The 56,709-nt window shown below is 70.7% G+C and carries 52 protein-coding genes, 3 tRNA genes and 2 pseudogenes (2 of these 57 only partly in view); 20 read left to right on the top strand and 37 right to left on the bottom strand.

The genetic code is table 11. The features are described from left to right. Together KBY32_RS15885 and KBY32_RS15880 are read left to right on the top strand one after the other, a co-directional pair. A protein-coding gene (locus KBY32_RS15885; protein ID WP_055621105.1) for an ATP-binding cassette domain-containing protein crosses the window boundary here: on the top strand, nt 1-621 show its 3' portion. 387 nt of this gene lie to the left of the window's left edge; only the last 621 of its 1,008 coding nucleotides appear in the window; its start codon lies beyond the left edge, outside the window; its stop codon occupies nt 619-621. Beyond that, nucleotides 618-1,466 carry an ABC transporter permease gene (locus tag KBY32_RS15880; protein WP_055621104.1) on the top strand — a complete coding sequence of 283 codons (849 nt, stop codon included), beginning with the start codon at nt 618-620 and terminating at the stop codon, nt 1,464-1,466. Before KBY32_RS15885 ends, KBY32_RS15880 begins: the two co-directional genes overlap by 4 nt. 14 nt (nt 1,467-1,480) lie before the next feature. On the opposite strand, the gene KBY32_RS15875 is transcribed toward KBY32_RS15880, so the two are convergent. The 6 genes from KBY32_RS15875 to pdhA all read right to left on the bottom strand — a co-directional run bounded on the left by KBY32_RS15875 (nt 1,481) and on the right by pdhA (nt 8,524). Further along, on the bottom strand, nt 1,481-2,587 hold the full coding sequence (locus tag KBY32_RS15875; protein WP_079033569.1) for a TrkA family potassium uptake protein: 1,107 nt from the start codon (nt 2,585-2,587) through the stop codon (nt 1,481-1,483). Then, complete coding sequence (locus KBY32_RS15870) at nt 2,575-3,957, bottom strand: molybdopterin molybdotransferase MoeA (protein ID WP_210980489.1); 1,383 nt, start codon at nt 3,955-3,957, stop codon at nt 2,575-2,577. The genes KBY32_RS15875 and KBY32_RS15870 overlap by 13 nt, the downstream gene beginning before the upstream one ends. Continuing rightward, nucleotides 3,954-4,919 (bottom strand): NTP transferase domain-containing protein, encoded by a 966-nt coding sequence (locus tag KBY32_RS15865; RefSeq protein WP_308293740.1) that lies wholly within the window; start codon nt 4,917-4,919, stop codon nt 3,954-3,956. The genes KBY32_RS15870 and KBY32_RS15865 overlap by 4 nt, the downstream gene beginning before the upstream one ends. Before the next feature lie 67 nt (nt 4,920-4,986). Further along, nucleotides 4,987-6,378 carry a dihydrolipoamide acetyltransferase family protein gene (locus KBY32_RS15860; protein WP_210980487.1) on the bottom strand — a complete coding sequence of 464 codons (1,392 nt, stop codon included), beginning with the start codon at nt 6,376-6,378 and terminating at the stop codon, nt 4,987-4,989. Further along, the gene (locus KBY32_RS15855; RefSeq protein WP_210980486.1) at nt 6,378-7,382 is read right to left on the bottom strand and encodes an alpha-ketoacid dehydrogenase subunit beta; all 1,005 of its coding nucleotides are present in this window, start codon (nt 7,380-7,382) and stop codon (nt 6,378-6,380) included. Before KBY32_RS15855 ends, KBY32_RS15860 begins: the two co-directional genes overlap by 1 nt. Beyond that, nucleotides 7,379-8,524, bottom strand: a complete 1,146-nt coding sequence (gene pdhA / locus KBY32_RS15850; RefSeq protein ID WP_055621098.1) for a pyruvate dehydrogenase (acetyl-transferring) E1 component subunit alpha — start codon at nt 8,522-8,524, stop codon at nt 7,379-7,381. Before pdhA ends, KBY32_RS15855 begins: the two co-directional genes overlap by 4 nt. 175 nt (nt 8,525-8,699) lie before the next feature. Between pdhA and KBY32_RS15845 the strand changes: the two genes are divergently transcribed. Beyond that, the gene (locus KBY32_RS15845) at nt 8,700-9,200 is read left to right on the top strand and encodes an Lrp/AsnC family transcriptional regulator (protein ID WP_370592082.1); all 501 of its coding nucleotides are present in this window, start codon (nt 8,700-8,702) and stop codon (nt 9,198-9,200) included. Nucleotides 9,201-9,227: 27 nt separating this feature from the next. Here KBY32_RS15845 and KBY32_RS15840 read toward each other — a convergent pair whose 3' ends face one another. Further along, complete coding sequence (locus tag KBY32_RS15840; protein WP_055621096.1) at nt 9,228-9,818, bottom strand: TetR/AcrR family transcriptional regulator; 591 nt, start codon at nt 9,816-9,818, stop codon at nt 9,228-9,230. A gap of 19 nt (nt 9,819-9,837) precedes the next feature. Continuing rightward, nucleotides 9,838-11,358 (bottom strand): 3-hydroxyacyl-CoA dehydrogenase, encoded by a 1,521-nt coding sequence (locus KBY32_RS15835; RefSeq protein WP_055621095.1) that lies wholly within the window; start codon nt 11,356-11,358, stop codon nt 9,838-9,840. A gap of 160 nt (nt 11,359-11,518) precedes the next feature. On the opposite strand from KBY32_RS15835, the gene paaN reads away from it, so the two are divergent. Then, nucleotides 11,519-13,225, top strand: a complete 1,707-nt coding sequence (gene paaN / locus KBY32_RS15830) for a phenylacetic acid degradation protein PaaN (RefSeq protein ID WP_210980485.1) — start codon at nt 11,519-11,521, stop codon at nt 13,223-13,225. Here the strand turns inward: paaN and KBY32_RS15825 are convergent. Genes KBY32_RS15825 through KBY32_RS15815 form a run of 3 tightly spaced genes read right to left on the bottom strand, consistent with a single transcriptional unit; the run spans nt 13,210 to nt 16,018 of the window. Then, a complete protein-coding gene (locus tag KBY32_RS15825; protein WP_210980484.1) occupies nt 13,210-13,992 on the bottom strand; it encodes an RNA methyltransferase in 783 nt (260 codons plus the stop codon). The genes paaN and KBY32_RS15825 overlap by 16 nt on opposite strands. After that, nucleotides 13,989-15,218 carry an HTTM domain-containing protein gene (locus KBY32_RS15820; RefSeq protein WP_210980483.1) on the bottom strand — a complete coding sequence of 410 codons (1,230 nt, stop codon included), beginning with the start codon at nt 15,216-15,218 and terminating at the stop codon, nt 13,989-13,991. Before KBY32_RS15820 ends, KBY32_RS15825 begins: the two co-directional genes overlap by 4 nt. Next, nucleotides 15,215-16,018 (bottom strand): DUF5819 family protein, encoded by an 804-nt coding sequence (locus KBY32_RS15815; RefSeq protein ID WP_210980482.1) that lies wholly within the window; start codon nt 16,016-16,018, stop codon nt 15,215-15,217. Before KBY32_RS15815 ends, KBY32_RS15820 begins: the two co-directional genes overlap by 4 nt. A gap of 210 nt (nt 16,019-16,228) precedes the next feature. Between KBY32_RS15815 and KBY32_RS15810 the strand changes: the two genes are divergently transcribed. Continuing rightward, a complete protein-coding gene (locus tag KBY32_RS15810; RefSeq protein WP_210980481.1) occupies nt 16,229-17,362 on the top strand; it encodes an acyl-CoA dehydrogenase family protein in 1,134 nt (377 codons plus the stop codon). A gap of 37 nt (nt 17,363-17,399) precedes the next feature. On the opposite strand, the gene KBY32_RS15805 is transcribed toward KBY32_RS15810, so the two are convergent. The 4 genes from KBY32_RS15805 to KBY32_RS15790 all read right to left on the bottom strand — a co-directional run bounded on the left by KBY32_RS15805 (nt 17,400) and on the right by KBY32_RS15790 (nt 20,749). Next, entirely contained in the window at nt 17,400-17,747 is a 348-nt protein-coding gene (locus KBY32_RS15805; RefSeq protein WP_108707810.1) for a rhodanese-like domain-containing protein, read from the bottom strand. 55 nt (nt 17,748-17,802) lie between these two features. Then, complete coding sequence (locus KBY32_RS15800) at nt 17,803-18,714, bottom strand: J domain-containing protein (protein ID WP_210980480.1); 912 nt, start codon at nt 18,712-18,714, stop codon at nt 17,803-17,805. A gap of 67 nt (nt 18,715-18,781) precedes the next feature. Continuing rightward, on the bottom strand, nt 18,782-20,233 hold the full coding sequence (locus KBY32_RS15795) for a DUF2252 domain-containing protein (protein ID WP_210980479.1): 1,452 nt from the start codon (nt 20,231-20,233) through the stop codon (nt 18,782-18,784). A 153-nt stretch (nt 20,234-20,386) separates the two neighbouring features. Beyond that, nucleotides 20,387-20,749 carry a helix-turn-helix domain-containing protein gene (locus KBY32_RS15790; RefSeq protein ID WP_055621087.1) on the bottom strand — a complete coding sequence of 121 codons (363 nt, stop codon included), beginning with the start codon at nt 20,747-20,749 and terminating at the stop codon, nt 20,387-20,389. A 157-nt stretch (nt 20,750-20,906) separates the two neighbouring features. Here KBY32_RS15790 and KBY32_RS15785 point away from each other — a divergent pair, with 157 nt between their 5' ends. Then, nucleotides 20,907-21,557, top strand: a complete 651-nt coding sequence (locus KBY32_RS15785) for an FMN-dependent NADH-azoreductase (protein ID WP_055621086.1) — start codon at nt 20,907-20,909, stop codon at nt 21,555-21,557. 139 nt (nt 21,558-21,696) lie between these two features. On the opposite strand, the gene KBY32_RS15780 is transcribed toward KBY32_RS15785, so the two are convergent. Then, nucleotides 21,697-21,780 (bottom strand) — tRNA-Leu (locus KBY32_RS15780). Nucleotides 21,781-22,339: 559 nt separating this feature from the next. Here KBY32_RS15780 and KBY32_RS15775 point away from each other — a divergent pair. The 6 genes from KBY32_RS15775 (at nt 22,340) to pknB (ending at nt 30,497) form a co-directional block, all read left to right on the top strand. Beyond that, the gene (locus KBY32_RS15775; protein WP_210980478.1) at nt 22,340-23,209 is read left to right on the top strand and encodes a DUF3662 and FHA domain-containing protein; all 870 of its coding nucleotides are present in this window, start codon (nt 22,340-22,342) and stop codon (nt 23,207-23,209) included. A gap of 10 nt (nt 23,210-23,219) precedes the next feature. Then, nucleotides 23,220-23,732 (top strand): FHA domain-containing protein, encoded by a 513-nt coding sequence (locus tag KBY32_RS15770; RefSeq protein ID WP_055621084.1) that lies wholly within the window; start codon nt 23,220-23,222, stop codon nt 23,730-23,732. Between the two features lie 90 nt (nt 23,733-23,822). Then, a complete protein-coding gene (locus KBY32_RS15765; RefSeq protein ID WP_210980579.1) occupies nt 23,823-25,397 on the top strand; it encodes a Stp1/IreP family PP2C-type Ser/Thr phosphatase in 1,575 nt (524 codons plus the stop codon). 27 nt (nt 25,398-25,424) lie between these two features. After that, complete coding sequence (locus KBY32_RS15760) at nt 25,425-26,867, top strand: FtsW/RodA/SpoVE family cell cycle protein (RefSeq protein WP_055621083.1); 1,443 nt, start codon at nt 25,425-25,427, stop codon at nt 26,865-26,867. Beyond that, a complete protein-coding gene (locus tag KBY32_RS15755; RefSeq protein WP_210980477.1) occupies nt 26,864-28,339 on the top strand; it encodes a penicillin-binding protein 2 in 1,476 nt (491 codons plus the stop codon). Before KBY32_RS15760 ends, KBY32_RS15755 begins: the two co-directional genes overlap by 4 nt. 169 nt (nt 28,340-28,508) lie before the next feature. Continuing rightward, nucleotides 28,509-30,497, top strand: coding sequence for a Stk1 family PASTA domain-containing Ser/Thr kinase (pknB, locus tag KBY32_RS15750; RefSeq protein ID WP_210980476.1), 1,989 nt, complete (start codon nt 28,509-28,511; stop codon nt 30,495-30,497). A gap of 62 nt (nt 30,498-30,559) precedes the next feature. Here pknB and KBY32_RS15745 read toward each other — a convergent pair whose 3' ends face one another. The 6 genes from KBY32_RS15745 to KBY32_RS15720 are packed head-to-tail and all read right to left on the bottom strand — an operon-like array spanning nt 30,560 to nt 34,966. Beyond that, nucleotides 30,560-31,330: a class E sortase gene (locus KBY32_RS15745; protein WP_210980475.1), complete on the bottom strand. Its 771-nt coding sequence runs from the start codon at nt 31,328-31,330 to the stop codon at nt 30,560-30,562. A 6-nt stretch (nt 31,331-31,336) separates the two neighbouring features. Further along, nucleotides 31,337-32,623, bottom strand: coding sequence for a class E sortase (locus tag KBY32_RS15740; RefSeq protein WP_210980474.1), 1,287 nt, complete (start codon nt 32,621-32,623; stop codon nt 31,337-31,339). Beyond that, complete coding sequence (locus KBY32_RS15735; protein WP_055621079.1) at nt 32,620-33,258, bottom strand: aminodeoxychorismate/anthranilate synthase component II; 639 nt, start codon at nt 33,256-33,258, stop codon at nt 32,620-32,622. The genes KBY32_RS15740 and KBY32_RS15735 overlap by 4 nt, the downstream gene beginning before the upstream one ends. Beyond that, nucleotides 33,255-33,416 (bottom strand): hypothetical protein, encoded by a 162-nt coding sequence (locus tag KBY32_RS15730; RefSeq protein WP_107096718.1) that lies wholly within the window; start codon nt 33,414-33,416, stop codon nt 33,255-33,257. Before KBY32_RS15730 ends, KBY32_RS15735 begins: the two co-directional genes overlap by 4 nt. A 53-nt stretch (nt 33,417-33,469) precedes the next feature. Then, entirely contained in the window at nt 33,470-34,171 is a 702-nt protein-coding gene (locus KBY32_RS15725) for a class E sortase (protein WP_210980473.1), read from the bottom strand. A gap of 18 nt (nt 34,172-34,189) precedes the next feature. Further along, complete coding sequence (locus tag KBY32_RS15720; protein WP_210980472.1) at nt 34,190-34,966, bottom strand: DUF881 domain-containing protein; 777 nt, start codon at nt 34,964-34,966, stop codon at nt 34,190-34,192. Nucleotides 34,967-35,108: 142 nt separating this feature from the next. Here KBY32_RS15720 and crgA point away from each other — a divergent pair, with 142 nt between their 5' ends. After that, nucleotides 35,109-35,363, top strand: a complete 255-nt coding sequence (gene crgA, locus KBY32_RS15715; protein ID WP_055621076.1) for a cell division protein CrgA — start codon at nt 35,109-35,111, stop codon at nt 35,361-35,363. A gap of 313 nt (nt 35,364-35,676) precedes the next feature. Here the strand turns inward: crgA and KBY32_RS15710 are convergent, their stop codons facing one another. Next, nucleotides 35,677-36,561: a rhomboid family intramembrane serine protease gene (locus KBY32_RS15710; RefSeq protein WP_210980471.1), complete on the bottom strand. Its 885-nt coding sequence runs from the start codon at nt 36,559-36,561 to the stop codon at nt 35,677-35,679. Between the two features lie 124 nt (nt 36,562-36,685). After that, entirely contained in the window at nt 36,686-37,219 is a 534-nt protein-coding gene (locus tag KBY32_RS15705) for a peptidylprolyl isomerase (protein WP_055621074.1), read from the bottom strand. Between the two features lie 327 nt (nt 37,220-37,546). Here KBY32_RS15705 and KBY32_RS15700 point away from each other — a divergent pair, with 327 nt between their 5' ends. Next, a complete protein-coding gene (locus KBY32_RS15700; protein ID WP_055621073.1) occupies nt 37,547-38,245 on the top strand; it encodes a DUF5324 family protein in 699 nt (232 codons plus the stop codon). A gap of 518 nt (nt 38,246-38,763) precedes the next feature. On the opposite strand, the gene KBY32_RS15695 is transcribed toward KBY32_RS15700, so the two are convergent. Further along, nucleotides 38,764-38,836, bottom strand: a tRNA-Ala gene (locus KBY32_RS15695). A gap of 182 nt (nt 38,837-39,018) precedes the next feature. Here KBY32_RS15695 and KBY32_RS15690 point away from each other — a divergent pair. Together KBY32_RS15690 and KBY32_RS15685 are read left to right on the top strand one after the other, a co-directional pair. Next, entirely contained in the window at nt 39,019-39,567 is a 549-nt protein-coding gene (locus KBY32_RS15690; RefSeq protein ID WP_210980470.1) for a DNA-binding protein, read from the top strand. 183 nt (nt 39,568-39,750) lie between these two features. Then, nucleotides 39,751-41,373 (top strand): serine/threonine-protein kinase, encoded by a 1,623-nt coding sequence (locus KBY32_RS15685; protein WP_210980469.1) that lies wholly within the window; start codon nt 39,751-39,753, stop codon nt 41,371-41,373. 45 nt (nt 41,374-41,418) lie between these two features. Here the strand turns inward: KBY32_RS15685 and KBY32_RS15680 are convergent, their stop codons facing one another. Then, nucleotides 41,419-42,738, bottom strand: coding sequence for a hypothetical protein (locus tag KBY32_RS15680; RefSeq protein WP_210980468.1), 1,320 nt, complete (start codon nt 42,736-42,738; stop codon nt 41,419-41,421). A gap of 256 nt (nt 42,739-42,994) precedes the next feature. Beyond that, complete coding sequence (locus KBY32_RS15675; protein ID WP_003999697.1) at nt 42,995-43,123, bottom strand: DLW-39 family protein; 129 nt, start codon at nt 43,121-43,123, stop codon at nt 42,995-42,997. Between the two features lie 337 nt (nt 43,124-43,460). Here KBY32_RS15675 and KBY32_RS15670 point away from each other — a divergent pair, with 337 nt between their 5' ends. Continuing rightward, a complete protein-coding gene (locus KBY32_RS15670; protein WP_055621069.1) occupies nt 43,461-43,838 on the top strand; it encodes a DUF6344 domain-containing protein in 378 nt (125 codons plus the stop codon). Between the two features lie 168 nt (nt 43,839-44,006). Here the strand turns inward: KBY32_RS15670 and KBY32_RS15665 are convergent, their stop codons facing one another. Beyond that, nucleotides 44,007-44,747 carry an AAA family ATPase gene (locus KBY32_RS15665; RefSeq protein ID WP_115504893.1) on the bottom strand — a complete coding sequence of 247 codons (741 nt, stop codon included), beginning with the start codon at nt 44,745-44,747 and terminating at the stop codon, nt 44,007-44,009. Nucleotides 44,748-44,886: 139 nt separating this feature from the next. Between KBY32_RS15665 and KBY32_RS15660 the strand changes: the two genes are divergently transcribed. Next, on the top strand, nt 44,887-45,318 hold the full coding sequence (locus KBY32_RS15660; protein ID WP_247689501.1) for a hypothetical protein: 432 nt from the start codon (nt 44,887-44,889) through the stop codon (nt 45,316-45,318). Nucleotides 45,319-45,887: 569 nt separating this feature from the next. Next, nucleotides 45,888-47,024, top strand: a complete 1,137-nt coding sequence (locus KBY32_RS15655; RefSeq protein WP_210980467.1) for an FUSC family protein — start codon at nt 45,888-45,890, stop codon at nt 47,022-47,024. A 39-nt stretch (nt 47,025-47,063) separates the two neighbouring features. On the opposite strand, the pseudogene KBY32_RS35430 reads toward KBY32_RS15655, so the two are convergent. Then, a pseudogene (locus KBY32_RS35430) lies at nt 47,064-47,349 on the bottom strand (GntR family transcriptional regulator); the annotation flags it as partial. On the opposite strand from KBY32_RS35430, the pseudogene KBY32_RS15650 reads away from it, so the two are divergent. Then, nucleotides 47,339-47,485: pseudogene (locus tag KBY32_RS15650) on the top strand (site-specific integrase); the annotation flags it as partial. The pseudogenes KBY32_RS35430 and KBY32_RS15650 sit on opposite strands and share 11 nt — an antisense overlap. A 55-nt stretch (nt 47,486-47,540) precedes the next feature. Here the strand turns inward: KBY32_RS15650 and KBY32_RS15645 are convergent. The 8 genes from KBY32_RS15645 to dnaN form a co-directional block, all read right to left on the bottom strand. After that, nucleotides 47,541-47,617 (bottom strand) — tRNA-Ile (locus KBY32_RS15645). Nucleotides 47,618-47,729: 112 nt separating this feature from the next. Next, nucleotides 47,730-48,503, bottom strand: coding sequence for a DUF3566 domain-containing protein (locus KBY32_RS15640; RefSeq protein ID WP_055621067.1), 774 nt, complete (start codon nt 48,501-48,503; stop codon nt 47,730-47,732). An 18-nt stretch (nt 48,504-48,521) separates the two neighbouring features. Further along, entirely contained in the window at nt 48,522-51,116 is a 2,595-nt protein-coding gene (gyrA, locus tag KBY32_RS15635) for a DNA gyrase subunit A (protein WP_210980466.1), read from the bottom strand. Between the two features lie 42 nt (nt 51,117-51,158). Then, nucleotides 51,159-53,243, bottom strand: coding sequence for a DNA topoisomerase (ATP-hydrolyzing) subunit B (gene gyrB / locus KBY32_RS15630; protein ID WP_055621065.1), 2,085 nt, complete (start codon nt 53,241-53,243; stop codon nt 51,159-51,161). Nucleotides 53,244-53,708: 465 nt separating this feature from the next. Then, nucleotides 53,709-54,278 (bottom strand): DUF721 domain-containing protein, encoded by a 570-nt coding sequence (locus tag KBY32_RS15625; protein ID WP_210980465.1) that lies wholly within the window; start codon nt 54,276-54,278, stop codon nt 53,709-53,711. Further along, on the bottom strand, nt 54,275-55,396 hold the full coding sequence (gene recF / locus KBY32_RS15620; protein WP_210980464.1) for a DNA replication/repair protein RecF: 1,122 nt from the start codon (nt 55,394-55,396) through the stop codon (nt 54,275-54,277). Before recF ends, KBY32_RS15625 begins: the two co-directional genes overlap by 4 nt. A gap of 138 nt (nt 55,397-55,534) precedes the next feature. Continuing rightward, nucleotides 55,535-56,410, bottom strand: a complete 876-nt coding sequence (gene gnd, locus KBY32_RS15615) for a phosphogluconate dehydrogenase (NAD(+)-dependent, decarboxylating) (RefSeq protein WP_055621062.1) — start codon at nt 56,408-56,410, stop codon at nt 55,535-55,537. A gap of 198 nt (nt 56,411-56,608) precedes the next feature. Beyond that, a protein-coding gene (dnaN, locus tag KBY32_RS15610; RefSeq protein ID WP_055621061.1) for a DNA polymerase III subunit beta crosses the window boundary here: on the bottom strand, nt 56,609-56,709 show its end. 1,030 nt of this gene lie beyond the right edge of the window; only the last 101 of its 1,131 coding nucleotides appear in the window; its start codon lies off the right edge, out of view; the stop codon is at nt 56,609-56,611.

Raw genomic sequence — 56,709 nt, 5'->3', positions numbered from 1 at the left:
CTGACGGACGCGGCGGGCAAGCAGGTCAAGAACTACTCGGGCGGGATGCGCCGCCGGATCGACATCGCCGCGTCCATCCTCAACACCCCCGACCTGCTCTTCCTCGACGAGCCGACGACCGGCCTCGACCCGCGCAGCCGCAACCAGGTCTGGGACATCGTCCGCGCGGTCGTCGACCAGGGCACCACCGTGCTGCTGACCACGCAGTATCTGGACGAGGCCGACCAGCTGGCCTCCCGGATCGCCGTCATCGACCGCGGCCGGGTGATCGCGGAGGGCACCAAGGGCGAGCTGAAGGCGTCCGTCGGCGCCGGCACCGTCCATCTGCGGCTGCGGGACCCGGCCCAGCGTCCGCAGGCCGCGGACATCCTGCGGCTGGCCCTCGACGCCGAGGTGCAGGCGGAGCCCGACCCCGTGGCCCTCACCGCCCGCGTCGGCGGCGCCGGCAACGGGCAGGGCGCGGCGGAACAGGCCGGCCGCGCGCTCGCCGAGCTGGCCCGCGGCGGCATCACCGTCGACAACTTCTCGCTGGGCCAGCCCAGCCTGGACGAGGTGTTCCTCGCCCTGACCGGCCACGACACCCACGAGACCGACGGCGACCAGGACGAGGTGGCGGCATGAGCACCGTGACACAGACCGAGAGCGGCGAACTCGCCCCCGTCAGCACCGAGTCGCTCGCCGCGCTGCTGATCGCCAAGGAGCGTCCGCCGCGGCCCAGCGCCTGGTCGGCGTCGATGACGTTCGGTTGGCGGGCCATCCTGAAGATCAAGCATGTGCCGGAGCAGCTCTTCGACGTGACCGCGTTCCCGATCATGCTGGTGCTGATGTACACGTATCTGTTCGGAGGCGCCCTGGCCGGGTCCCCGACGGCGTACATCCAGTTCCTGCTGCCGGGCATCCTGGTGATGTCGGTCGTGATGATCACCATGTACACCGGTGTCTCGGTGAACACCGACATCGAGAAGGGCGTCTTCGACCGGTTCCGGACGCTGCCCATCTGGCGTCCGTCGACGATGGTCGGCTATCTGCTGGGCGACGCCCTGCGCTACACGATCGCGTCCGTCGTGATGCTCACCGTCGGCATGATCCTCGGTTTCCGTCCGGACGGCGGGGTGGGCGGCGTGGTCGCGGGCATCGCGCTGCTGGTCGCCTTCTCCTTCGCCTTCTCGTGGATCTGGACGATGTTCGGGCTGATGCTGCGCTCCGAGAAGTCGGTGATGGGCGTCAGCATGATGGTGATCTTCCCGCTGACCTTCCTGTCCAACGTCTTCGTCGACCCGAAGACCATGCCGGGTTGGCTCCAGGCGTTCGTCAACAACAGCCCGATCACGCATCTCGCCTCGGCGGTGCGCGGGCTGATGGCGGGCGACTGGCCGGCGGCCGACATCGCCTGGTCGCTCGGGTGGACGTGCCTGTTCGTGCTGGTCTTCGGGCCGATCACGATGCGGCTGTACAACCGCAAGTAGAACCGGGCGGGGCGTCAGTCCTGGGGCAGCGGCCGGGCGTCGGGTGCCACATGTGCGCCCGGCGTCATCCGCACGATGGTGATGAGCCGGTCCGTCAGCTCCAGGGTGCCGACGGCCGGGTCGTCGTAGCCGAGCACCCTGTGCCCGCGCAGGACGCTGATCACCAGGTCGTCCAGCTCCCGGGGCTTCTTGCCCACCTCGGCCTTTATGACCGGCCGTTCGACGATGTCGAGTCCGGTGCCCTGGTGGATCAGGTCCTCCAGCACCATGCCGGCCGCCGGGCTGAGCACGGACAGACCGAGCAGCCGTCCGGCCGCGCTGGCGCTGGTGATGACGGCGTCCGCCCCGGACTGCTTCAGCAGCGGCGCGTTCTCCTCCTCTCGGACCGCGGCCACGATCTTGGCTCCCCGGTTGAGCTGGCGGGCCGTGAGGGTCACCAGCACGGCCGTGTCGTCACGCTGGGTCGCGATGATGATCTTCCGCGCCTTGTGCACCTCGGCCCGCTTCAGGACCTCGCTGCGTGTCGCGTCCCCGGTGACCCCGGCGTAGCCCTCGGCGACGGCCGCCTCGATCACCTTGGAGCTGGGATCGACCACGACGACCTGGTTCTTGCTCAGTCCGGTCGCACAGACGGTCTGGATCGCCGAACGGCCCTTGGTGCCGAAGCCGACGACGACGGTGTGGTCACGCAAGGTGGACCTCCAGCGGTTCAGGCGCCATTCCTCGCGGGTCCGTTCGGTCAGGACCTCGAGCGTGGTGCCGACCAGGATGATCAGGAAGAGCACCCGCATGGGCGTGATGACGAAGATATTCGTGAACCGGGCAGCGTCGCTGACCGGGGTGATGTCCCCGTACCCGGTGGTCGACAGCGTGACGGTCGAGTAGTAGAAGGCGTCGAGAAGGTCGACCGAGCCGTCGGAGCTGTCGTTGTATCCCCCGTGGTCGGCGTAGACGATCAGCGCCGTGAGCACCAGCAGGGCGAGGGCCAGCGACACCCGCTTGGCGACCTGCCGGAAGGGGTGCTCCACGATCTTCTTCGGGAGCGTGACCCGATAGGTCTCGATCCGCTCGTCCGCCTGACGGGCGATCGCGTCCTGACCCGGAAGTTTCACGTGAAACACACCTCGATACCGGCAGCCGCCCAGGGCAGATCCAGCAGTGCGGTCTCCTGACCGGCGCGGGCACCGCCGGGCGGTACGACGGCCAGGGCGTCGGCCGCCGCCATGCCCCGCAGCATGGCCGGCCCGTGGTAGTGCAGCGGCACCGCGTGGTCACCGCGCAGGACCACCGGCACCAGCCGGGTGTCGTACGGGTGCCCGTGCACCGCTTCCTTCAGCGGGAGCGTGTAGGACTCCGGCGCGGGGCGTGCCGCGAGCGTGCGCAGCAGCGGCTCGGCGAGCGTGAGCAGCCCCGAGACGGCGGCCAGGGGGTTGCCGGGCAGGCCGACCAGGTGCTGGTCCTCCTTGAGGCGGGCCAGCAGCATGGGGTGGCCGGGGCGCACCGCGACACCGTCCACCAGCAGCTCGGCGCCCATGCGGTCCAGTGTGGGGTGCACATGGTCGACAGGTCCGGCGGCGGTGCCGCCCGTGGTGACGACGAGGTCGGCGGACGAGGTGCCGAGCGCCTTCTGCAGGGCCTTGGCGGAGTCGCCGAGCCGGCGCACGGCGACGATCTCGGCGCCGAGGGCGCGCAGCCAGGGCGGCAGCATCGGCCCGAGGGCGTCCCGGATCAGTCCGTCGTGGGGGAGCCCCTCGGTGAGCAACTCGTCGCCGAGGACGAGGACTTCCACCCGGGGGCGGGGCACGGCGGTGAGGGTGTCGTACCCGGCAGCGGCGGCCAGGCCGAGCACGGCCGGGGTCACGATGGTGCCGGTCGCGAGCAGATGGTCGCCGGTTCGGCACTCCTGGCCGCGCGGGCGGATGTCCTGGCCGGGCTCGATGTCCCGGTCGGCGTGCAGCCGGCCCTTGGCGTCGGTGTGCCCGTGCTCGGAGCGCAGCACGGCGGTGGTGTCCGGCGGGATCCGGGCGCCGGTCGCGATCCGGACGGCCTCACCGTCGGTCAGCGCGGCGGCGTCGGCGTGCCCGGCGAGGACGCCCTCCTCCCGGACCGCCCAGGGGCCGGGACCGGCGATCGCCCAGCCGTCCATCGCGGAGGTGTCGAAGGAGGGGAGGTCCGTCAGGGCGGTGAGCGGGGCGGCGAGGGTCAGGCCCAGGGCGGCGTCCAGCGGCACCGAGACGGGGGCGCGGCGTGCGGCCTTCACGGCGGCGCGGGCCGCCTGGGCGGCGATCTCGCGGGCGTCGGGCCAGCGGGTGGCCCGGTGGCCGCCGTCCTTGCCGTGCCCCCCGGAGCTCTGGGGGCGCGGGGCGGGCGCGGGCGCGGAGTCGCCGTGTGTGGGCGGGGTGTGGCCGTGGCCGTCGTTCACCAGGGCGAGCACCTCCTCGATGTCGAGGTCCTCGGCGTCCTCACCGGCACGCGTGCCGCCGGGGGTCATCCGGCGTCCGGACGGGTGCCGGGGGTGGCGTCGCGGGTGGCGTCGGGAGCCGCGTCGGCCTGGGCGGCCGCGGCCTCGTCGGCCCAGCGCTGGGCGAGGGCGGCGGCCTTGCGGGACGCCTCGGCGACGGCTTCGGGGCCTCCCTGGGCCCGGCCCGCCGCGTAGCCGCGGGCCCGGCCCGCCGCGTAGCCGACGAGGAAGGTGGTCAGGGGAGCCGCGGGCCGCGCGACGCCGTGGGCCGCGTCCCGGGCCAGGTCCAGCAGAACCTTGATGTCGACGTCGAGGTCGATGCCCAGTTCGTCCTTGGCTGCGGAAATCCATTCATCCAACACGTGCCCATGCTCCCTGATGCGTGCCCTGGCGGTGGCGAGGTCGTCCCAGGTGTCGCAGTCGAAGGACGCGACGGGATCCGGGACGCGGGTGAGGTCGAGGGCGCCGGTCAGCCGGCGCAGGGGGAGACCGGTGAGAGCGCCGTGCTCCTCGGTGAGCGCGGCCAGTTCGCTGCGCAGGGCGGCGGCGCGGTAGGCGGCGACGAGCGGCTGGTCGCGGCCGTCGGCGTCGGTGAGCAGCGCGCCCGCCGCGTCCGGGGCGGCCCCCAGGGTCGCCAGCAGAGTGTGCACCGTGGCCTCGTGGAGGAACGGCAGATCGGCGGAGAGGACGACGACCGTCTCCGCGGTGGTGTGCCGGAGCCCGGCGTCGAGGGCGGCGAGCGGGCCGCCGCCGGGCGGGTCCTCCCGCGCCCAGCGCACCGGCCGGGCGGTGGGGCGCGGGCCGGCGACGACGACGGTCGCGCGCGCGTCGGCGCAGGCGCCGAGGACCCGGTCGAGCAGGGCCCGGCCGCCCACGCGCAGCCCGGGCTTGTCCACGCCGCCCAGCCGCCGGGCCGCCCCGCCGGCGAGCACGACGGCGTCGTACGCGGCGGGGGGAGCGCCCGGCGGGGGCGTGGGCTCGTACGCGGTCACCCCCCGAGTATGCGTGCCTCCGCGATCACAGGGAACGCGCGGGGGGCCGCCCGTCGCGACGGCTACGTCACAGGGTGCGCAGGAGCACCGCCGGGTTCTCGACGCAGTCCGCCACATGGCGCAGGAAGCCGCCCGCCGTACCGCCGTCGCAGACCCGGTGGTCGAAGGTGAGCGCGAGCTCGACGACCTGGCGGACCGCCAGCTCCCCTTCGTGCACCCACGGCTTGGGGATGATGCGGCCGACGCCGAGCATCGCGGCTTCCGGGTGGTTGATGATCGGGGTGGAGCCGTCGACGCCGAACACGCCGTAGTTGTTCAGCGTGAAGGTGCCGCCGGTCAGTTCGGCCGGGGTGAGGGTGCCGGCGCGGGCCGACTCGGTGAGCCGGGCGAACTCGGCGGTCAGCGACTCCGCGTCCCGTGCGTGGGCGTCCCGGACGACCGGGACGACGAGGCCCCGCTCGGTCTGCGCGGCGAAGCCGAGGTGCACCTGCTCCAGCTGGACGACCTCCCTGGCCTCCATGTCGACCGTGGAGTTCAGCTCGGGGAACCGGGCGAGGGCGGCCGTGCAGATCCGGGCCAGCAGGGCGAGCAGGGAGATCTTCGGCCCGCCCGCGGCGTTCATCGCGGTGCGCGCGCGCATCAGCTCCGTGGCGTCGGCGTCCACCCAGCAGGTCGCGTCCGGGATCTCGCGCCGGCTGCGGGAGAGCTTGTCGGCGACGGCGCCGCGCACGCCCTTGAGGGGCACACGGATACCGGCGGCGGGCGCGGAGGAGCGGATGGGGCTCTGCGCGGGAGCGGGCGCCGGAGCGGGGGCCGTCGGCTGTGCGGTGCGGCGGGTCTCGGCGGCCCGCAGGGCGTACTCGACGTCGGCGCGCAGGATCAGCCCGTCCGGTCCGGAGCCGTGCAGCTCCCGCAGGTCCAGGCCGTTCTCCCGGGCGAGACGGCGCACGAGCGGAGAGATCACGGGCACCGGGCCGTCCTGGTGGACCGGCTCGGCGGCGGGCGGTGCTTCGGTGCCGTGGCCGGCGGCGGTGCCGACGGGCCGCGCCACCCGCTCGGCGTGCGGGGCGCCCGCGCGCGGGGCGCCGTTCGTGCCGGCGTTCGGCGCGGCCGGGCGTACGCGGCGGCGGCGTGCGGGCGCCTCGGAGGTGCCGTAGCCCACCAGGACGTTGCCCGAGCCCTCGGAGTCCTCGCCGGAGGCGTCGGGGGACGGCGCGCCGACGGCGACCGTCAGCAGCGGTGCCCCGACGGGCAGTTCGGTGCCCTCCTCACCGAAGCGGGCGGTGACGACACCGCCGTAGGGGCAGGGCACCTCGACCATCGCCTTGGCCGTCTCGACCTCGACGACCGGCTGGTCGATCGCGACGACGTCACCGACCTCGACCAGCCAGCGCACGATCTCCGCCTCGGTGAGCCCCTCACCGAGGTCGGGGAGCTTGAACTCCAGCACCTGTGCCATCAGCTCTCGGCCTCCCACTGCAGACGCCCGACGGCGTCCAGGATGCGGTCCACGCCGGGCAGATGGTGCCGCTCCAGCATCGGCGGCGGGTAGGGGATGTCGAACCCGGCCACTCGCAGCACCGGCGCCTCCAGATGGTGGAAGCAGCGCTCCGTGACCCGGGCCGCGATCTCCCCGCCCGGGCCGCCGAACCCGCCCGACTCGTGCACGACGACCGCGCGTCCCGTCCGCCGCACCGAGGCGGCGACCGTCTCGTCGTCGAACGGCACCAGTGAGCGCAGGTCGACGACCTCCAGGTCCCAGCCCTCCTCGCGCGCCGCCTCGGCGGCCTCGAGACAGACGGGCACGGACGGTCCGTACGTGATGAGCGTGGCGCTCCGGCCGGAGCGCCGCACCACCGCGCGGCCGATCGGTTCGACGGACTGCGGCTCCTCCGGGTTCCAGTCGGCCTTCGACCAGTAGAGCCGCTTGGGCTCCAGGAAGACGACCGGGTCGTCGGAGGCGATGGAGGCGCGCAGCAGGCCGTAGGCGTCGGCGACGGTCGCGGGCGTGACGACATGGAGCCCCGGAGTCGCCATGTAGTACGCCTCGGAGGAGTCGCTGTGGTGCTCGACGCCGCCGATGCCGCCACCGTAGGGCACGCGGATGGTGATCGGGAGCGGCATCCTGCCGCGGGTGCGGTTGCGCATCTTCGCCACGTGCGAGACGAGCTGCTCGAACGCCGGGTAGGCGAACGCGTCGAACTGCATCTCCACGACCGGGCGCAGGCCGTACATGGCCATGCCGACCGCGGTGCCGAGGATGCCCGCCTCGGCCAGCGGGGTGTCGGTGCAGCGGTCCTCGCCGAACTCCTTGGCGAGTCCGTCGGTGACGCGGAAGACACCGCCGAGAGTGCCGACGTCCTCGCCCATGACGTGCACGGACGGGTCGGCGGCCATGGCGTCGCGCATCGCGCGCGTGAGGGCCTGTGCCATGGTGGCCGGCTTGACGGCGACGGTGGTCATCGGTGCGCACCCCCGTGGGTGTCGTGCTCGGCGTCGAGCTCGGCCCGCAACTGGGCCTCCTGCTCGCGCAGTTGCGGCGTGGGCTCGGCGTAGACGTGGGCGAACAGGTCCGCCGGGTCGAGTGCCGCGTCCTGGTTCATGCGCTCGCGCAGGTCGGCGGCCATGGCCTCGGCTGCGTCCCGGGCGGCCTCCCGGCCGGCCTCGTCGAGCAGGCCGCGCGCGGTCAGCTCGCGGTCCAGGAGGGCGATCGGGTCGTGGTCGCGCCAGGCCTCCACCTCGGCGTCGCCGCGGTAACGGGTGGCGTCGTCGGCGTTGGTGTGCGCGTCGATGCGGTAGGTGACCGCCTCGATCAGCGTGGGTCCGCCGCCCTCGCGGGCGCGCCGCACGGCCTCGCCGAGCACCTCGTGCACGGCGGCCGCGTCGTTGCCGTCGACCAGGCGGCCGGGCATCCCGTAGCCGACGGCCTTGTGGGCCAGCGACGGGGCCGCGGTCTGCTTGGCGAGCGGGACGGAGATCGCGAAGCCGTTGTTCTGCACGAGGAAGACGACCGGGGCCTGCCAGACGGCCGCGAAGTTCAGCGCCTCGTGGAAGTCGCCCTCGCTGGTGCCGCCGTCGCCGACCATGGCGAGCGCGACCACGTCGTCGCCCTTGATGCGGGCGGCGTGCGCGAGCCCGACGGCATGCGGGAGCTGGGTGGCGAGCGGCGTGGACAGGGGCGCCACGCGGTGCTCGTAGGGGTCGTAGCCGGTGTGCCAGTCGCCGCGGAGCAGCGTCAGCGCCTCGACGGGGTCCACACCGCGGGCGACGGCCGCGAGGGTGTCGCGGTAGCTCGGGAAGAGCCAGTCGCGCTCCTCGAGGGCCAGCGCGGCGGCGACCTCGCAGGCCTCCTGGCCGGTGCTGGACGGGTAGACCGCGAGACGGCCCTGCTTGGTGAGCGCGGTCGCCTGCGCGTTGTACCGGCGGCCGCGCACCAGCTCGGCGTACAGCCGGCGCAGCAGATCCGGGTCGGCCTTCGCGGCGGCCTCGGTGCCGAGAACGCGGTACGGCTCCGCGTCGGGCAGCAGGGGCGCGGGGTCCGTGCGGGGCTGCCAGGCGGGCGGCGGCGATGGCCGGTACGCGCCTCGCTGCTCCATGACCGTCATGACGGCACCTCCTCGTGGGAGTGGCTACAGGAGGCGCGGCGTCCGTGACGCGCCTCACCTACCGATTGTTCGGTCGCCGGCACATTTTGGCTACAGGCACCCCCAGGCTGTGGACAAACGGTTCTCCACAGCCTCCAATGAACGCAGGACGTCCACGTGAGGAGGGTGGGGGGCCATGGAGTCTGAACAAATGGCCGAAGGCGAGGGGGACGGCCCGGTCCGGCCGCCGGCCCGTCCGCTGGACGCCATAGATCAGGACATCCTCCAGATGCTCCAGGCGGACGGCCGCGCCTCGATCCGGTCGGTCGCCGAGCGGGTGCACGTCTCCCGGGCCAACGCCTACGCCCGGATCAACCGGCTCGTCGAGGACGGCGTCATCCGCGGCTTCGGCGCCCGCGTCGACCACGAACGGGCGGGCCACGGCACCTCGGCCTACATCACCCTGAAGATCGTCCAGAACTCCTGGCGCACGGTCCGCGAACAGCTCCGCCGGCTGCCCGGCGCCTCCCACATCGCCCTGGTCGGCGGCGACTTCGACGTACTGCTCCTGGTGCACACCCCCGACAACAGGGCGCTGCGCGAGCTCGTCCTCACCCGGCTCCAGGCGATCCCGGAGGTGCTCAGCACCCGCACCCTGCTCGTCTTCGAGGAGGAGGACCTGGAGCCCCAGGGCTGACCCGCGCCCGTACGCCCCCGCCGCCGGTCAGCCGGCCTTGCGCAGCCCGTCGAAGACCAGGCGGACCACCGTCTCGGCGACCTCGCGCTGGTTCATCCCGCGGCCGTCCGGCCGGTACCACTCGACGATCGAGTTGATCATGCCGAAGACGAGCCGGGTGGCCAGGCGCACCTCGACGTCGGCGCGCACCTCGCCGTCCGCCGCGGCCGCCTTCAGCAGCTCGGCGACCCGGTGGTCGAAGTCGCGGCGCCGCTCCAGCGCCCACCGCTCGGTGTCGGTGTTGCCCCGCACCCGCAGCAGCAGCGTGACGTACGGCAGCTCGGTTATCAGCACCTCGACCATGCGCCGTACGACGTACTCCAGCCGGTCGGCGGCGTGGCCCGTGCGCGCGTGCTCCTCGTCGAGGATCCCGAACAGGCCGTCCAGGGCGCGGCTGACGGCACGCTGCAGCAGCTCCTCCTTGCCGGTCACATGGTGGTAGATCGACGACTTGGAGATGCCGGCCGCCTTGGAAAGGTGCTCCATGGAGGTGCCGTCGTAGCCCCGCTCGTTGAAGACCTGGACGGCGACCGAGAGCAGCGTCTCCGGCGTGTACGTGTCGCGCTTGGCAGTGGTCATGGGGTGCTGCCCTCCCGGGTCATGAGGAGCCGCCCTGGCGCTTGTCGGAGGCGTAGGCGTGGCGGTACAGCGCGAGGGACGGGGCGTAGCGGCCCGACGGATCGCGCAGGTGCAGGTCGTCGAGGAGGGCGTAGGCCCAGTTGCGTCCCAGCCGGCGGCTCCACTCGAAGGGGCCGAGAGGGTAGTTCACACCCAGGCGCATCGCGGTGTCGATGTCCTCCTCGGTGGCGACGCCCTTGGCGACGGCGTCGTGCGCCAGGTCGACGATCCGTGCCACGGTCCGGGCGACGATCATGCCGGGGACGTCGCCGATGACGCTGACGTCCTTGCCGAGCGCCTGGAAGAGCCCGACGGCCTCCGCGAGGGTCGCCGGCGAGGTGTCCTGGGAGGCGGACAGGGCGATCCGGGTGGCCCGTCGGTAGTCGAGGGCGAGGTCGAAGTACACGACGTCGCGGAACTCCACCGAGGTCTGCCCGTCGGCGAGCGCCAGCTGGCCGCCGCTCGGCAGCACCAGGCGGGTGCCGTGGTCCTCTTCCTCCTCGCGCACCGGGATGCCGGCCTCGCGGATCAGCGCCAGCAGCTCGGAGGCCGGACCGAGGTCGCCCTCGGCCACGACGTGGGCGGGGGTGCGGCCGGGCTCGGCGGTGTGCGGCTCGGGCCGCTCGGCGGTCCCGTCGGCGTAGTCGTACCAGCCGTGCCCGGTCTTGCGGCCCAGCCGGCCGGACTCGACCAGGCGCCGCTGGGCGAGCGAGGGCGTGAAGCGCACGTCCTGGAAGAAGGACTCCCACACGGAGGTCGTCACGGACTCGTTGACGTCCTGCCCGATCAGGTCGGTGAGCTCGAACGCGCCCATCCGGAAGCCGCCGCACTCGCGCAGCACGGCGTCGATGGTGGCCGGGTCGGCGCCCTGCGCCTCGTACACGGCGAACGCCTCGGCGTAGAAGGGCCGTGCGATGCGGTTGACGATGAAGCCGGGGGTGTCGGCGCAGGCGACCGGCGTCTTGCCCCACGCGCGGGCCGTCTCGTACGCGCGCGTGGCCGATGTGACGTCGGTGGCGAACCCGGAGACGACCTCGACCAGCGGCAGCAGCGGGGCGGGGTTGAAGAAGTGCAGGCCGACGAACCGGCCCGGGTTGGCGAGCGCGCCGCCGATGGCCGTCACCGACAGGGAGGAGGTGTTGGTGGCGAGCAGGCAGTCCTCGCCCACGATGCCCTCCAGCTCGCGGAACAGCTCCTGCTTGACGTCCAGGCGCTCCAGCACGGCCTCGACGACCAGGGCGCAGTCGGCGAGGTCACCGAGCGACTCGGCGGGCAGCAGCCGGTCCCGCGCCGCGTCGCGGTCGGCGCCGCTCAGGCGCTCCTTCTCGACGAGCCGGTCCAGGCGCGCGACGATGGCGTCGGCGGCGGCCCGGGCCCTCCCCGGAGCGGCGTCGTACAGCCGTACGGGATGCCCCGCCACCAGTGCGACCTGGGCGATGCCCTGGCCCATGGTGCCGGTGCCGACGACGGCCACGGGGCTGCTGAGGTCGAGTGCTGTCATGGGCGCGATCCTCCCGCACGGGGTTTTCCACAGATGCGGCGGACCCCCTTGAACCGACCGATCGTTCGGTTACTCTAACTCTGACCGCCTGTTCCTGCCCATGTTTCTGCCCAGGTCATGAGCTCGACGAAGAGCTCAGGAAACGAGGAGTTGGTCCTGCATGGCCACCGCCGAACTCACCGCCCACGAGCTGATCGCCAAGCACCGGCCCACTCTCGACCAGGCCCTGGAGGCGATCCGTACCCGCGCCTACTGGTCCCCGCACCCGGAGCACCCCAAGGCCTACGGGGAGAACGGCAGCCTGGACGCGGCGGCGGGCAAGGCCGCCTTCGACGCCCTCCTCGGCAGCCGCCTCGACCTCGGCCAGCCCGGCACGGACGGCTGGGTCGGCGGCGAGACCTCCCCGTACGGCGTCGAGCTGGGCGTGGAGTACCCGCACGCGGACCTCGACGAGCTGCTGCCGGCCATGCGGTCCGGCATGCGGCAGTGGCGGGACGCGGGCGCCGAGACCCGCGCGGTGGTCTGTCTGGAGATCCTCAAGCGGATCAGCGACCGGACGCACGAGTTCGCGCACGCCGTCATGCACACCTCCGGCCAGGCGTTCATGATGGCGCTCCAGGCGGGCGGCCCCCACGCACAGGACCGCGGCCTGGAGGCGGTGGCCTACGCGTACGTCGAGCAGGTCCGCACCCCCGACAACGCCGAGTGGACCAAGCCCCAGGGCAAGCGCGACCCGCTGGCGCTGAACAAGCGGTTCACGCCCGTCCCGCGCGGCATCGCCCTGCTCATCGGCTGCAACACCTTCCCGACGTGGAACGGCTACCCGGGCCTGTTCGCCTCCCTCGCCACCGGCAACGCCGTCCTGGTCAAGCCGCATCCGCGCGCGGTGCTGCCGCTCGCGCTCACCGTCCAGGTCGCGCGCCAGGTCCTCACCGAGGCCGGCTTCGACCCGAACCTGGTCGCGCTGGCCGCCGAGCGCCCCGGCGAGGGCATCGCCAAGACCCTGGCGACCCGCCCCGAGATCCGGATCATCGACTACACCGGCTCCACCGAGTTCGGCGACTGGCTGGAGGCCAACGCCCGCCAGGCGCAGGTCTACACGGAGAAGGCCGGCGTCAACACGGTCGTCGTGGACTCCACCGACGACTACAAGGGGATGCTCTCCAACCTGGCGTTCTCGCTGTCCCTCTACAGCGGCCAGATGTGCACCACCCCGCAGAACCTGCTCATCCCGCGCGACGGCATCCGCACCGACCAGGGCCCCAAGACCTACGACGAGGTCGTCGCCGACCTCGCGCGCGCGGTCGACGGCCTCCTCGGCGACGACGCCCGCGCCAACGCGCTCCTCGGGGCCCTGGTCAACCCGGACGTGAAGGCCCGGCTGGAGGCCGCCCCCGGCCTCGGCGAAGTCGCCCTCGCCTCACGGGAGATCACCCACCCGGAGTTCCCGGGCGCGGTGGTACGCACCCCGGTCATCGTGAAGCTGGACGGCGCCAAGCCCGACGACGAGGCCGCCTACATGAGCGAGTGCTTCGGTCCGGTGTCGTTCGCCGTCGCCGTCGACTCGTCGGCCGACGCGGTGGAGCTGCTGCGGCGCACGGTGCGCGAGAAGGGCGCGATGACCGTCGGGGCGTACACCACCGACGACGAGGTCGAGCAGGCCGTGCAGGAGGTCTGCTTCGACGAGGCGGCCCAGCTGTCGCTGAACCTCACGGGCGGCGTGTACGTCAACCAGACGGCCGCGTTCTCCGACTTCCACGGCTCGGGCGGCAACCCCGCGGCCAACGCGGCGCTGTGCGACGGCGCGTTCGTCGCCAACCGCTTCCGTGTGGTCGAGGTGCGCCGCGAGGCTCAGGGCCTGTCCTGACCCGGGGCCGCGCCCCCGGTCAGACTCCAGTGGTACAGCGTCATGGCCACGCTGGTGGCCAGGTTGTAGCTGGAGACCTGGGGGCGCATCGGCAGCGCCACCAAGCGGTCGGCCCGCGCGCGTAGCCCGGCCGACAGCCCGCTGCGCTCGGACCCGAAGGCGAGGACGGCGTCGTCCGGGAGCTCGACGCCCCGGATGTCGTCGCCCTCGGGGTCCAGCGCGAACAGCGGGCCAGGCGGCAGCTCCGCCACGTCCAGCCGCTCCACGGCCGTCGCGAAGTGCAGGCCCGCCCCGCCGCGCACGACCGTCGGATGCCAGGGGTCCAGGGTGCCGGTGGTGACCACCCCGGTCGCGCCGAACCCCGCGGCCAGCCGGATCACGGCCCCCGCGTTGCCGAGGTGACGCGGGTCGTCGAGGACCACGACGGGGGCGGTGCGCCCGGCCCGCGCCAGCCGCGCCAGATTGGCCTCGCGGGACGGGCGTACGGCGAGGGCGGCCACCGCGGTGGGATGCGGACGCGGCACGAGCGCGGCGTACTCCGCCTGCGTGACCTCGGTCAGCAGCGCGTCCAGGGCGTCCCGCACGTCCGGGGCCAGTTCCTCGGCGAGGGCGAGCGCCGCCTTGCGGTCGACGGCCACCGCCACCAGGACCTCGGCGCCGAAGCGGACGGCGTGCTTGAGGGCGTGGAAGCCGTCCAGCAGGACGGACGTGCCGGAGAGGCGGTGCCAGAGGCGCGAGGCGTCGGCACCCGTGGCGGGGTCGGTCATGCCGTGAAGCCTACGTGCGTGGGCTCGGGGTCCTCCGGGGCCCGCTGTTCCGGCACCGCCCGCCGGCCGTCGCCCCGCCGCCGGACCGCGCCCGCCAGCCGGGCCCGCGCGCGGGCCGCCCGTCCGCCGAGCCGGCGCAGGAACGGCGTCGGCAGGAACACCGCGTCCGCCGCGATCATCGCCAGCGAGAAGAACGGCAGCCCGAGCACGACCGCGATCACGGCGTGCTCGGTGATCATCGCCGCGAGCAGGACGTTCTTCACTCTCCGGTGGAACAGCGTGAACGGGAACGCGACCTGCACGAGGACCGTGCCGTAAGTGATGAGCAGGACCATGGTGCCGCTCGCGGACAGCAGCTCGGCGAGATCCGCCCACGGCGAGAAGTACTCGAGGTGCAGCGGGTAGTAGACGGCCGTGCCGTCCTGCCAGCGCGAGCCCTGGATCTTGTACCAGCCGGCGGTCGCGTAGATCAGACACGCCTCCGCCATGATCACGAACAGGGCGCCGTTGTGCGCGATGTTGCCGACGACGTCGAGCAGGATGCGGGGCTGGTCGGTGCGCGCCCGGCGGTCCACGACCCACCACACCGCCGTGCCCAGCCACACCGTCCACAGGATCACCGGGATCGTCGGGTCCCCGTCGAGCCGGCCCACGGCGGTGACCGCGCCCAGCACCAGGCCGAGCACCGCCCACAGCGCCGGGCCCACCCGGTCGGCACCGCCCCGCTCGCCCCGCGCGCGGGCCGCCTCCGCGCGACGCGCGCGGCGCCGGTCCAGCGACCAGACCTGGCCGCAGCGCGTGAAGACCAGATAGACGCACATCAGATGCAGCACGTTGTCGCCGCCGTCGCCCACGAAGACCGAGCGGTTCTGCAGCGAGAGCACCCCGACCATGAACAGCACGGACGTCGTGCGGGTGCGCCAGCCGAGCAGCAGCAGCACCGACGCCAGCACGGCGAAGGCGTAGACGGTCTCGAACCAGAGCCGGCTGCCGGACCACATCAGGGCGGTGAAGGCCCCGTTCGTGCCGACCAGCTGCTGGGCGAGGTCGAAGTCCCACGGCCCGTCGGGCCCGTACAGCTCCTGCCGGTGCGGGAGCTCCCGCAGCAGGAACAGCAGCCAGGTCGCCGTGAACCCGATCCGGATCACGGCCGTCTGGTACGGCCCGAGCGCGGACTCGGTCACCCGGGCGATGGCGGCGGAGACGCAGAGCGCGACGCGGTTCACCGGGCACCCTCCTCCGCGCGGGCCTCCGGGACCCGCCACCAGGGCAGGACCCGGTAGGTGGGCCGGTCGGAGACCTGCTCGTCGCTCCACTTCGGGGGGCGCACATTGGTGGTGCGGGAGCGCACCTGGACGCGCTCCACGACACCGCCGTCACCGGCCGCGTCCGCGCGCTCCAGGCGCAGCTCGACGGTCCGCCGCAGATAGGACTCGGAGAGGGCTCCGCGCAGACCCACCGGACGGTTCTCGGCGTCGTGCGTGGCGACGAAGAAGTCCCAGGCCCGGCGCAGGGCGTTCTGCTGGGTGTGGCTGGGGAGCGGATTGCCGTCGATGGCCCGGCCGTCCTCGGCCGACAGGTCGTACCAGCGGGTGGTGCGGATCCGGCCGTCGGCGGTCGCCACGCTGGCGCGGGCCTGGACGGCGATGTTCTGCTGCAGCGGGTTCGGCGCGAACAGCTTCCAGTTCTGCTCGAACTCCGGATATATCCAGTCGTCTATCGCCTGTCCGTGCTGCTTGGTGACCGTGTTCGACGGCGCGACATGCAGGAAGACCATGGCGATGTGGACGCAGACGGTGATGGCGACGACGGCGAGGGCGAGGGCCGCGGCGATCTGGTACCGCAGCGAGAGCGCCGCCACCCCGCCCCGGGCCACCACCGGATCGGCTCCCGGCTCCGTTTCCGGCTCCGTTTCCGGCTCCGTTTCCGTCTGCGGGGCGGGCGGGGGCGCGTCGGCGGCCGGAGCGTCATGCGGCTCCTCACCGGGCCCGTGCCGCACGGCCGAGCCTGCCTCGTGCGCGTCCATCCTGCCCCGTTCCCCGATTCCGGTCCGTCTTTCCCAGGCGTCGCACGGGAACGGTACTCAGGCTTGCCCGCCGGGCACACCCCCTGCCGGGCCGCCGTTGCCCACACCATACGGGGGTCCGGGCGAGGGCATTCCCTTCTTCTAGAACCTGTTCTATCTTGACGCTCCGTCAGATCGCTCTGTGCCGGGACGTGTGGAAGGGCAGGGACCGTGGACTTCACCTTCACCGAGGAGCAGCAGGCGGCGGCCGAGGCGGCCCGCGGGGTGTTCGCCGGGGTCGCACCCGACGCGGTGCCCTCGCCCGCCCTCACCCCGGGCGCCGTCGCCGACGGCTTCGACCGCGCCCTGTGGGACCGGCTGGCCGAGGCCGACCTGCTGAGCCTGCTGCTCACGGAGGAGTACGGCGGCGCGGGCCTCGACCCGATCGCGCTGTGCCTCGTGCTGCGCGAGTCCGCGAAGGTGCTGGCCCGGGTGCCGCTGCTGGAGAGCGTCGCCGCCGCGGCCGCCGTCCAGGCGTACGGCACGGACGAGCTGAAGGAACGCGTGCTGCCCCGCGCCGGACGCGGGGAACTCGTGCTGACGGTCGCCGCGCACGGCCGCACCGGCCATGACCCCGCCGAACTCGCGGTCACCGCCCGGCAGGACGGCCGCGACTGGCTGCTGGACGGCACCCAGACCACGGTCGCCTGGGCCTACGACGCCGATCTCGTCGTCGTCCCGGCCCGCACCCCCGCCGACCGCACGGTCCTCGCGGTGGTGCCGCGCGAGGCGGCCGGGCTCTCGCTCGCCGAGCAGTTCTCGACCAGCGGCGAACGGCTGGGGGAACTGCGCCTGGACGCCGTGCGCATCCCCGCGCGGGACATGATCGACGCCCCGGGCGCCTGGGAGTGGCTACGGCATCTGCTGGCCACGGGGACCTGCGCGCTCGCCCTCGGCCTGGGCGAACAGGTCCTGAGCATGACCTCCGCCTACGCCTCCAAGCGCGAGCAGTTCGGGCATCCCATCGCCACGTTCCAGGCGGTCGCGGTGCAGTGCGCCGACCGCTACATCGACCTGTGCGCGATGGAGGCCGCGCTGTGGCAGGCCGCCTGGCGGATCGGCTCGGGGGTGCCGGGCGCCCTGCCCGCCGCCGCGGACGTCGCCGTGGCCAAGATCTGGGCGTCGGACGGCGTACGCCGTGTCGTGCAGACCGCCCAGCATCTGCACGGCGGCTTCGGCGCCGACGTCGACTACTCCCTGCACCGCTATCACGCCTGGGCCAAGCACCTGGAGCTCTCGCTCGGCCCGGCGGCCGCCCACGAGGACACCCTCGGAGACCTGCTCGCGGCCCACCCCCTGGGCTGAACGTGCCCTCGGCGGCCGGCTAGTCCGCCGCGACGCCTCAGAGGACGAAGCCCGGCTGCCCCTCGTCGGTGACCACGGGCCGTCCCGAGGCGGCCCACACCTGCATGCCGCCCTCGACGTTCGCCGCGTCGACGCCCTGCTGGGCGAGGTACATCGTGACCTGCGCCGAACGTCCTCCGGAACGGCAGATCACATGCACCCGCCCGTCCTGCGGCGCGGCCTCGGTCAGCTCGCCGTAGCGCGCCACGAACTCGCTCATGGGAATGTGCAGGGCACCCTCGGCGTGACCCGCCTGCCACTCGTCGTCCTCGCGGACGTCGAGCAGGAAGTCGTCGTCCTTGAGGTCCGTGACCTCGACCGCCGGTACGCCAGATCCGAAATGCATACTCCGACGCTACCCGACCCGCGCCCCGCGCCGGGGCGCCCGCGTCACCGGGGGCTCAGACGCCGGTGCCGTCCGCCGAGCTGCCGTGTCCCTGCGCGAGCAGCCCCGCCAGCTCGTTCTCCCGCTCGGCGACCTGCGTCAGCAGCTGCTCGGCGATCTCGTCCAGCAGCCGGTCGGGGTCGTCGGGAGCCAGCCGGAGCATCGCCCCGATCGCGCTCTCCTCCAGCTCCCTGGCGACCAGGGTGAGCATCTCCTTGCGCTGGGCGAGCCACTCCAGGCGGGCGTACAGCTCCTCCGCCGCGCTCGGCCCCTGCTCCTCGGGCTTCGGACCGGCCGCCCACTCCTCGGCCAGCTCCCGCAGCAGGGCCTCGTCGCCCCGGGCGTAGGCGGCGTTGACGCGGGTGATGAACTCCTCGCGCCGGGCCCTCTCGTCGGCCTCCTGGGCCAGGTCCGGATGCGCCTTGCGGGCCAGCTCGCGGTAGAGCTTGCGGGCCTCGTCGCTGGGGCGCACCCGCTGCGGCGGGCGCACCGGCTGGTCCGTGAGCATCGCCACGGCCTCCGGGAACAGCCCCGAGTCGTCCATCCACCCGTGGAACAGCTCTTCGACGCCGGGCATCGGCATCACCCGGGCCCGTGCCTCGTCGGCCTTGCGGATGTCCTCGGGGTCGCCGGTGCGCGCGGCAACGGCCTCGGCGATCCGGGCGTCCAGCTCGTCGAGCCGGGCGTACATCGGGCCGAGCTTCTGGTGGTGCAGCCGGGAGAAGTTGTCGACCTCGACGCGGAAGGTCTCCACCGCGATCTCGTACTCGATCAACGCCTGCTCGGCAGCCCGTACGGCCTTCTCCAGCCGCTCCTCGGGCCGTGCCCCGTCCGCCTGCGCGGCCGCTCCCGCGGGCACCTCGGCGTCGCCGGGCGCCGCCGCGTCGGCGGTCTCGGCCTGGGACTGCTCAGCTTCCGGCGTAGTCACCCGCCCAGCGTAGGCCACCCGGCCGCCGGCTGTTCGAACACCGCCGCTCCGCCCGGCTCCCGCACCCTCACACCCCCAGCTCCGCCGCGATCCGCCCCGACCGCACGGCCGCCACCAGGTCGGCGTGATCCGCCTCGGTCCGGTCGGCGTAGGCGACGGAGAACGCGGCTATCGCCTCGTCCAGCTCCTCGTTCTTGCCGCAGTAGCCGGCGATCAGACGCGGGTCGGCGCTGTGCGCGTGGGCCCGGGCCAGAAGGGCGCCGGTCATCCGGGCGTAGTCGTCGATCTGGTCGGCGGCCAGCGCCGCCGGGTCCACGCTGCCCTTGCGGTTGCGGAACTGGCGCACCTGGAAGGGCCGCCCCGCCACCGTCGTCCACCCCAGCAGGACGTCGCTGACCACCTGCATCCGCTTCTGCCCGAGCACCACGCGCCGCCCCTCGTGCTCCGGCTCCGGCACCTCGAACCCGGCCGTCGCCAGATGCGGGACCAGGGCCGACGGCCGCGCCTCCTTCACCTGGAGGACCAGCGGCTCGCCCCGGTGGTCCAGGAGCAGGACGACATAGGACCGTGTGCCCACGCTGCCCGTGCCGACGACCCGGAACGCCACGTCGTGCACCGCGTGCCGCGCCAGCAGCGGATGCCGGTCCTCGGGGAGCGTGTCCACGTAGCCCTCCAGGGACGCGACGACCGCCGCCGCCTCCTCGTCGCCGACCCGGCGCAGCACCGGCGGCGCGTCCACGAACCGGCGCCCGCCGTCCTCGGTCCGTTCGGTCGACTTCGCCGCGAAACGGCCGCTGGTGTTGGCCCGCGCCTTCTCCGCGACCCGCTCCAGGGTGCCGAGCAGGTCGTGGGCGTCGGTGTGGGAGACGAGCCGCTCGTCCGCGATGGCGTTCCACGCGTCCAGGGCGGGGAGCCGGGCCAGCAGCCGCATGGTGCGCCGGTAGGCGCCGGCCGCGTCCAGCGCCGCCAGCCGGCACACGTCCTCGTCCGCGCCGGCCTCCCGGCCCGCGAGCACCAGCGAGGTGGCGAGCCGCTTCAGGTCCCACTCCCAGGGGCCGATCAGGGTCTCGTCGAAGTCGTTCAGGTCGATGACCAGGCCGCCGCGCGCGTCGCCGTACAGCCCGAAGTTCGCCGCGTGCGCGTCTCCGCAGATCTGCGCGCGGATCCCGGTCACGGGGCTGCGGGCCAGGTCGTACGCCATGAGCCCGGCCGAACCGCGCAGGAAGGCGAACGGCGTCGCCGCCATCCGGCCCACCCGTATCGGCGTCAGCCCGGGGATACGGCCGGCGTTGGACTCCTCGACGGCGGTCACGGCGTCCGGGCGGGCGCCGTCCACGTCGAAGCGGGCGTGCTCACCGCGCGGGAGCCGCTCGCGCAGCGCCTTCCCCTCGGCCTTCGGCGCCCCATCGGCGTCCCGGTCCGCGAACCCGCGCACACGCGGCAGCGAACGACGCACAGGGCCCGGACCCGACTCCGACTCCGCCACACCTGCCGAGCGCTCCGCAACGACCTCGGTCATGACGACCGCCTCCCCCACATCCAGCGCTGTGCACATCCCGCACGAACATCAACTCGTGCCGACCGTACAGCCGGTGGCCGAAACGCGTCAGTGCCTGTGGACAACTCCGGACCTGTGGAAAACGAACCCGGGTACCACCCGGAGAAGGGCGCCTCAGCAGCCCCCCGGCCGATCCCTCTCCGGCAGATGCTTCATCGCCCACCCGCCCAGCTCCTTGAGCGCGGGCTCCAGCGCGGCACCGGCCTCCGTCAGGCGGTACACCACGCGCAACGGCGGCCCCTCGTACACCTCACGCACCACGAGCCCCGCCGCCGTCAGCTCCGTGAGCCGGTCGGACAGCATCCGCTCGCTGATCCCGGGGATGGCCCGGCGCAGGGAGACGAAGTAGGCGGGGCCCGTCGTCAGCACGGACACGATCGGACCGGTCCAGCGCTTGCCGAGCAGCTGGAAGACGCGGGTGATGCCGTCGTCCACCTGCTTGCAGCTCGCTACGTCGTGACTCTCCTCACCCGCCATGCCTCAAGGGTACTGGCCTTCCCGTGTGGGGATGAAAAAAAGTAAGTGACTGTGCTATCCATAGTCGAGTACGAAGTTAAAGCCCCTGAGGAAAGCTTCACCCTCATGGCGGCAGCTCACCCCTATACGCCCTTTTGATCCTCTTTTTGGAGACGTCATGGCCACCCTGCTGCACATCGACTCCTCGGTCTTCCCGGCCGGAACCTCCTCGTCCCGCACCGTCACCGACGCCTTCCGGCGGACCTGGGAGGAGCAGCACCCCGGCGGCACGGTCATCCACCGCGACCTCGCCGCCCACCCGGCGCCGCACATCTCGGCAGCCGCCCACACCGCCGGCTTCGCGGACCCGGCCACGCACTCCCCCGAGCAGGCCGCCGCCTTCGCGGAGCGCGTGAAGCTGATCGAGGAGCTGGAGTCCGCCGACGCCGTCCTGGTCGGCGCGCCGATGTACAACCTGACGATCCCGTCGACGCTCAAGGCGTGGCTGGACAACGTGATCCTGGTCGGCCGCACCGTCGGCGAGGACGCGTCGCTGAAGGGCACCCCGGTCACCGTCGTCGCCAGCCGCGGCGGCGCGTACGGGCCGGGCACCCCGCGCGAGGGATACGAGTACGTGCAGAACTACCTGTCGGCGATCTTCACGGACTTCTTCGGCGCCGACCTCACGTTCATCGTCCCGGAGCTCACCATGGCCCCGGCCGACCCGAAGATGGCCGACCTGGTCCCCCTGTTCGAGGCCTCGCGCGAGCGCGCCCTCGACGAGGCCGCCACGACGGCCAAGACGCTCGCGCAGCGCCTCGCGGCCTGACATCCGCGGGCCTCTGACCTGAGAGCTTCATCACAGGACGGGCCGTCAGAGGCGGCCCGCCGCCCGCCCCTCGCGGGGGCGACGTGGCGAACACAACAGAAGAGGCGGCACCGTGTGAACGGTGCCGCCTCTTCGTCTGTGCGCGAGGGGGGAGTTGAACCCCCACGCCCTTGCGGGCACTGGAACCTGAATCCAGCGCGTCTGCCTATTCCGCCACCCGCGCATTGGGTGTGTCCTCAGGGCCTTTCCGTGCGGTCCGGCGCCTTCCGACACCCAGAACATTAGCACGCTCGCCAGGGTGGATTCACATCCCTTATCCCCAGGCAGCCGCCGTGCGACCGGCGTACGGACGACATGCGCGCGCCGACCAGCACAGTCGCGTCGCGACCCCCGCGCGGTGCCCTCGCGGCCCCGGCGCCGACGACTCCCCGCATCACACCTCACCAGGCCACAGCCACGTCCGCTCCGTATCGGGGAGAACTTGTTCACGTATCAACCTCGTACCGGTACCCGGCTTCTCCCCATGACCGGGCCGGGGTCCACGGTCAGGTGCGGGACACTGGTCTGCGGCCCCCTCTACGATCCATGGCAGGACAGCGTCCACAAGGAGTTCGAAGGGGAGCTCCGAGGGGAACTTCGAGGGCGTCGACACCCGTCGACCGGGCCGACAGGGGGAACCAGCCGATCGACCGGCGCGTGGATACGATCAGTAAGCAGTACCAGGTAAGGCAGTACCCGCCCCGCGGGATGCAGGACGCAGGCAACGACGGAGGAGGTGCCCCATGGGAGTCCTGAAGAAGTTCGAGCAGCGTCTCGAAGGTCTGGTCAACGGCACCTTCGCCAAGGTGTTCAAGTCCGAGGTGCAGCCGGTGGAGATCGCCGGAGCGCTCCAGCGTGAGTGCGACAACAACGCCACGATCTGGAACCGCGACCGCACGGTCGTCCCCAACGACTTCATCGTGGAGCTGAGCGCACCGGACTACGAGCGGCTGAGCCCCTACTCGGGCCAGCTCGGCGACGAGCTCGCGGGCATGGTCCGCGACTACGCCAAGCAGCAGCGCTACACCTTCATGGGACCGATCAAGGTCCACCTCGAGAAGGCCGACGACCTCGACACCGGTCTGTACCGGGTGCGCAGCCGCACCCTCGCCGGTTCCACCGACCAGCAGGCCGGCGGCCCCGGCCCCCAGCGGCCCGCCCCGGCCGGACGCCCCGGCGCCCCGGGCGGCTACGGCTACCCGCCGGCCGCCGCGCCCACGGGCGCCCCGCCGATGCCTGCCGCGCCGCCTCCCGGCGGACGTCCCGGCGGCTACGGATACCCGCAGCCCGCCGGCGGCCCCCGGCCGCCGGCCGCTCCGGCGCCCGGCGGACGCACCCGCTACTGGATCGAGATCAACGGCACCCGCCACCAGATCTCCCGCGCCACGCTCGTGCTGGGTCGCAGCACCGACGCCGACGTGCGGATCGACGACCCCGGCGTCTCCCGCCGGCACTGCGAGATCCGGACCGGAACGCCCTCGACGATCCAGGATCTCGGGTCCACCAACGGCATCGTGGTGGACGGGCAGCACACCACCCGCGCTACGCTCCGCGACGGCTCGCGGATCGTCGTGGGCAGCACCACCATCATTTACCGGCAAGCCGAAGGGTGAAGCGGGGGCAATGTCAGAGCTGACCCTCACGGTCATGCGGCTGGGTTTCCTGGCCGTTCTGTGGCTGTTCGTGATCGTGGCCGTGCAGGTCATCCGCAGCGACCTGTTCGGTACGCGTGTCACCCAGCGCGGGGCCAGGCGAGAGGCCGGACGGCAGCAGCAGGCCGCCCGGCAGACGGCGCCGCCGCAGCAGCGCGGCCAGCAGGGCGGCGGCCGCCAGCGCCGTAACGCCCCGACCAAGCTGGTCGTGTCCGAGGGCACGCTCACCGGCACCACCGTCGCCCTCCAGGGGCAGACCATCACCCTGGGCCGGGCGCACGACAGCACGATCGTGCTGGACGACGACTACGCCTCCAGCCGGCATGCCAGGATCTACCCGGACCGCGACGGCCAGTGGATCGTCGAGGACCTTGGCTCCACCAACGGCACGTACCTCGACCGAACGCGGCTGACGACCCCCACGCCTGTTCCGCTGGGCGCGCCGATCCGCATCGGCAAGACCGTCATCGAGCTGCGGAAGTAGTACGAACATGAGCGAGCGGAGCGAGCACGCAGCGGTGGCCCCCACCCCGGGCCCCGGCGCGCTCCCGACCGGAGGGTGGGCACCGTGCGGATGTACCCGGAGCCGACGGGCGAGGTGCGCATGAGTCTGTCACTGCGCTTCGCCGCCGGATCGCACAAAGGCATGATCCGGGAGGGCAACGAGGACTCCGGATACGCCGGACCCCGCCTGCTCGCCATCGCCGACGGCATGGGCGGCGCGGCCGCCGGCGAGGTCGCCTCCTCCGAGGCCATCTCCACGATCGTCGCGCTCGACGACGACGTCCCGGGCTCCGACCTGCTCACCTCGCTCGGCACCGCCGTGCAGCGCGCCAACGACCAGCTGCGCTCCATGGTCGAGGAGGACCCGCAGCTGGAGGGCATGGGCACCACGCTCACCGCCCTGCTGTGGACCGGGCAGCGCCTCGGCCTCGTCCACGTCGGCGACTCGCGCGCGTACCTGCTGCGCGACGGCGTGCTCACCCAGATCACGCAGGACCACACCTGGGTGCAGCGGCTGGTCGACGAGGGCCGGATCACCGAGGAAGAGGCCACCACCCACCCCCAGCGCTCGCTGCTGATGCGCGCCCTGGGCAGCGGCGACCACGTGGACCCGGATCTGTCGATCCGCGAGGTCCGCGCCGGCGACCGCTATCTGATCTGCTCCGACGGCCTGTCCGGCGTCGTGTCCCACCAGACCCTGGAGGACACGCTCGCCAGCTACCAGGGCCCCCAGGAGACGGTCCAGGAGCTGATCCAGCTCGCCCTGCGCGGCGGCGGCCCCGACAACATCACGGTGATCGTCGCGGACGTCCTCGACCTGGACACCGGGGACACCCTCGCCGGGCAGCTCTCCGACACCCCGGTCGTGGTCGGCGCGGTCGCCGAGAACCAGCAGCACCACCTGCACGACAACGGCATCATGCAGACGCCCGCGGGCCGCGCCTCCGGGCTCGGCCGCCAGGTGCCCGGCCAGGGCGGGGGCGGCGAGTTCGGCCCGCCCGGCTCCGGCGACACCACCGGCTATGTGCCGACGGGCGGCTTCGGCGCCTACACCGACGACGACTTCGTCAAGCCCGGCAAGGGCCGCAGGTGGCTGAAGAGATCCCTCTACTCGGTCCTCGCGCTCGCCGTCATCGGCGGCGGCCTCTACGGCGGCTACCGCTGGACGCAGACGCAGTACTACGTCGGCACCAACGACGAGCATGTCGCGCTGTACCGCGGGATCAGCCAGGACCTGGCGTGGGTGTCGCTCTCGAAGGTCGAGAAGGACCACCCCGAGATCGAACTCAAGTACCTGCCGCCCTACCAGCAGAAGCTGGTGGAGGCGACCATCGCCGAAGGCGGTCTGAAGGACGCGCAGGCGAAGATCGACGAACTGGCGCTGCAGGCGTCCGCGTGCAAGAAGCGGGCCGAACGCCAGGCCGCCGAGAGCGAGAAGAACGCGAAGACGGGCGAGGGCGAGGCCGGAGGCACCACGGGAACCACCCGTACCTCCCTCACGTCCAAGGCGACATCGACGCCGTCGCCCAACTCGTCCACTTCACCTCCCTCGTCCACCTCCCCGACACCGACTGCGACGCCAAACCCCGGCCCGACCCTCTCGGAGGAAGAGCAGAAGGTCGTCTCGAACTGCGGTACGCAGTAGGCAAGCCGTGAGAGGCCCCGTCACACGATGAGCAGTACTACGAACTCGCCGACGCACCACACGTCCACGATCGGCGCCATCGGAGCGCCGAGCCGCCGCAACACCGAACTCGGGTTGCTGGTCTTCGCGGTCGTGATCCCGGTGTTCGCCTACGCCAACGTGGGTCTGGCGATCAACGACGAAGTGCCGGCCGGCCTGCTCGCCTACGGCATCGGCCTGGGCCTGCTGGCAGGCATAGGCCATCTCGGCGTACGCAAGTTCGCGCCGTACGCGGACCCGCTGCTGCTGCCGCTCGCGACCCTGCTGAACGGGCTCGGGCTGGTCATCATCTGGCGCCTGGACCAGTCGAAGCGGCTGCAGGCCAGCAAGGACTTCGTCGAGGCGGCGCCGCGTCAGCTGCTGTACTCGGCCATGGGCATGGCCCTGCTGGTGGCTGTACTGATCTTCCTCAAGGACCACCGCGTCCTGCAGCGCTACACCTACATCTCCATGGCCGGAGCGCTGCTCCTGCTGATCCTCCCGCTGATCCCGGGACTCGGGGCGAACATCTACGGCGCCAAGATCTGGATCAAGATCCCCGGCCTCGGCACGCTGCAGCCCGGCGAGTTCGCGAAGATCGTCCTCGCGGTGTTCTTCGCCGGCTATCTCATGGTCAAGAGAGACGCCCTGGCGCTGGCCAGCCGCCGCTTCATGGGCCTGTACCTGCCCCGCGGCCGTGACCTCGGACCGATCATCGTCGTATGGATGATCTCGATCCTCATCCTGGTCTTCGAGACCGACCTCGGTACGTCCCTGCTGTTCTTCGGGATGTTCGTCATCATGCTGTACGTCGCCACCGAGCGGACCAGCTGGATCGTCTTCGGTCTGCTGATGTCCGCGGTCGGCGCCGTGGGCGTGGCGAGCTTCGAGCCGCACATCCAGACGCGTGTGCAGGCCTGGCTCGACCCGGCGCGCGAGTTCAAGCTCAGCCGGGCGGGTGAGCTCGGCCACACCGAGCAGGCCATGCAGGCCCTCTGGGCCTTCGGCTCCGGCGGCACCCTCGGCACCGGTCTCGGCCAGGGCAACTCCGACCTCATCGGCTTCGCCGCCAACTCCGACTTCATCCTCGCCACCTTCGGCGAGGAGCTGGGCCTGGCGGGCGTCATGGCGATCCTGCTGATCTACGGCCTGATCGTCGAACGCGGTGTGCGCACGGCCCTCGCGGCCCGCGACCCCTTCGGCAAGCTGCTGGCCGTCGGCCTGTCCGGCGCCTTCGCCCTCCAGGTCTTCGTCGTCGCCGGCGGTGTCATGGGCCTCATCCCGCTGACCGGTATGACGCTGCCCTTCGTGGCGTACGGCGGTTCCTCCGTGATCGCCAACTGGGCCCTGATCGGCATCCTGCTGAGGATCAGCGATACGGCCCGCCGCCCCGCGCCGGCCCCGGCGCCCAACCCCGACGCCGAGATGACCCAGGTGGTCCGCCCGTCATGAACAAGCCCCTGCGCCGGATCGCGATCTTCTGCGGACTCCTCGTACTGGCCCTGCTGATCCGGGACAACTGGATCCAGTACGTCCAGGCCGACGAGCTGAGGACCGACAAGAACAACCGTCGCGTCATCATCGAGCGCTACAGCACCCCGCGCGGCAACATCATCGTCGACGGCAAGGCCATCACCGGCTTCAAGGAGACGACGGGCAGCGACTTCAAGTACAAGCGGACCTACGTGAACGGCCCGATGTGGGCGCCGGTCACCGGGTACGCCTCGCAGGCCTTCGGGGCCACGCAGCTGGAGTCCATCGAGGACGGCATCCTCACCGGCAACGACGACCGCCTGTTCTTCCGCAACACCCTCGACATGATCACGGGTAAGGAGAACAAGGGCGGCAACGTCGTCACCACGCTCAACGCCGCCGCGCAGAAGGCCGCGTACGACGGTCTGAAGGCGCGGGGCGGCAAGGGCGCCGTGGCGGCCATCGAGCCGTCCACCGGCAAGATCCTGGCGCTGGCGTCCTTCCCGTCGTACGACCCGTCGTCCTTCGCGGGCAACTCCACGACGACCGACACCAAGGCGTGGACGGGCCTGCAGAAGAAGAACAACCCGGCCGACCCCATGCTCAACCGGGCGCTGCGCGAGGTCTACCCGCCCGGCTCGACCTTCAAGGTCGTCACCGCGGCCGCCGCGCTGGAGCACGGCCTCTACACGGACGCGGACGAGAAGACGGACTCCCCCGACCCGTGGACCATGACGGGGACGAACACCAAGCTTCCCAACGAGGGCAACATCCCCTGCAAGAACGCGACGCTGCGGGTCGCCCTGCAGTACTCCTGCAACACCGTCTTCGGCAAGGTCGGGGCGGACCTCGGCAACGAGAAGATGCTGGAGACCGCGAAGGCGTTCGGCTTCACCGAGGAGCAGTTCACCCCGGTCCGCGCCACCGCCTCCATCTTCTCCGACGACATGAACCCCTCGCAGACCGCGCTGTCCTCCATCGGCCAGTTCAACACCGCCGCGACGCCGCTGCAGATGGCCATGGTTGCCTCCGCGGTCGCCAACGGCGGCACGCTGATGAAGCCGTACATGGTCGACGAGCTCCAGACGCACAACCTGGACGCCATCGAGAAGACCGACCCGGAGGAGCTGGGCAAGCCGCTGTCGGCGGAGAACGCCCAGATCCTGCAGTCGATGATGGAGACGGTCGTCGAGAAGGGCACCGGCACCAAGGCGCGGATCCCGAACGCGACCGTGGGCGGCAAGACCGGTACCGCGCAGCACGGCGTGGACAACAGCGAGAACCCGTACGCGTGGTTCATCTCCTACGCCAAGGTCGACGACAGCGCGCCCGTGGCCGTGGCCGTGGTGGTCGAGGACGAGAACGCCGTCCGTGACGACATCTCCGGCGGCGGTCTGGCGGCGCCCATCGCGAAGAGCGTCATGGAGGCGGTCATCAACAGCAAGAAGTGACCCCGCTCACGTCCCCTTCACATCGGTGCACGTTGCGATACCGGTCCTGTATCGGGTTACGGGCTTGGCCAGGTCACGCAGGATGAGCCGGGTACGGTATGCCCGGACGGACCACCGCCACACCCACAAGGGTGAGGGCGGGACCGACGGAGAGGGCTGGTAGGTAGCTATGGAAGAGCCGCGTCGCCTCGGCGGCCGGTACGAACTGGGCCAGGTGCTCGGTCGTGGTGGCATGGCGGAGGTCTACCTCGCGCATGACACCCGGCTCGGCCGCACCGTGGCGGTGAAGACGCTGCGGGCGGACCTCGCGCGCGACCCGTCCTTCCAGGCCCGGTTCCGCCGGGAGGCCCAGTCGGCCGCCTCGCTCAACCATCCCGCGATCGTGGCGGTCTACGACACGGGCGAGGACTACATCGACAACGTGTCGATCCCGTACATCGTCATGGAGTACGTCGACGGGTCCACGCTGCGTGAGCTCCTTCACAGCGGCCGCAAGCTGCTGCCTGAGCGGGCGATGGAGATGACCATCGGCATCCTCCAGGGTCTGGAGTACGCCCACCGCAACGGCATCGTCCACCGGGACATCAAGCCTGCGAACGTCATGCTGACGCGCAACGGCCAGGTCAAGGTCATGGACTTCGGCATCGCCCGCGCCATGGGTGACTCCGGGATGACGATGACGCAGACCGCGGCCGTCATCGGCACCGCCCAGTACCTCTCGCCGGAGCAGGCCAAGGGCGAGCAGGTGGACGCCCGCTCGGACCTGTACTCCACCGGCTGTCTGCTGTACGAGCTCCTGACGGTCCGTCCGCCGTTCGTCGGCGACTCCCCGGTCGCGGTCGCGTACCAGCACGTACGGGAGGAGGCCCAGGCCCCGTCGGTCTTCGACCCCGAGATCACGCCCGAGATGGACGCGATCGTGCTGAAGGCCCTGACGAAGGACCCGAACTACCGGTACCAGTCGGCCGACGAGATGCGTGCCGACATCGAGGCCTGCCTCGACGGCCAGCCCGTCGCCGCCACGGCCGCGATGGGGTCCGTGGGCTACGGCGGCTACCCCGACGACCAGCCGACGACGGCCCTGCGCCAGCAGGACGCCGGCGCCACGTCGATGCTGCCGCCCATGAACCCGGACGACGGCGGCTTCGGCTACGACGACCGCGTCGACCGGCGCCGGCAGAAGAAGTCCAACACCTCCACGATCCTGCTGGCGGTCGCCGCCGTGCTGGTCCTGGTGGGCGCCATCCTCATCGGCAAGTGGGTCTTCGACGGCAACACCGCGAGCAACGACTCCGTGGCCGTCCCGAGCCTGATCGGCGAGAGCGAGAACGCCGCCCGGGAGCTCCTCGCCAACGTCGATCTGAAGCTGGGCGAGGTCAAGAAGGACGAGTGCGAGAACCAGCCCAAGGGCAAGATCTGCTCGCAGAGCCCCGACTCCAAGAGAGAGGTCGACAAGGGCTCCACCGTCGACGTCGTGGTGTCCACGGGCGCCCCGAAGGTGACGGTGCCGAGCGTGATCGGGATCAGCCTGGAGGACGCCCGGGAGAAGCTCGAGGGCGACGACTTCCAGTTCACGATCAAGACCGAGACGCGTGAGGTCTCCGCCGAGGAGCCCGGCACCGTCCTCGATCAGGACCCGCAGCGCGGCGAAGAGGTCGAGAAGGGCTCCACGATCACCCTGACCGTCGCGAAGGAGCAGGTGCAGTCGACCGTCCCGGACGTCGTCGGACGTACCTGTGACGAGGCGAAGGCGCAGATGCAGGACAGCGACCTGACCGGCAACTGCACCGAGGTCGAGACCCAGGACCCGAACCAGGTCGGCAAGGTCATCTCGACGTCCCCGACGGCCGGCAGCAAGGTCGACAAGAACTCCACGGTGACCATCCAGATCGGCAAGCAGGCCGCGCAGAAGGCGCAGATGCCCAACGTCGTCGGTCAGACGCTCGGCCAGGCCAAGCAGACCCTGGCGCAGGCCGGGTTCACGAACATCCAGTTGGAGAACGGCAGCGACCAGAACGACAACGCCCTCGTCGTCCGGCAGGACCCCAACGCCGGCCAGCAGGTCGACCCCGCGAAGACCACGGTCAAGCTGACCACGGTCGGCTTCGGCGGCGGGGACAACAACGGAGGCGGCAACAACGGCGGCCCCTTCGGCTGACAGCACCGCATAGAAGAGCCCCGGTGTCCTCTCCAGGACACCGGGGCTCTTTCACGTCCGGATCAGCGCAGCTCCTCCGGCGGCGTGCGCTGTTCGTCGACCTTCTCGACGCGCTCCAGTTCGCCCCACACGACGTACCGGTAGCGGCTCGTGTAGATCGGGGTGCAGGTCGTCAGGGTGATGTAGTGGCCCGCCTTGGTCTTCCCGGACTCCTTCGGGACGTCACCGAGGACCTGGACGTTGTACTTCGAGGTCTCGGGTAGCACCGAGTAGACCTTGTAGACGTACCACTTGTCCTTCGTCTCGAAGACGATCGGATCGCCCTCGGCGAGCTTGTGGATGTTGTGGAACTTCGCGCCGTGCCCGTCCCGGTGCGCCGCGAGGGAGAAGTTGCCCTTCTTGTCCGACGTCGGCAGCGTCGCCTTGACCGGGTCGGTGTAGTACCCGGCCACCCCGTCGTTGAGGATCTTCGCCGTCGTGCCCTTCTCGACGAGGATCTCGCTCTTGGTCATCGCGGGGACGTGCAGGAAGCCGATGCCGGCCCCCGAGTCGAACTCGGCCGGGCGCCCGGAACCGTCGTCCTGGTGCGCCCAGTTGTCCCGGACCTTGTCGGCCTCCTTGTCGGCCGCGCGGTCCGCGAGGACGTTCGTCCACCACAGGGAGTAGACGACGAACAGGCCCATCACCAGGCCCGCCGTGATGAGGAGTTCGCCGAAGACGCTGATCACCGCCGCGACGGGACCCAGCCGGCGGCGTTCCGGCCGGCGCGGGGACTGACGCGTCGCGGAGCGGTCCGCGTACTCGGTGTCGTCGGTGGTCGCTGCCACGTTCATCTGCCCTTAACTGACGAGCGCATCCGGCTTGCCCTTGCTGCGCGGCCGTTCCTCGACCATCTTGCCCCAGACGATCATTCGGTACTTACTGGTGAACTCCGGCGTGCACGTGGTGAGCGTGATGTAGCGGCCCGGTTTGGTGAACCCCGATCCCGGCGGGACCGGCTCCAGCACCCTGACGTTGCTCGGCGAGGTCACCGGCAGGATCGACGCCATCTTGTACACGAAGAACTTGTCCTGCGTCTCCACGACGATGTCGTCGCCCGGAGTGAGCCGGTTGATGTACCGGAACGGCTCGCCGTGGGTGTTGCGGTGCCCGGCCAGCCCGAAGTTGCCGGTCTTGGCGTCCGGCATCGCCGTCTTGAGCTTGCCCTCGCCGTAGTGGCCGACCATGCCCCGGTCGAGCACCTGCTTGTTGCTGATGCCCTCGGCGATCGGGACGACGACGTCCAGCTTGGGGATGTGCAGCAGGGCGAAGCCCTGGCCCGGCTCGAAGCTGCCCGGGTTGCGCTTGCCGCTCGCCCAGTCGTTCTGGAGGCTGCTGGCCTCCTTGTCCGCCTGTGCGTGCGCCCGGATGTTCGTCCACCACAACTGGTAGCTCACGAAGAGCAGCATCAGCACGCCGGTGGTGATGAACACCTCGCCGATGGCCCGGCTCGCCAGCGTGGCCGGGCTGGTCCGGCGGGCGCGCGCCTGCCGTCGGGCCTCCAGGCGCGAGCGGGGGGCTCCCGGGGCGTCCTGGTCCGCCTCCGCGGCCGCCGCGTCCGGCCGGCCGGCGCCACGGCGTCCGTGACGCCGCTTGGCGGCCTTCCTGCGGGCCGCACGGCCGCCCATGGGGGAATCGTCGGCGGCCTCCGCGGAACGGGCGGCAGAACGCGATCCGGCGGCGGCAGCGGTGTCGGCTATCCGCAGCGCCACGGTCTCGTCGTCCGGCGGCGGTATGTACGCCGGCTGCTCCTGTCGGACGTGCTGCGGGTGCTGCGGCCGAGTGTGCTGCGGCTGAGTGTGCTGCGGCTGGGCGTACGGCTCCTGGTACGCCTCCGCGCCGTACGTCGTCTCCGCGCCGTACGTCTGCGCCCCGTACCGCTCGCTGCCGTAGCCGTCGGCGCCGTAACCGCCGCCCTGGTCCGCGGCGGCGGACGCCGCGCCGCCGTACCAGTCCCCGTGCGCACCGGGGTCCCCGTACGGCTGCTGCCCGTACGAGGTGCCCTGGTCGCCGGCCCCGCCGTAGGAGTCCCCGGAGGACTGCCCGTAGGCGGTGCCGGACTCGCGCTCGGGGCGCAGCGCGGTCACGCCGTGGCCCTGCCCACCACCGGGGCGAGCCCCGCCGACCTCGCCACCGCGCCCTCGTCGCCGCATGCGGCCAGCCAGTTGGCCAGCATCCGGTGCCCGTGTTCGGTCAGCACCGACTCGGGGTGGAACTGCACTCCCTCGACCGCCAGTTCACGGTGGCGCAGGCCCATCACGATGCCGTCGTGGGTGCGGGCCGTCACCTCCAGCTCGGCCGGCACGGTCGCCGGCTCCGCGGCCAGCGAGTGGTAGCGGGTGGCGGTGAACGGCGTCGGCAGCCCCGCGAAGACGCCCTTGCCCTCGTGCTCGACCAGCGAGGTCTTGCCGTGCAGCAGCTCCGGGGCCCGGTCCACCACACCGCCGTACGCCACCTGCATGGACTGCATGCCGAGGCAGACGCCGAAGACCGGGACGCCGGTCGCGGCGCAGTGCCGGACCATGTCGACGCAGACCCCGGCCTGCTCGGGCGTGCCCGGGCCCGGTGAGAGCAGGACGCCGTCGAAGCCGTCCTGGGCGTGGGCCGTGGAGACCTCGTCGTTGCGCAGGACCTCGCACTCGGCGCCCAGCTGGTAGAGGTACTGGACCAGGTTGAAGACGAAGCTGTCGTAGTTGTCCACGACGAGGATGCGCGCGCTCACTGGTTGTCCACCGTCACATCGTTGAAGGGCAGCAGCGGTTCGGCCCACGGGAAGACGTAGTTGAAGAGGACGTAGACCACGGCCATGACCAGCACGAGGGAGATCAACGCCCTCACCCATGCGTTCCCCGGCAGATGCCGCCAGATCCAGCCGTACATGCCGTCCCTTCCGTCGCACCACGGCACCAGAATCACGCCGTACGGTCACCAGACTAACGGCGCAGGGCCTTCGGTTTCCCGGCCTCCACAGGCTGCGTGGAGTCCAGGTGGGCCCACACGATCAGCCGGTGACTGTGCCCCCACTCGGGATCGCACGTGGTCAGCGTCAGATAGCGGCCCTCACGCGTATACCCCGACTTACGCGGCACAGGGTCGATCACCTCAATGTCGGAGGGCACTGTTTTGTAGGGGCCTTTGTCGATCCTGTACGTGAACCATGAGGTTCCGTCCGTCAGCACCACCGCGTCACCCGGGCGCAGCCGGGGGAAGTTTTTGAAGGGGTCGCCGTAGGTGCGCCGGTGCCCGGCGACCGAGAAGTTGCCCTTCTGTCCCAGCTGGGCGGTGTTCGCGTAGTGCCCAAGCCCTTTCTTCAGGGTCTTGGTGGCGGTGCCCTCGAGCACCGGCTTGTTCCACGTGAAACCAAGCCGCGGGATGTACATGATCGCGAAGGGCTTGTCCGCCGTGTAGGGGTCGGGCTCCGGCGGGCTCGCGGGCGTCTGCGGGGCGCCGGGGGCCCCGGACGCCGAGGGCCGCACGGCGGCCTTGGCCCACCGCTCCTGTAACTGGTCGATCTGGTCGTCCATGACCGTGTCGGCCCGTACGCCGGTCCAGAACAGCACGTAGACGACGAAGAGGACGATCACCGTGCCGACGGTGACGCAGAGCTCGCTGACGGTCCTGACGACGACGCGCACCGGCAGCTCCAGTGAGGCTCACTCCACGGGCTTGGCGTACTGCAGATCCACTGTGCCCGAGTAGCCCGGCAGAGTCACCGTCCCGTCCTCGGTGACTTTCCAGCCGAGCCCGTAGACGTTGACGTAGAGCATGTAGTTCTGGATCGCCGGCGAGGCCGCGAGGGCCTGCCGCATCTTCTCCGGGTCCCCGACAGCCGTGATCTTGTACGGCGGGGAGTAGACGCGGCCCTGGAGGATCAGGGTGTTGCCGACACAGCGCACGGCGCTCGTGGAGATCAGCCGCTGGTCCATGACCTTGATCCCCTTGGCGCCGCTCTCCCACAGCGCGTTGACCACGGCCTGGAGGTCCTGCTGGTGGATGACCAGGTAGTCCGGCTGGGGCTCGGGATAGCCGGGGAGCTTGGCGGTGGCGTCCGGCGGGGCGTCGTCGAGCGTGACGGTGATCGCCTCGCCCGTCAGCTTCTGCGTCCCGGCCCGCGCCTCCAGCGCGGTCAGCTTGGCGTCCTCGGCCTTGGTGCTGCCGTCGTCCCGCTCGGCGAGCGCCTCCACGTCCTCGCGCAGGGCCGCGTTGGTCTCGTCGAGCCGGCCGTTCTCGTGGCTGCGCTCCTGGATGAGGTCGGAGAGCTTCAGCAGCGAGGCGTCCGTACGGATGTCGGTGCCCCTGGCGGTGCTGAAACTGGTGAAGAAGATGAGGCCCGCGAGGGCGAAGACAGCCGCGGTGAGCACGCGCACCGGACGGAATCGGCCACGGACAGGGCTGGATCCCGTACCGGGGGAGTCGGCAGAATTGCTCAACGTACCCTTATCTCCTTCGGCGCCGCGGAAGCACTACGCTAACGGACGCCCGGGGGAGCCCACAGTGTCCCCTTGTACGCTGCCCCGAGCCCGACCCCAGTTCCCTGCGCGGCCACGCAGCGCATCGACAGGAGAGACCCTCGTGCCGAAGTCACGTATCCGCAAGAAGGCCGATTACACGCCGCCGCCGTCGAAGCAGGCGACCGCCATCAAGCTGACCAGCCGGACATGGGTCGCGCCGGTCATGCTCGCCATGTTCGTCATCGGTCTCGCCTGGATCGTCGTCTTCTATGTGACCGACGGTTCCCTGCCGATCGACGCGCTCGGCAACTGGAACATCGTGGTGGGCTTCGGATTCATCGCCGCCGGATTCGGTGTCTCCACGCAGTGGAAGTGACGGCCTGAGAAGGGCGTGAAGCCGCGGTCGCCTCGCGGTGAACGCAGCTCTGCCCACGGCTATCCACTGAGTTATCCACAGCGGTTTTCCACAGTGTTGAAAAAGAACGACGATCTGTGGATAACCCACTGGGCATTGACGCCGGTGTGACGGAACTACCGGTGATCATGATCTATCGAAAGCTTGTTCGCCCCCTGTCTGACCTGCGGAAACGTTGGTTCGCAGCAGGGGGCGACTCGCTGTCCGCACACTGTGCACAAGATCCGCCACCCGCTGTGGACAACTGTGCGTCTCAGGTGACAGGACCCGCCGCTCAGGTGAGCTGAAGGGTTCTGAGCACCGTCAGGAGAACGGCCACCGCGAGGACCCCGGCGACCGTGCCGTACTGGATCAGCGAGCGGCGCTCCCGCGGGGCGTGGACCATGGCGTACCCGATGACGACACCGGCCACCAGACCGCCGATATGGGCCTGCCAGGCGATGTTGCTCCACCCGAAGGTGAAGATCAGGTTGATCACCAGCAGGGCGATGATCGGGCGCATGTCGTACTGGAGGCGGCGCATCAGCACGGCCGTCGCACCGAACAGGCCGAAGATCGCGCCGGACGCCCCGAGCGAGGCCGTGGTCGGCGCGGCCAGCAGATAGGTGAGGGCGCTGCCGGCGAGCCCCGAGCCGAAGTAGAGCGCGAGATAGCGGGCCCGGCCGAGCGCCGCCTCGAGCGGGCCGCCGAGCCACCACAGGCTGAGCATGTTGAAACCGAAGTGCCAGATCGCCTCGTGCGTGAACATCGAGGTCACCAGGCGGTACCACTCCCCGTCCGCGACACCCGAGGTGATCTGGAAGGGGGCGGGCGGCCAGGTACCGATCAGGTAGAGGTCGTGCAGCAGGGAGGGGCTCGCCTTCACGGCGATGAACACTGCGAGATTGATCCCGATGAGGATCTTGGTGACCAGGCGGGGATCGGCGGCGATGCTGCCGCCCGCGAGGGTGCGGGGCCGGGCGGCGTCCGGGGCGTGGCCGGTGCCGGAGCCGGTGCGGACGCACTCGGGGCACTGGAAGCCGACGGAGGCGCTGATCATGCACTCCGGGCAGATGGGCCGGTCGCAGCGGGTGCAGCGGACACCGGTCTCGCGGTCCGGGTGGCGATAGCAGACGGGCAGGCTCTGGGCGTCCTGCGGGCTACCCACCGGCTGGTCCATCGGTTCCCCTAGGTCGTCGTCCGCGGCGCACAGACTCATACACCGCCCCGCCCATCCTTACGGACGAGCGGGGCGATTGGTTCCCAGCGGGAGGTGTCGGGCGTCCACGCGGACGACACCCGCCTCAGCCCTGGCGCGTCTCGATCACGACGGACTCGATGACGACGTCGTTCACCGGACGCTCGGTGCGCGGGTTCGTCTGCACCGAGGCGATCGTGTCGACGACCTTCTGACCGGCCGCGTCGGCGACCTCACCGAAGATCGTGTGCTTGCGGTTCAGCCAGGTCGTCGGGGCGACGGTGATGAAGAACTGCGAGCCGTTGGTGCCGGGACCGGCGTTCGCCATGGCCAGCAGATACGGCCTGTCGAAGGCCAGGTCGGGGTGGAACTCGTCCTGGAACTGGTAGCCGGGGCCGCCGGTGCCGTTGCCCAGCGGGTCACCGCCCTGGATCATGAAGCCGCTGATGACGCGGTGGAAGACAGTGCCGTCGTAGAGCGGGGCCGTGGACTTCTCACCGGTGGTGGGGTTGGTCCACTCACGCTCGCCCTGGGCCAGCTCGACGAAGTTCCTGACCGTGACCGGCGCGTGGTGGGGAAGAAGCCGCACCGCGATGTCGCCGTGGTTGGTCTTCAGGGTGGCGTAGAGCTGCTCGGCCACGATCTGCCTTCCGTCGTCGTCCTGTGATCCCTCGATCCTCGCACGGACGGCCCTCACGGTGGCCCGGCGCCCGGCAACCGGCACCCGACCGGGCAGATCGCTTGCGGAAAACGCGCCGAGTACTCCCGTGGCGGGGGCGCGACACGGCGAACCGTGGCATTGTCGACGACAAGCCACCGTTGCCCCATATTGATCTGTTATTCCGCTCGATCACTTTTCGACGGCACCCGAATGCCCGCCCACACATGCCGCTCCACGTCTTGGCAGGCATGATCCGTAAAAGGGTGGAAAGTCGAATTACCGTACGCCACCGAGGAGGAGGAACCCGTGACCCGCATCGACAGCGTGCGCGCCGCGACCGGCTCGGCGAAGGACAGCGTGCTGCACGCCGCGGAAGTGGTGGCGCCCTACGCCGACACCGCCAAGGACAGGGCCGCCCACTACGCACACGAGGCACGCGTACGGCTCGCGCCCAAGGTGACGCTGGCCACCGAGCAGGCCCGCGCGCAGTACGGCGTCCACGTCGCCCCGCGCCTGGAGCAAGCCCGCGCCCATGTGCCGCCGAAGGTCGACCAGGCCGCCCAGGAGGCGGCGCTCCGCACCCGAAAGGCGGCCCTGCAGGCCGCCGAGTACTCCCGGCCCAGGCTAGAGCAGGCGGTTGCCGCGGCCGGACCCGTCAGGGACGAGGCGGCCGCTCGTGGGGCCGCCGCACTGGCCGCGCTGCGCGGTCAGCTCACTGCGAAGGACGTGCAGAAGCTGGTGCGCAAGCATCAGCGGCGCGCCAAGGCCGGCCGCGTCGCGAAGGCGCTGGCCGTCTTCGGCATTCTCGCGGGCGGCGCCTTCGCCGCCTGGAAGTGGTGGGACAAGCAGGCCAACCCGGACTGGCTGGTCGAGCCTCCCGCCGCGACCGAGGTACCGGAGTCCAACCGCCTGACGTCGGTGGACGGCACGGACCAGAGCGTGCTGGACCCCGAGGTCCAGGCGAAGGAAGCCGAGGAGGCGGCCCGGCGCGACGAGGGCAAGTGATCTGAGCGTCGGTCATCTCCGGCCCGTTCCACACATGTTCCAACACCGCCAGGGGGCGGGAGACTTGAGGTCTCCCGCCCCCTGGCGGTGTTTCACGTGGAACATGGGCTCCTGTAGGAGACAACTCGTCGGAGATCGGCCGTCATCGAGCGCCATCGGCTACCGCTCGAAGCTGTGAAGCGGCTGTGTTCGCACCCTCGCCTTGCGATGACGTTTGCAACGACTTGTGTGCGTGAGCTCCACACAAGCTCCCCTAACGGAACGCACCCTTCTGATTACCTGATCGCCTGAAGACCAGCTCACACGGTTACCGGAACCCTCCGCACGGCTGCCGGCGCCCTCTTGATCGAAGGCGTCCACACCTGGGCCGAAGGCGTCGAGAGTGTTTGCGCAAATATGCGCAACGTCACCACGGACCTCACGCCGGTGACACACGTCACGGTGAAGCGGGCGGTGAGAAGGTGGCTGGACAGACGAAACCGGCCAGCGCCCACGAGGGTGCCGGCCGGTCCGGGAAGTGGAGCCTAGGGGAGTCGAACCCCTGACATCTGCCATGCAAAGACAGCGCTCTACCAACTGAGCTAAGGCCCCGGAAGACGAGTATCCGTCCGGAACGAGCGCGTTCCGTCGGCTACCGCAGACCAGACTACCGGGTCGCGCCCCGTATCTCGCAAAAAAGATGGGGGGTCCCGATGCACAACCACTCTCCGTAAGATGCTCGACGTGGTTCGCTACAGCGAACCACGGTTTTGGGGAAGCGATGGGGAGACGCAATGGACGCCGCACAGCAGGAAGCCACCGCAAGAGCGCGGGATCTGCAGCGGAACTGGTACGGGGAGCCGCTGGGGACGCTCTTCCGTAGGCTCATCGACGATCTTGGTCTCAACCAGGCTCGTCTCGCGGGGGTGCTGGGACTGTCCGCGCCGATGCTGTCGCAGCTGATGAGCGGCCAGCGGGCGAAGATCGGCAATCCCGCCGTGGTCCAGCGGGTGCAGCTGCTGCAGGACTTGGCGGGGCAGGTCGCTGACGGCAGCGTCAGCGCGGCCGAGGCCACCGAGCGCATGGAGGAGATCAAGAAGTCGCAGGGGGGCTCGGTGCTCAGCAACACCACACAGACGACGACCAGTTCGGGCGCGCCCACCGTGAAGCGGGTGGTCCGCGAGATCCAGTCGCTGCTGCGCTCGGTCGCTGCCGCCGGCGACATCATCGAGGCCGCCGACAGTCTCGCCGGGACCCACCCGGAACTGGCAGAGTTCCTCCGGGTGTACGGCGCCGGCCGGACGTCCGACGCGGTCGCGCACTACCAGTCGCACCAGAGCTGAGCTGAGCCCGAGGCCCGGTCGCCGAAGGGGGTTCGGCGACCGGGCCGACGGCTACCCGGGCGACGACCGCCCTCGGGTGCTTGCGAGGGCAGCGCCCCACGGGAAGCCGCGCGGGAGGAGTCGTATCGCGCTTCGCGGGGGAGGCAAGGGGGATGACCGCAGGGGGAGGAGCGACGCACAGCCATGGGTGAGGTCTTCGCCGGCCGGTACGAACTGGTCGACCCGATCGGGCGCGGAGGCGTCGGTGCCGTCTGGCGTGCCTGGGACCACCGCCGCCGCCGGTATGTCGCGGCCAAGGTGCTCCAGCAGAGCGACGCGCACTCGCTGCTGCGGTTCGTCCGGGAACAGGCCCTGCGGATCGACCACCCCCATGTGCTCGCGCCGGCCAGCTGGGCCGCCGACGACGACAAGGTGCTGTTCACCATGGACCTGGTGGGCGGCGGTTCGCTCGTCCACCTCATCGGCGACTACGGGCCCCTGCCGCCCTCGTTCGTGTGCACCCTGATCGACCAGCTCCTGTCGGGACTGTCGGCCGTGCACGCCGAGGGTGTGGTCCACCGTGACATCAAGCCCGCGAACGTGCTCCTGGAGGCCACCGGGACGGCCCGGCCACGCCTGCGGCTGTCCGACTTCGGCATCGCCATGCGGCTGGGCGAACCCCGGCTGACCGAGACCAACCTCGTGGTGGGGACGCCCGGTTACCTCGCTCCGGAGCAACTCCTCGGCTCTGACCCGGACTTCCCGGCGGATCTGTTCGCCGTGGGTCTGGTGGCGCTGTATCTGCTGGAGGGCGCCAAGCCGGACGCCAAGGCGCTGGTGCAGTACTTCACCGAGCACGGCACACCGGGTGCGCCCAAAGGGATACCCGAACCGCTGTGGCAGGTCGTGGCGACGCTGCTCCAGCCCGATCCGGACGCGCGGTTCCGCACCGCCACCGGCGCGCGCAAGGCCCTGGCGTCGGCGGCCGAGCTGCTGCCGGAACCCGGTCCCGACGACGAGCTGATCGAGATCTTCGACCAGCTCGGGCCGTTGCCCGGCGGATTCGGCCCGGACGGACCCCAGACGCGCGCGCCCGGCGTCATCGATGGAACAGGCACCGGCTCCGGCGCCCTCCGCGTGGACCGGCCCGGACCGGCCGGCACCGGCCACGCGGCATCCCTGACCGGGCATCAGCAGTCCTCCGTGCCGCCCCGTCCCGTCCCGTCGCCGCCCGCCTCGCCACCTCCCATACCGGCTCCACCGGCCGTCGCTCCCCCCGTGCCGTCCGCCTCGGTACCGGCCCCGCCCCCGCACCGCCCCGAACCACCGCAGCGGCAGGGCACCCCGACGCCCACGGACCCCTCGCCCTCCGGCGGCGGCCATCGGCTCCCGAACATGTCGGACACCGGAAGCTTCCAGCTCCCCCCGCCGGACCCCACCGTGAGCACCGCCCGCGCCACGGCGCCGGCGCCACCCCACGAGTACACCCCCGAGCACACCCGCGACCTCGCCGCCCATCGATCCCCCGTCCCCCAGTACCCGTACCGGCCCCCGGCCCCCGCGGACCCCCCGACACCCACGCCCAGTCCCACACCCACGGCCACCCCGACGCCGACGCCGTATCACCGCGTCGATGCCTCTACTGCTTCATACACCGCTCAGAGCCAGCAGGTTCCCTTCTCCTCGCCGCCCCCTGCGCAGCCCCGCCCGCGTGGCGGCCACCGCGCCACCCGCCGTCCCGGTCCCCCGGCCAGGGTGGCCATCCCGCTCCTGCTGCTGGCGCTGGCCTGCTACGCGGTGGGGTTCTGGGCGCTCAGCCAGATCTGAGGCCTCCGGGGGAGCTGCTCGCGCCCCCTGAACGTCCGGGCGCCCCTACGAGCCCCCGAGCCTCCGGCGCGCGACCACGCTCCACACCCCGAGCACCCCCAGCAGCGCGGTCCCGGTGCCGATGCCGCTCACCGCCAGCACGGTCATCGCGGCATCCCCACGTCCGCTGCCGCCGCCGCCCGCCGTACCGCCCGAAGACGCACCCCCCGTGACCTCGCCCAGGTCCAGGTCCACCGGCGCGGCCTCGAAGACGTCGTCCGGCCGGGACTCCCCCGCATAGTCGGGCGCGGACTTCTCCGATCCGTCCACCCGCACACGCAGGGCCACGTCGAAGGGCCCGTCGCCGAACTTCTCGGCCACCTCGGACGCCAGATGCACCACGAGGTAGTAGGACCCGGCGAACCGCATGGCGCCGAGCCGGTCCGGGCCGGCGTACCGGTTCTCGTACGCGACCGGCGGCAGGGGCGGCAGCGAGGCGGCCTCCCGGCGACGCCCGGCGTAGTTGGCGGCCACGTCGTCGACGAACCCGCGCGCGGGGTTGTAGAGCTCAAGGCTCAGCGCACCGGTCGTATAGCCGCCACCGCTGTCGGTGGCGCCCAGTTCGGCCGTGGCGGAGAGCTGTCCGCCCCAGCCGACGGGCACCCGGTAGAAGAGCGTGCCGCCGGGCTCGATGCCGGAGGTCCACACGCCCGGGCCGACGGGCACCGCCGAGGCGAAGCCCGAGCCGCCCTCACGCGGAACGGCGTCACCGGTGGCGGGCCGGGGCGTCTGCGAGTTCCAGGCCTCCGGGACCTCGGCGGCGACGGGCTTCCGCAGCGCCGGTTCCGAGACGACGAACAGCTCCAGGTCCCAGTCGTCCGGCGCGCTCACGGGCGTACCGACGCGCTCGACGACGACGTGATAGGTGCCCGCCGTCTTGCAGCGGGGCCGGTCGGCGGAGACCTCGCGGGCGCCCCAGGCGGCGATCGGCCGGGCGCTGCGGACGACGCCGAAGGTCTCGGTGTCGAACGAGCAGGAACGGCCGGCGGCGTCCTGCACGGTCACCTTGACGCCCTCACCCGCGGAGACGGTGCTGCCGGGGTCGGGTGCGGCAGTGGCGGAGACGTAGGTGTCGGAGGTGGCGTCGAGGTCGAGGGAGTAGTGCACGGGCCCGTCCCCGGGCAGCGAACTGCGGTACGTCGTCCCGGCGGTGAGGGGCTTCGCGCCGGCCGGGGTGGGGGCGCCGGTGACGCTGGTGGCGTCAGGGGCGAAACCGTACGGTCCCGGCGACCCGGCGGCCAGGGCCGTGGGCGCCGGCAGGGCGGCCGTCGTGCACAGCAGCAGCGCCCCTACGGCGGCCGACCGCGCACGGAACGCGTGACGCACCGGACGCGCCCCCTGCCGTGCCCCCGTACGCCGCCTCATCACGCGCCACCCCTTCGCCGTCTTCCGGACCGTCGCCCATCCTGCCCAGCCCGGCCGCCCGGCGCCCCCGCAATGCGCACGCCCGTCCGAAACAGCGGCGTCTAGACGCAGTGATCGGCTTCCGCAACTCGAGGACGAGCCGCCGTGCGTTGCTCCGAACACACGAAACCCCGGCCGCGTCGGCGGCCGGGGTCTGTGTCGAATCCGTAGTGACGGCTCACGAACCCGTGGGCACGGAGTCAGTCGCCTCCGTCCACAGATCCTGCTCGGCGCGATCCGCCTGGATCTGGCGGTACACGAGGAGCCCGCCGATGGCGGCCAGTGCGACCAGGAGAAGCTTCTTCACCGCGCGACCTCGTCTTTCCTTGACGTAGGGGACCTCTGGCGCCCGACTATACACACCGGCCGAGACCGATCGGTGACCTGCGTGGGGGCTCAACTGCCGCCCGGCACACCCCAGTAGATGGGGACGAACCGACTCCGGACCGGAGAGTGATCACCTCCGGACAGAGGGTGACTTTGTCGGCTTCCCGCCACTTTTGCCAGTGTTCGCGACTCATGCGCCCATTCGAGTGCTGTTCATCTGAAGATCGACGCGCCACGGGCGTCGGTCCATGACTTCGCGGCCCACATACACATCATGAGGAAAGTACGCAAATCGCCCAACCTGAAAGTGAGGGGCCATGACCAGGAACAAGGTCATGAACCTGTGGACCGCCATCGTCTCCGCCTTCCTGGCGCTGTTCACGGCGCTCGGCTTCGTCTCCAACACCGCCGCCGCGGCCTCGCCGCAGACCGAGACCTCCCGCAACACCGGTCGCGACGACAGCGACCGCAGCGCGGAGGTGGCGGTTCCGGCACCGCCGCACTGGGCATGGTCCTACGCCAGGGCCCTGCCTCCCACGATGAAGCAGCGCATCCGGGCAGAGGCCCATGGAAAGACCCCGAGCTGCCGCCACCGGCCCCTCGAGGACACCGAATCGGCCGCATCGGTCCCGGCGACCCGCGAATGCGCCACCGCCGCCTCGCCGGCCCAGCCCCTGGTGCCACACCAACGCTGACCTCTCGGCCCCGCCCGAGCGACAGCCCCTGCGACCGCAGGACAGCAGGAACAGACGTGACGCATCACAAGCAGCAGCAGTACGCAGTACGGACGCAGCACAGCAGTACGCAGTACGACGCAGCGGTGAACGACGCAGAACGACGCCCCCGGCTACGGCGGACGGACGTCATTCCGCCTCGACGATGTGCCGTAGATAGGCCCACGGGTCGTTGAGATACCGACGCCAGTGGTAGACGAGCTCCAGATCCCGCCACTCGGCGGGACGCATTCCGTGGTCACCCACCTCGATGATCTCGGCGCCGGGTAGCGCCGTGAGCACGGGTGAGTGCGTGGCGCAGATGATCTGCGCGCCGGAACGCCCCAGGTGATGCAGCAGCCCGACGAGTTGAAGACAGGAAGAGAAGGACAGCGCGGCCTCGGGTTCGTCCATGACGTACAGCCCGGGCCCCTCGAAACGCTCGCGGAAGGCCATCAGAAAGCCTTCGCCGTGGCTCATCTCGTCCACGGCTCCCGAGAGCCTTCCCGTCGTCTGCTCCCGGCCCAGCGCGTCCAGCGCCGTCTCCGCCCGCAGGAAGAAACCCCTGCGGCGCGTCCGAGACCCGCGCAGCATGCGCCGGCCGGCCGCCGTCGCCTCGAACCGCACCCGCGCGCCCAGCTCCGAGGGCTCGCGGGCACTGGCGTATTTGTAGCCCGCGGACCCGCCCCAGGAGTCCAGGCCGAATCCCTCCGCCAGCGCCTCGACCAGCGTCGATTTCCCAGAGCCGTTCTCCCCCACCAGGAATGTGACGGGCGCGGAGAACGTCAGGCCCTCCTCCAGCAGCTGCCGCACACACGGCATCGACCACGGCCATCGCCCTCCGCTCGCCTCGCCCTCGGTGACATGCGCATAGGCCCGTTCGACGATCACCCCGTCACCCTCCCACCCACCACTGACAACGGCCTCCACGGGCTGCGGTCGCGGTGCCGGGGGATCGCGGTGATCCTGACAGAGGAGCGTGGCCGACGTGGCACGGCTGTCGAGCGCGCCGTACAGGAAGGTGACGGCTATGGCTGGATTGGCGGACGAGACACGACAGGGGGGCAGGGGGCCGAACGGCAGTGCGAGGCTCAGCGGCGCGTCCCTGTTCGCCGGGGCCGTGATGATGCTCAGCGGGCCGCTCAGCATCCTCATGGGGGCGTCCGGCATCGCCGCGGACAACCTGTTCGCCGCCTCCCTGTACGCCTACCGCTTCGACCTGACCGCCTGGGGCTGGATCCACATCATCGTCGGCCTGGCCCTCGTCATCGGCGGCATGGGGGTCGTGACGAACCAGAGCTGGGGCCGCGGAGTCGGCGCGGCCGCGGCGGGGATCAGCCTGATCACCCAGTTCATGTTCGTCCCGTACTACCCGCTCTGGGCGCTCCCCATGATGGTGCTGGACCTTCTGGTCATCTTCGCCCTGACCCGGTTCCACACGGACCCCGAGGGCGGCTGGTGACCGCCCGTGGTCTCCATTGCTCGGCCGAACAAAAGACCCCCGGACCACTGGTCCGGGGGTCTTTTCGCTGGTGGGGCTAACAGGATGTGAACCTGTGGCCTCATCCTTATCAGGTCGATCACGCCGGGCGGGCGTGCTGGGTCAAAGGGCTCGGGGCCTGGACTGATGGTCCGCCGAGGTTCAGCGTCGGCCGGGGTTGTTCGCTCCCGTTGGTGTCAGCCACTGGTGTCAGACATCAGCTCGCACTTGACGACTCTCCTCTACGGCAGTACGTCGTTGAGGCCTGGCCCTACGGGGATCACGGGCGTGCCCATTTCGCAGACTTGACGGGCGACCTCGCGAAGCGCCGATCCGAAACGTCGGTCATGGCAGGTCTGAGCGTGGCGGACGAACATCTCGGGCGTTTTCCCTCCCGCGACACCCGGGCGAGCCCGGCTCATTGCTCCATCGCAGATGGCCCGAGCCCAGGTTCACTCGCAGGCACCAGCAACAGCGGCGCGCCGATGGCATGAACAGGAGAATTCGGCACGAAAGCGGCACATTCGGCGCTTGAGCAAGGGAGAGTGGTCGTGGCCGACGAGAGCGAGCGGGCGACACAGCCCGTTCACCGAGGGAAGGCCGCGGGCTGGCTGTCGAAGGTGTTCGAGCGCAACACCACCGGGCTCAACTGGCCGCGAGCAGTGATGGTCCTGGATATCACGGTGGTGCCGTTATTCGTCTTCTGGGCGATCGGCTACGAGCAGTACCTGCTCAGCGCGCTCTTCGGTGTGCTGTTCACGGCCCTGGCCGATCCGGGCGGCCGCTACGGGCACCGCGCGTTCGACACCTCACTGTTCGCGCTGATCGGCGCCGGGGTGACCGCGCTGGGCTTCGGCATCGCGGCGGACGCCTGGGGCTGGCTCGTGCTCGCCGCGTTCCTGGTCACCCTGGCGGCTGGCCTGGCCGCCGCGTTCGGGGCCCGCAGGTTCGTCAACGCCCTGCTGCTCAACATCTGGTTCATCATCGCCGTCGCCCTGGGAGTGGGCCTCGACAAGTCGAGCCACATCACCAGCTACACCTGGGCCCAGGTGCTCGCCTGGACCGGCGGGGCCGCCCTGTGGATCCTGGTGACGTTCCTGTGGTGGCTGATCCGCGGACGCACCGACTCGCCCAAGCTCTTCCCGGAGCTCCCCGGCGACACCTCGCGAAAGAAACTGACTCCCCCGCTGATCATGTTCGCTGTGATCCGTGCCCTGGTCATCGCCGGCACCCTGGCGCTTGCGTACGGACTGGACCTGTCACACGGCAGTTGGATCTCGATCGCCGCCATCATCGCGATGAAACCGAACCTGGAACAGGCCACACTCGTCAGCGCACAGCGGCTCGTCGGCGCCCTGATCGGTGCCTGCGCGGCCTCACTGCTGTTGCTGGTGCCCGTGAACGAGACCGGACTCAGACTGTTCGCGGTCGAACGCGGCCTCGAGGTGGTGGCGCTCGTCCTGCTCATGCACGGGGCGGGCATCCGCTTCTGGAACTACGCGTTCTACACCGCGGCCATCGCCGCGGGAGCACTCATCCTGGTGGACCTGCCCCAGCCCTCCGACTACGCGGCCGAGGGCTACCGGGTCCTGTGGACCCTGTGTGGCGTGGGGATCGGCCTGATCGTCATGCTGTTGGCCGGCCTGCTCGCCAAACGCAACGCCAAAACACCACGACAGACGACCTGAGACCATACGACCGCTTTAGGGGCGAGGTTGACCGATCAGGGTCGGCTGATCGCCTTCCTTCACCAGGCGCGCCCTCGCATAGACCTCGGCGCCCTCGGGGACGTCCGTGCGCGGTTGCGACCACCGGCGGGGCCTCGACCAGGCTGACGGTCTGAGTCTGCTCGTTCCGGCGGTACCCGCGCCCAGAGGCCACCCGGTCCGCGATGAACGCCACCTCATCGCCGTCGCGCCACTTGGCCTTGTCGTACCTGGCAATGCCGAGCCGCTTCAGCGGAACCCGCTGCCGTACGACCGTGCCGTGTCCGCGATACGACGAGGTGCACCCAAAGGTCGCTCAGGCGATCCTCCGGCACAGTCAGATCAGCATGACCATGGACGTCTACACACACGTCGTGGGCGACAGTGAGCGCGAAGCGGTGGGCATGCTCGCCGAGCTACGGGAAGACCCACTCATCGGCTGATGTCAGCCGTGGATGTCAAAGACCCCCAGCCGGTATCGACTGGGGGTCTTTTCGCTGGTGGGGCTAACAGGATTTGAACCTGTGGCCTCATCCTTATCAGGGATGCGCTCTAACCAACTGAGCTATAGCCCCGCCGCGCTCTGCGGTGTGTCTCCCGCGCGCTGACTCCTGAACATTAGCGCACGACACGGGCAGTCCCAAAATCGGTTCTCGGAGGGGCGGGGGGCAGGGCCGGAGCCCTGCCTCACTCGTCCTCCGCGAGGGTCAGCTCGACGCCGCCCACGAAGCCCGCGGAGAGGTTGTAGATGAACGCGCCGAGCGTCGCCAGCGCCGTCGCGAGGACGACGTCGATGACCGCGATGATCGACGTGAACAGCAGGACGTTCGGCAGCGACAGGAAGGACTGCAGGTCGAAGCCGTTCGACTCGTTCGAGCCGGTGGCCTCGGAGATCGTGCCGCCGACCGTGGAGAAGACACCCATGGCGTCCATGACCATCCACAGCACCGCGGCCGCGACGATCGTGCAGATGCCCAGCGCGATGGACAGCAGGAAGCTGACCTTCATCACCGACCACGGGTCCGCCTTGGCGACCCGGAGCCGGGCCTTGCGGGTGCGCGGGGTCGTGCGCGCCCCGGTGCGCGGCTTGCGGACCGCGCCCGCCGGAGCAGCGCCCGCGGGGGCCCCGCCGGCCGGCGGGTAGGCCTGCGGCGGGTGGTACGGACCGCCGGCCTGCTGAGGCTGGCGCTCACCCGGCAGGGGCGACGCCTGCGGCTGCCCGCCCCCCGGGGCGGCCGGGCCCCCACCGGCCGCATAGGTGTCCGTCACGGTTCCCCCCTGGGATCCAGAAGCGTCGGGCGCCGGCGCGCCCTTCGCGGGCGACGACTTGATCGCCTTCAGCTGCGTGGTGTGGGTGTCCGCCGCCTGCGCGGCGGAGCCACGACCGCCGCCGCCCGTCTCCGAACCGGCCGGAGAACCGGCCGGGATACCGGACGATCCGGTGCCCGTGGCTCCGCTCACGATGACTCACTCCTCGTGCTACTCGGCAGAGGGCGCGTCACCCTCGTCCGTGCCGGTGGTCGCGTCCCCCTCGGCGGTCTCGTCGACGGCCACGTCGCCGTCGACCTCCTCCGCCTCGCGTCCCGCCTCGGCGTTGCGTGCGATACCTACGACGGCATCGCGCTTGCCGAGGTTGATCAGTTGGACGCCCATGGTGTCACGGCCCGTCTCCCTGATCTCGTTGACTCGCGTACGAATCACACCGCCGCCGAGCGTGATGGCGAGGATCTCGTCGGTCTCCTCGACCACCAGCGCGCCGACGAGAGACCCGCGGTCCTCGACGATCTTGGCGGCCTTGATGCCGAGGCCGCCGCGACCCTGGACGCGGTACTCGTCGACGTTGGTCCGCTTCGCGTACCCGCCGTCGGTGGCAGTGAACACGAACGTACCGGGTCGAACAACATTCATCGAGAGCAGCTCGTCGCCCTCGCGGAAGCTCATGCCCTTGACACCCGAGGTGGCACGGCCCATGGGCCGCAGCGACTCGTCCGTGGCGGTGAACCTGATCGACTGGGCCTTCTTGCTGATCAGAAGCAGATCGTCGTCGGCCGAGACCAGTTCGGCGCCGATCAGTTCGTCGTCGGAACCGTCCTCCATCGAACGGAGGTTGATCGCGATGACACCGCCGGAACGCGGCGAATCGTAATCCTTCAGAGGCGTCTTCTTGACCAGGCCGGCCTTCGTGGCCAGCACCAGGTACGGCGCCGCCTCGTAGTCGCGGATCGCGAGGATCTCGGCGATCGCCTCGTCCGGCTGGAAGGCCAGCAGGTTCGCGACGTGCTGCCCGCGCGCGTCCCGGCCGGCGTCCGGAAGCTCGTACGCCTTGGCCCGGTAGACCCGGCCCTTGTTGGTGAAGAACAGCAGCCAGTGGTGCGTCGTCGAGACGAAGAAGTGGTCGACGATGTCGTCTTCCTTCAGCTTCGTGCCGCGCACGCCCTTGCCGCCGCGCTTCTGCGCCCGGTAGTCGTCCGTCTTGGTGCGCTTGACGTAGCCGCCCCGGCTGACGGTGACCACGATGTCCTCTTCGGCGATGAGGTCCTCGATGGACATGTCGCCGTCGTAGGGCACCAGCATGGTCTTGCGGTCGTCGCCGAACTTCTCGACGATCGCGGCCAGCTCCGCGCTGACGATGCCGCGCTGGCGGACCGGGGACGCGAGGATCTCGTTGTACTCGGTGATCTTCGCCTGCAGCTCGTCGTGCTCCTGGATGATCTTCTGGCGCTCCAGGGCCGCCAGTCGGCGCAGCTGCATCTCGAGGATGGCGTTGGCCTGGATCTCGTCGATCTCCAGGAGCTCCATCAGGCCGCCGCGCGCGATCTCGACGGTGTCGCTGCGCCGGATCAGCGCGATGACCTCGTCGATGGCGTCCAGGGCCTTCAGCAGACCGCGCAGGATGTGCGCCCGCTCCTCGGCCTTGCGTAGCCGGAAGCGCGTACGGCGGACGATGACCTCGATCTGGTGCGTCACCCAGTGGCGGATGAACGCGTCCAGGGAGAGCGTGCGCGGGACGCCGTCGACGAGCGCCAGCATGTTCGCGCCGAAGTTCGTCTGCAGGTCCGTGTGCTTGTACAGGTTGTTCAGGACGACCTTGGCGACCGCGTCCCGCTTGAGGACGATCACCAGGCGCTGGCCCGTACGGGACGACGTCTCGTCGCGGACGTCCGCGATGCCGCCGATCTTGCCGTCCTTCACCAGGTCGGCGATCTTCTGCGCGAGGTTGTCCGGGTTGACCTGGTAGGGCAGCTCCGTGACCACCAGGCACTGGCGGTTCTGGATCTCCTCGACCGCGACGACCGCGCGCATCGTGATGGAACCGCGGCCGGTGCGGTACGCCTCCTCGATGCCCTTGCGGCCGACGACGAGGGCGCCGGTCGGGAAGTCGGGGCCCTTGATGCGCTCGATGAGCGCGTCCAGCAGCTCCTCGTGCGAGGCCTCGGGGTTCTCCAGGTACCACTGGGCGCCGGCGGCGACCTCGCGCAGGTTGTGCGGCGGGATGTTGGTCGCCATGCCGACCGCGATACCGGCCGAGCCGTTGATCAGCAGGTTCGGGAAGCGGGCGGGCAGGACGGTCGGCTCCTGGGAGCGGCCGTCGTAGTTGTCCGTGAAGTCGACGGTCTCCTCGTCGATGTCGCGGACCATCTCCATCGACAGCGGCGCCATCTTGCACTCGGTGTAGCGCATGGCCGCCGCCGGGTCGTTGCCCGGCGAGCCGAAGTTGCCGTTGGAGTCGACGAGTGGCATGCGCATCGACCACGGCTGGGCGAGGCGCACCAGGGCGTCGTAGATGGAGGAGTCGCCGTGGGGGTGGTAGTTGCCCATGACGTCGCCGACGACGCGCGCGCACTTGTAGAAGCCGCGCTCGGGGCGGTAGCCGCCGTCGTACATGGCGTACAGGACGCGGCGGTGGACGGGCTTGAGGCCGTCCCGGACGTCGGGCAGCGCACGCGAGACGATGACGGACATCGCGTAGTCGAGGTACGAGCGCTGCATCTCCGTCTCGAGCCCGACGGGCTCGACACGCTGGGCGATGACGCCGCCCTCTTCAGGGGTGACGGGAGTGTTCTCGTCGGCCATTGCTGGTGAAGATCCTTCCTGGTGCGGTCAGCTGAGACCGACTCAGATGTCGAGGAAGCGGACGTCCTTGGCGTTGCGCTGGATGAACTGGCGCCGGGCCTCGACGTCCTCGCCCATCAGGACCGAGAACAGGTCGTCGGCCTGGGCGGCGTCGTCGAGCGTGACCTGGCCGAGGACGCGGTGCTCCTGGTCCATGGTCGTCACGCGCAGTTCCTCGGCGTTCATCTCGCCGAGACCCTTGAAGCGCTGGATGGAGTCCTCGCGGACCCGCTTGCCGCGCTGGCGGCCCAGCTCCAGCAGCGCGTCGCGCTCACGGTCGGAGTAGGCGTACTCCACCTCGTCGCGGCCCCACTTGATCTTGTAGAGCGGCGGACGGGACAGGAAGACGTGCCCGGCCTCGACCAGCGGACGCATGAAGCGGAACAGGAACGTCAGCAGCAGGGTGTTGATGTGCTGGCCGTCGACGTCGGCGTCCGCCATCAGGATGATCTTGTGATAGCGCAGCTTCTCGATGTCGAAGTCCTCGTGCACACCGGTGCCGAAGGCCGAGATCAGCGCCTGGATCTCCTGGTTCTGCAGGATCTTGTCGATCCGCGCCTTCTCGACGTTGAGGATCTTGCCGCGGATCGGGAGGATCGCCTGGTACTCCGGGTTGCGGCCGGACTTGGCCGAGCCGCCGGCGGAGTCGCCCTCGACGATGAAGATCTCGCACTTGGTGGGGTCGTTCGACTGGCAGTCGGAGAGCTTGCCCGGCAGGGACGCGGTCTCCAGCAGGCCCTTGCGGCGCGTCAGATCGCGCGCCTTGCGGGCGGCCACGCGCGCGGTGGCGGCCTGGATGCCCTTGCGGATGATGTCCGCGGCCTCGTTGGGGTTGCGGTCCAGCCAGTCCGCCAGGTGCTCGTAGACGACCTTCTGGACGAAGGTCTTCACCTCGGTGTTGCCCAGCTTCGTCTTCGTCTGGCCCTCGAACTGAGGCTCGCTCAGCTTGACCGAGATGATCGCCGTCAGACCCTCGCGGATGTCGTCGCCCGTGAGGTTGTCGTCCTTCTCGCGCAGCAGCTTCTTGTCGCGCGCGTACTTGTTGATCAGCGAGGTCAGCGCGGCGCGGAAGCCCTCTTCGTGCGTACCGCCCTCGTGGGTGTGGATGATGTTCGCGAAGGAGTAGACGCCCTCGGTGTAACTGCTGTTCCACTGCATCGCGACCTCGAGGGACAGGAGCTTGTCCTTGTCCTCCGCCTCCAGGTCGATGACGGTGGGGTGCACCACGTCCCCCTTGCGGGAGTTGAGGTACTTCACGAAGTCGACGATGCCGCCCTCGTAGTGGTAGTCGACCGACTTGACCTCGGCCTTCTCGTCGGCGCCCGCCTCGTCCGCGCCGGAGGTCGCCTTCGCCGACTCGCGCTCGTCGGTGAGCCGGATGCGCAGGCCCTTGTTGAGGAACGCCATCTCCTGGAAGCGCCGCGAGAGCGTCTCGAAGGAGTACTCGGTGGTCTCGAAGATGTCCGGGTCGGCCCAGAAGGTGACCGACGTGCCGTGCTCATCGGTGGGCTCGTGCCGGGCGAGGGGGGCGGTCGGGACGCCGAGCTTGTAGTCCTGCGTCCAGCGGTAGCCGTCCGTCTTGACCTCGACGGCGACCTTGGTGGACAGGGCGTTCACCACGGACACGCCGACGCCGTGCAGACCGCCGGAGACCGCGTAGCCGCCGCCGCCGAACTTGCCGCCCGCGTGCAGCACGGTCAGGACGACCTCGACGGCCGGCTTGCCCTCGGACGGGACGATGCCCACCGGGATGCCACGGCCGTTGTCGACGACGCGGACACCGCCGTCGGCCAGGATCGTCACGTCGATCGTGTCCGCGTAACCGGCCAGAGCCTCGTCGACGGAGTTGTCGACGACCTCTTGCACGAGGTGGTGCAGTCCGCGCTCGCCAGTCGAACCGATGTACATACCGGGTCGCTTGCGAACCGCGTCCAGGCCCTCGAGGACGGTGATGGCGCTCGCGTCGTACGAGGAGGAGACCTCGGGGCTCGGCGAAGCGCCCGCGCCGTCGGCGCCGGCGTCGGTGGACGGAATGTTCTCGTTGGGGTTGCCGGAATCGGCCACGAAGCGCCCTTTCTGGCACAGCACGAGCCAAGCTCGTCGGCGGGTTGCCGGAGCGGCTGCGGCATGTTGCGTTGGTAAGCCTTGATCAGCGTTGCTCAGCGTGTCCCGGACGGTCCCCACGACTGGGGCGGGATTGTCCTCCAGTCTACCGGTAGCGCTGACAGTGATGGGGGTTTGCCGGTACCTGAGTCCGCATGTGCCGCCCTGAACCCGGCTCGGAGGACTCCCGATATACGGAAGGGGGCTCCAAGAGGCTCACAGCGGCACTCAGCGCTTCGAGCCGTCAACCCTTGGCTACTTCGGAGTCACCTCACGATTCGCAACCGCGTGCGGTTGTACGACGAACGGCTCGCGGACGTCGTTTCGGGGCTGCGGAGAGGTGGTGATGTGATGTCTGTCACCTGCGCCGGAAGAGGGCTTCGGGACCCGTGTGACGGCTGTTTCGGGGGCTTTTCAGCCGGGCGATCCGGACACTCCGGCGGGCCCGGCTCAGCCGTAGGTGTCGCCCGGGCCCGTGCTGCCGGGGGCGCGCAGGGGGCCGTAGCGGCGGGCGGGGCCTCCCGGGCCCTGCACCTTGATCTGGCGGACGGACCCGTGGCCCAGGTCCTCGTTCAGGCGGGCGACCAGCGTCGGCGCGAGCAGCCGCAGATTCGTCGCCCAGGCCGTGGAGTCGCAGCGCACGACCAGGACCCGCTCGCCCTCGTCGTACCGCTCGGGTACGCAGTGCTTGGCGACGTCCTCGCCGACGATCTCCGGCCAGCGGCCCATGACGCCGCCCACGGCGGCCGGGGTCTCCCAACCGCGTTCGGTGATCAGGCGGTTGATGGCCGCGCCGAGCGCGAGGGGATCGCGTCCGTCGGCCCGCGCGCCGGAGCGCAGGCCGCCCCCGCGCCGCGCCTGCTTCTTCTGGTGGGCCGCGTCGCCACGCGCGCGTGCCTGCTCCTTGGCCGCGCGCAGCGCCACGCGCGCGAGGTCGATTCCGGAGGGCTCGGGCGTTTTGCCGGGCGCCGCGTCGCCGGACGAGCCGGCGGATTCCTTCTCGGACGGCCGGTCGCTCATACGCGCTCCACCGTCCCCTCGGACACGGCGTACCGCGCCCCGCTCAGCACATGCGGTACGTCGTCGTCGACCGCGGCGGTCACGAGGACCTGCTCGCCGGGCGCGACCAGCTCGGCCAGGCGCTCCCGGCGACGGCTGTCCAGCTCGGCGAAGACGTCGTCGAGGAGCAGCACCGGCTCGTTGCCCTCGGCGCGCAGCAGGTCGTAGGAGGCCAGGCGCAGCGCCAGCGCGTACGACCAGGACTCCCCGTGCGAGGCGTACCCCTTGGCGGGCAGCTGGCCCAGCTTGAGCAGCAGGTCGTCGCGGTGCGGCCCGACCAGGGTGACGCCGCGTTCGATCTCCTGCTTGCGGGCCTCGGCGAGCGCCGCCATCAGCTGCTCGTACAGGTCGTCGCGGGTGTGCGCCTCACCGGGGGCGGACGGCTTGTAGTCCAGGGCGACCGGGCCGCCGCCGGGGGCCAGCTGCTCGTACGCCTTGTCGGCCAGCGGCTGGATCGCCGCGATCAGGTCGAGGCGCTGGGCGAGCAGTTCCGCGCCGGCGCGCGCGAGGTGCTGGTCCCAGACGTCCAGGGTGGACAGGTCCATGGACCGGCCGCCGTGCCTGCGGGCCAGCGCGGCGGACTTCAGCAGGGTGTTGCGCTGCTTGAGCACACGCTCGTAGTCGGATCGGACGCCCGCCATCCGCGGGGAGCGGGCGGTGATCAGCTCGTCGAGGAACCGCCGGCGCTCGCCGGGGTCGCCCTTGACCAGCGCGAGATCCTCCGGGGCGAACAGGACGGTCCGTACGATGCCGAGTACGTCACGTGGTCTGACCTGCGACGATCTATTGATACGGGCGCGGTTGGCCTTGCCCGGGTTCAGCTCCAGCTCGACCAGCTGGGTGCGCTCGCCCTGCCGCACCTGGGCCCGGACGATCGCGCGGTCGGCGCCCATGCGCACCAGCGGGGCGTCGGAGGAGACGCGATGGCTGCCGAGGGTGGCGAGGTAGCCGACGGCCTCGACGAGGTTCGTCTTGCCCTGCCCGTTGGGGCCGACGAACGCGGTGACGCCCGGGTCGAGCGGGACCTCGACCCGGGCGTACGAGCGGAAGTCGGCCAGCGAAAGATGCGTGACATGCATGGTCGTTCGCCGACCTCCCCCAACGTATGGTTCAACCGTCCCCAGCTGTGGACAACCGGGGGTGTCCAGGGTGCCAGATCGGCCACCCCGGACCATGGACCGCCTCCGCCCGCGGCCGTGACCGCGGCGGAGGGCGGATCACTTCTTCTCGACCGCGTGCCCGCCGAACTGGTTCCGCAGGGCCGCGATCATCTTCATCTGCGGCGAGTCGTCCTGCCGCGAGGCGAAGCGCGCGAACAGCGAGGCCGTGATCGCGGGCAGCGGAACCGCGTGGTCGATCGCGGCTTCCACAGTCCAGCGTCCCTCGCCGGAGTCCTGTGCATAACCCCGGAGACCGTCCAGGTGCTCGTCCTCGTCGAGGGCGTTCACCGCGAGGTCCAGCAGCCAGGAGCGGATGACCGTGCCCTCCTGCCAGGAGCGGAAGACCTCCCGGACGTCGGTCACCGAGTCGACCTTCTCCAGCAGCTCCCAGCCCTCGGCGTAGGCCTGCATCATGGCGTACTCGATGCCGTTGTGGACCATCTTCGCGAAGTGGCCCGCGCCGACCTTGCCGGCGTGCACCGAGCCGAAGTCGCCCTCGGGCTTGAGGGCGTCGAAGACCGGCTGCACCTTGGCGACGTCCTCCTCGGAGCCGCCGTACATCAGCGCGTAGCCGTTCTCCAGGCCCCAGACGCCGCCGGAGACACCGCAGTCGACGAAACCTATGCCCTTGGCCGCCAGCTGCTCGGCATGCCGCTCGTCGTCCGTCCAGCGGGAGTTGCCGCCGTCCACGACGACGTCGCCGGGCTCCAGCAGCTCGGCCAGCTCGTCGATGGTCGACTGGGTCGGCGCACCCGCCGGGACCATCACCCAGACCACGCGCGGGCCGGGGAGCTTGCCCACAAGCTCTTCCAGGCTGTGGACATCCGCGAGGTCAGCGTTGCGGTCGTATCCGACGACGGTGTGGCCCGCGCGACGGATCCGTTCGCGCATGTTGCCGCCCATCTTGCCGAGGCCGACGAGACCGAGCTCCATCAGTTGTGTTCCTTCGGTTGCTGTGGCGTGTGAGGCACCTTCGTACCCGCGTACGAGCCTAAACCCGGACGTCCGCGCACAGCTGTGGGCATACGCGCTCATACGTACACCCTCACCTGGGGGTTTCCCGGGGTTTCCCCACAGGCCGGAGCCGCTTCGTCCCCGGCCTGTGGACAACCCGCGGTTACCGCGGCCGGATCAGCCGCTCAGGCGCACCGGCATGATCAGGTACTTGTAGGCCTCGTCCGCCTCGGCGTCCAGGGCCGGCTTGCCACTGAGCAGCGCGGGCTTGGTGGACG

The sequence above is a fragment of the Streptomyces sp. RK62 genome (genome assembly GCF_018070255.1).
Lineage (GTDB): Bacteria > Actinomycetota > Actinomycetes > Streptomycetales > Streptomycetaceae > Streptomyces > Streptomyces nigra.
The sequence above is the reverse complement of the archived record's forward strand: the minus strand, read 5'-3'. Positions and strand labels throughout refer to the sequence as shown.

Coding starts and splice junctions, on each gene's coding strand:
- KBY32_RS15880 (WP_055621104.1), top strand. CDS start 618: ATGAGCACCGTGACACAGACCGAGAGCGGCGAACTCGCCCCCGTCAGC.
- KBY32_RS15870 (WP_210980489.1), bottom strand. CDS start 3,957: ATGACCCCCGGCGGCACGCGTGCCGGTGAGGACGCCGAGGACCTCGAC.
- KBY32_RS15860 (WP_210980487.1), bottom strand. CDS start 6,378: ATGGCACAGGTGCTGGAGTTCAAGCTCCCCGACCTCGGTGAGGGGCTC.
- KBY32_RS15855 (WP_210980486.1), bottom strand. CDS start 7,382: ATGACCACCGTCGCCGTCAAGCCGGCCACCATGGCACAGGCCCTCACG.
- pdhA (WP_055621098.1), bottom strand. CDS start 8,524: ATGACGGTCATGGAGCAGCGAGGCGCGTACCGGCCATCGCCGCCGCCC.
- KBY32_RS15845 (WP_370592082.1), top strand. CDS start 8,700: ATGGAGTCTGAACAAATGGCCGAAGGCGAGGGGGACGGCCCGGTCCGG.
- KBY32_RS15840 (WP_055621096.1), bottom strand. CDS start 9,818: ATGACCACTGCCAAGCGCGACACGTACACGCCGGAGACGCTGCTCTCG.
- KBY32_RS15835 (WP_055621095.1), bottom strand. CDS start 11,358: ATGACAGCACTCGACCTCAGCAGCCCCGTGGCCGTCGTCGGCACCGGC.
- paaN (WP_210980485.1), top strand. CDS start 11,519: ATGGCCACCGCCGAACTCACCGCCCACGAGCTGATCGCCAAGCACCGG.
- KBY32_RS15825 (WP_210980484.1), bottom strand. CDS start 13,992: ATGACCGACCCCGCCACGGGTGCCGACGCCTCGCGCCTCTGGCACCGC.
- KBY32_RS15815 (WP_210980482.1), bottom strand. CDS start 16,018: ATGGACGCGCACGAGGCAGGCTCGGCCGTGCGGCACGGGCCCGGTGAG.
- KBY32_RS15805 (WP_108707810.1), bottom strand. CDS start 17,747: ATGCATTTCGGATCTGGCGTACCGGCGGTCGAGGTCACGGACCTCAAG.
- KBY32_RS15795 (WP_210980479.1), bottom strand. CDS start 20,233: ATGACCGAGGTCGTTGCGGAGCGCTCGGCAGGTGTGGCGGAGTCGGAG.
- KBY32_RS15790 (WP_055621087.1), bottom strand. CDS start 20,749: ATGGCGGGTGAGGAGAGTCACGACGTAGCGAGCTGCAAGCAGGTGGAC.
- KBY32_RS15785 (WP_055621086.1), top strand. CDS start 20,907: ATGGCCACCCTGCTGCACATCGACTCCTCGGTCTTCCCGGCCGGAACC.
- KBY32_RS15775 (WP_210980478.1), top strand. CDS start 22,340: ATGGGAGTCCTGAAGAAGTTCGAGCAGCGTCTCGAAGGTCTGGTCAAC.
- KBY32_RS15770 (WP_055621084.1), top strand. CDS start 23,220: ATGTCAGAGCTGACCCTCACGGTCATGCGGCTGGGTTTCCTGGCCGTT.
- KBY32_RS15765 (WP_210980579.1), top strand. CDS start 23,823: ATGTACCCGGAGCCGACGGGCGAGGTGCGCATGAGTCTGTCACTGCGC.
- KBY32_RS15760 (WP_055621083.1), top strand. CDS start 25,425: ATGAGCAGTACTACGAACTCGCCGACGCACCACACGTCCACGATCGGC.
- KBY32_RS15755 (WP_210980477.1), top strand. CDS start 26,864: ATGAACAAGCCCCTGCGCCGGATCGCGATCTTCTGCGGACTCCTCGTA.
- pknB (WP_210980476.1), top strand. CDS start 28,509: ATGGAAGAGCCGCGTCGCCTCGGCGGCCGGTACGAACTGGGCCAGGTG.
- KBY32_RS15745 (WP_210980475.1), bottom strand. CDS start 31,330: ATGAACGTGGCAGCGACCACCGACGACACCGAGTACGCGGACCGCTCC.
- KBY32_RS15730 (WP_107096718.1), bottom strand. CDS start 33,416: ATGTACGGCTGGATCTGGCGGCATCTGCCGGGGAACGCATGGGTGAGG.
- KBY32_RS15710 (WP_210980471.1), bottom strand. CDS start 36,561: ATGGACCAGCCGGTGGGTAGCCCGCAGGACGCCCAGAGCCTGCCCGTC.
- KBY32_RS15690 (WP_210980470.1), top strand. CDS start 39,019: ATGGACGCCGCACAGCAGGAAGCCACCGCAAGAGCGCGGGATCTGCAG.
- KBY32_RS15685 (WP_210980469.1), top strand. CDS start 39,751: ATGGGTGAGGTCTTCGCCGGCCGGTACGAACTGGTCGACCCGATCGGG.
- KBY32_RS15670 (WP_055621069.1), top strand. CDS start 43,461: ATGACCAGGAACAAGGTCATGAACCTGTGGACCGCCATCGTCTCCGCC.
- KBY32_RS15660 (WP_247689501.1), top strand. CDS start 44,887: ATGGCTGGATTGGCGGACGAGACACGACAGGGGGGCAGGGGGCCGAAC.
- gyrA (WP_210980466.1), bottom strand. CDS start 51,116: ATGGCCGACGAGAACACTCCCGTCACCCCTGAAGAGGGCGGCGTCATC.
- KBY32_RS15625 (WP_210980465.1), bottom strand. CDS start 54,278: ATGAGCGACCGGCCGTCCGAGAAGGAATCCGCCGGCTCGTCCGGCGAC.
- recF (WP_210980464.1), bottom strand. CDS start 55,396: ATGCATGTCACGCATCTTTCGCTGGCCGACTTCCGCTCGTACGCCCGG.
- gnd (WP_055621062.1), bottom strand. CDS start 56,410: ATGGAGCTCGGTCTCGTCGGCCTCGGCAAGATGGGCGGCAACATGCGC.